This is a genomic window from Rhizobium sp. Root1204 (genome assembly GCF_001424965.1).
Taxonomy (GTDB): domain Bacteria; phylum Pseudomonadota; class Alphaproteobacteria; order Rhizobiales; family Rhizobiaceae; genus Pararhizobium.
The window spans coordinates 172,342-227,400 of sequence record NZ_LMCZ01000041.1 but is presented as its reverse complement, the minus strand read 5'-3'; the positions used below and the strand labels follow the sequence as shown (position 1 = coordinate 227,400).

Sequence of the window (55,059 nt, the reverse complement as noted above, 5' to 3'; positions counted from 1 at the left end):
ATATGATGATGCCGATCATCATGCCCTTGGTCGCCGCCGCCCCGACATAGCCAAGTACGATTTCCGTCATCGATACCGGCGAGGACAAGATCTCGTAGACCGTACCGGTGAATTTCGGGAAATAGATACCGAAGGAACCATTGCCGATACACTGGGTGAGCAATGTCAGCATGATCAGTCCCGGCGTGATGAAGGCGCCATAGGAAACCCCGTCGATCTCCTGGATGCGCGATCCGACGGCGGCGCCGAACACGATGAAATAGAGCGAGGTGGAAATGACCGGCGAAACGACGCTCTGCAAAAGCGTGCGGCGTGTGCGCGCCATCTCGAAGAAATAGATCGACTTGACCGCTTCGAGGTTCATGCCTTTGCTCCCACCAGTTCAACGAAAATGTCCTCGAGCGAACTCTGCCGCGTCGAGATGTCCTTGAGCCGGATACCCGCTTCGGCCAGCGCCGTCAAAAGCGTGGTGATACCGGTCCGCTCACCGGATGAATCGTAATCGTAGATCAGGCTGTGACCGCTGTCCTCGACCGTCAGGTCATAGGACGCAAGTGTCTCAGGGATGGCAGACACAGGCTCCTGCAGCTCGATGCGCAACTCCTTGCGGCCGAGTTTCTTCATCAGGTCCTTCTTTTGCTCGATCAGAAGGATCTTGCCGCCATTGATGACGCCGACGCGGTCGGCAATCTCTTCGGCCTCTTCGATATAGTGCGTCGTCAAGATGATCGTCACGCCGGTTTCCCGCAGCTTCTCGACCACCTTCCACATGTCCTTGCGCAGGTTGACGTCGACGCCCGCCGTCGGCTCATCGAGGAACAGAACGCGCGGCTCGTGGCTCAGCGCCTTGGCGATCAGCACCCGCCGTTTCATGCCGCCGGAAAGCTCGCGCAGCATGTTGTCCTTCTTGTCGAACAGCGACAGATCCTTCAGCACCTTTTCGATATGGGCCGGATCCGGCTTCTTGCCATGCAGCCCACGCGAAAACGACACCGTGTTCCATACTGTTTCGAACTGGTCGGTCGTCAATTCCTGCGGCACCAACCCGATCATCGCCCGGGTGACGCGAAAATCCTTGACCACGTTGTGACCACCGACCAGCACCGTACCACTGGTCGGATTGACGATCCCGCAGATGATCGAGATCAACGTCGTCTTGCCGGCGCCATTCGGCCCCAGCAATGCCAGGATTTCGCCTTCCTCGATATCGAGACTGACATCTTTCAGCGCCTGAAAGCCGGACGCATAGGTTTTCACCAGATTGGAAACGGAAACGATGGGCGCCATGAAATATGTTCCGGGGGATGTGAGGCGGAAAGAGATGCTCTATATGGGGTGTTCCTTCGAAAATTTCAGCCGCAAAATCGAGAAAAACCAAAAACAGATCGTCACGCGTTTCAGCGATTCGGAATTGGCTGTAGCGGCCGCCCCTTTGCGCTTCGCCGGAGGCATTCTATTCTTCCTGCGGGGTGACGTAGCGCTCGGGGGATCGAATGCCGGCAATGTCTTTCTCAAAAACATCCGCGCTGTTTAACGTGCTCTTGGCGATGACCGGTCTTGTGGCCATCGCCGCGCTCACCACGCCAACCGTGCAGGGGCACGTGCGCTTCGCACTCGAGATGCTGCTGGCCGGAATCTGGACGATCTACGGCCTGCAATTGCTTGCAACCCTCATGCTGCGGCAGGCAACCGGCGTCCACGACGCGATACCGGCAATCGCGATCGATGTTCTCGCTGTCCTGCTGCCGCTTTTGGCGTTCCTGTTCGTGGGCCGCCGCGACCAGAGCCTCTATTGCGCCATCTGGCTGCTGAAGCCCCTGCGCCAATCGACGTTTTTCCGGATGATGGGCAGGGTGATCTCCAACGAGGCGCGAAACCTGATCGGGGTGACCTCGGTTTTCGGCATCCTGCTGTTTGCCGCATCGCTGGCAGCCTACCTGCTCGAGCGTGACGTCCAGCCGGACAGATTCGGCAGCATACCGCAGGCGATGTGGTGGGCTGTGGCGACACTGTCCACCACTGGCTATGGCGACGAAATCCCGCAAAGCCTTGCCGGACGTATCCTGGGCGGACTGGTGATGATGAGCGGCATCGGCATTTTCGCGCTCTGGGCCGGCATCCTCGCTACCGGCTTTTATGAAGAAGTCCGCCGCCAGGATTTCGTCCGCAATTGGCAGCTGGTAGCCGCGGTCCCCTTGTTCCAAAAACTTGGCCCCGCCGCTCTGGTCGAGGTCGTGCGCGCGCTGCGCCCGCGTATCGTGCCGGCCGGCGCCATCATCTGCCGCAAGGGCGACAGGGGCGACCAGATGTATTTCATTGTCGAGGGAAGCGTCGTGGTCGCCACGGCCAATCCGGTGGAAATCGGCGCAGGCAGCTTCTTTGGCGAGATGGCGCTGATCACCGGCGAACCGCGCTCGGCCACGGTCACCGCGGCAACCGAAGTCTCGCTGCTGTCGCTCTATTCGGTGGATTTCCAGATGATGTCGACGAACAGTCCGGAGATCGCTGAAATCATCCGCCGCACAGCCCTCGAACGGCGCAGCGCAGTCCATGGCGGCTGAAACAACGCTGCCGCGGCGGCCGGGAACATTTCCGCCTCTGTCATGAAACCGTGATGGACTCACGCCATGTTCGCGGCGTGGGACACAGACGATGACAGTGATTTGCAAGAACCTCCGGCAGTCCCCTCTTCGGTAAGGTTCATTTTAGGCCGGTTTCGACCGGCCATTTTTTTTGCGCCACCGGCCGAAACGGCAGCTAACCCACCGCCGGGATTTTCCACCAGCCTGGATGCACATCCTCGAACGAATGCGCAAGAGGGCGTAGCTCCTCGACATCCTGCACATCGAAACTGCCAGTGACCAGTGCAATCACCGGCTCATCATCGACGGCACCCAGCGTGCTACCGCATGCTGGGCAAAAGGAGCGGCTGGAATAATCGGACGAACGGTAGACGGCCGGCCTCCCGCCCTCGCCGGTCCATTCGACGGCCTCGCGCGGAAACTCCACCCAGCAAAGCGTCTGCGCACCGGAATGCCGCTGGCAGTTTTCACACGAGCAAGTGTGCGGGTTGCCGGGTATACCGGTTGCCCTGAAACGGATGCTTCCACACAGGCAACCGCCGAGATAGGTTCTGGTTTCCATTGAGACTCCCCGTTTTCGTCCGCGCGAAACCGAAAAAAATCGCCTTCAACCCAGCATAGCAAGGGGATTACCGTAAACCGGGTGTCCTTGGCTGTGCACGCCTTCAAATCAATCGCAGTGCCGGTAGCCGGATTTGCGTTCTCTGAGGTCGAAATGGAAATGATCCTTGTGCTGCGGATCGCTACCGGGACCAAGCACGGTGTTGAAATATTTGCAGCTGTCGCTGCGTACCGCCTTCAGCAGGCCCTTTTCACGGAAGGCGAAAAATCCCGGCTTGCGCACGTCGATTTCCTTGCCGGAATTCAGCACGAACTTGCCGACATCGATGGCGTTACCATGCGCATGTTCCGACATCGGATTGCCGCGCTTGGAATTCATCGTCCGGCAGGAGTAGCCACCGAGCGGCTTGATCGTCTTGATGCCGGAGAGGTAGCGGTAGCGGGCCGATGGGGCCAGTTCGTTCTTCACCCATTTGGCAAAGGCTTCCGTCACCTCGCAGTTGAGCTTGACGGCCGGCTTGATGTCGATACCGCCGGAAAGGCCGGTCAATTGGATTGGGTAGTCGATGCCGCAGGCCCGGCCGTTGGAAATGCGTGGAATATCGGTGAATTCGACCCTGAGCTTCTTCAGCCGTTGGCGGCAGGCGACTTCCGAAGCCGGCATCCGGCCGGTGAAATCAGGCTCGGATTCGGACAGCGGATTGCCGGCACGTGGCAGGAAAGCCACCTGCTGCTCTTCCTGCGTCTGCTGTTTGCGCAGCATGACGCGCTGCTGCTGATCGAGAAACTGTGCCTTGCGCGCCTCCTCGGCGGCCTGTTTTTCGGCGCTGAGCGGCGGCAGGTCGGGATCATAGCCCGGATCGACGGATGCCACCTGGACGGCCTGCGGCCCACCCAGCTGCTGCACGCTGTCGCCGCCGATGCCGCCAACCACCGGCTGGCTGGCATTGCCTTCGGCGATCTCATTGTCTCTGGCGATCTCGTTGCCCCGGCCATAATCGCGGTTCTGCTCCTCGGCCAAGCCGACAACCGGTGTCGAAGCGGTTTCGACGCCCATCATCGCATCCATGTTGACGCCCTCGGCAGGCACCGTCATCGGCTGCGTACTGGCAACGGCCAGCGGCTGCTGCGCCGGGTCGCTGTCGATCATCGGCAGGCGTTGGCCCTGCACCCGCGGATCGGCAGGGACGGCATCGTCCGAGTTTTCAGAAAAGGTGGTGACCGGCGTATTGGCTGCAGGATACGGATTTTCCCGCGAGCCGCGCGCATGACGATTGGCGGGCTCGATGGCGCTCACCCGCGCAGAGGAATCAATTCGGCCCGGCGGGGTCAGATCATCCGTCGAACAGGCGGTCAGCGACACAGACAGCAGAAAAACTGCCGCCGGCCGCCGGAAAAGGGAAACATACGCCATACTCACTTGCCGCCTCTACCGATGACGGTGCCTCGAAACGCACCATCGCACCCGCCCGGTCCCTGCGGAAAATCTGCGGGCAGCCTGTGTCGAAAGGCGGGCGCAGGACGAGAAAGACCGGAACTGAAGCGGATTTTATGCAAACAGGGTAAACGAAGGCTTTCGAAGATATCCCCGGTTATGGGCGTTGCCGCCGGTGCCAGGGATTACCCAGGCCGCTTAGAGATGCCTGACAGTCAGCTTGCCGCCCCACTTGCCGTCGAGATAATCGCAGACGAGTTGCCGGTGGCAGTGATGCGGCTTGGCTTCCGAACAGAGCAGGCAGCTGCCGGCAAACGAGGAAGGGGTAAGCCGTGTCTCGATCTGACGCTCGGCCATCAGGTCCATGAACTGGTGACGCAGCGTGTTCCAGTCGCCGTCCTTCTTCTTCCTGAAGGACGTCAGGATGTCTTCTGTCGGAGCCAGCAGCGGTTGATGCACGTAGTCAGCGCCGCAGAGCTCCTTCAGGAAATATGGCAGGTCGGCAGCCTTGGCGAAACCAGCAAGCTGCGAGGTGTTGTGAAGCCGGATATCGATCACCTTCTTCACACCGGCCTGCCGGATACGGCCAAAGAAATCCGCCGCAGTGCTATGGGTAAACCCGATCGTGGTTACATCGATATGCATCTGCCGCAGCTCCTTCACCCGATTGCCTGCCGGCTCAGACGGCGCTCATGTCCATCCACACCAGTTCGAACATATGACCATCAGGGTCTTCGACGGCACGGTTATACATGAAACCGCTGTCCTCTGGCGCGCGAATATCGGCTTTGCCTCCGGCAGCTGCGCCCGCCTCGACCAGTCTGTCGACGTCTTTGCGGCTGTCGATCGACAAGGCCAAGAGCACCTCGGTCGTCTGATGCGCGTCGGCCAGCGGTTTTGGCGTGTAGGTCGCGAAATAAGCCGGCGTTGCCAGCTGGAAGGTAATCGTCTCCGACCAGACCATGCTGGCGGACGTCTGGTCGCTGAACTGTTCGTTCTTTTCGCATCCGATCGCCTGATAAAAGCGGGTGGCCTTGGCCAGATCGGCAACCGGCATATTAACGAAAATCATCTTGGGCATTACGGCTCTCCTCGAGGCTCATTCGTTGCGCAGGCTCATGCCCACACCTCCACGACGAACGGTGCCGGCAGGAATCGACACCTGGCGCGAAAAAATTGAACCGGCCGGAGATTTTTTCAATCCGGCAACCAAACAGCTCTTGTCGAGAGGACGCGTCCTACCGCATTTCCAGCAGCAACGCGCGATGATCGGAAACCTCCGGCCTGGCCACGGCATCGAAGCGGATCACCTCGACATCCGGTGTCACCAGCATGTAGTCGGCAAAACGCCCCGGCTTTTCATAGTAGGAGGTGCGTGTGTCGGGATGTCCGCGCGATGTGATCAGGTCCGTCAGGCCAAGCTGGCCCAAAGCGCCGAACATCCGGCTGTCCGGCAAGACATTGAAATCACCGCACACGATCAGTCGCTCGTCGCGCCTCCAGACCCGTCCGATCAGCTCGATCAGTGCCTTGGTCTGCCCGTCACGCGCCGGCGTATCGCCCTTGCCCGCAACATCGCGCAGACCATGCATCTGCGCGATCGTCATTGAAAACCCGTCTTCATGGTTGAAAAGGCGAAGGCAATGAGCATTGCGGGCGCGCGGATGCGGCCCCCAACCATGAGGTGAAAACGCCCCATGCACAAAATCCTGCGCCTGGGCGATCACCGTCAGCGATGAGCGTATGAAGGTCGCGAGACCAAATTCCGAAGGCACGGCTCTGTCCCCGTCGAACAGGTCTCCCCGCGCGGTTGGGGCGAAAAAGCCGTCATGGCCTGGCAGCACGGCACGGATTTCATCGAACAGATTGGCCCGTTGTTGCAGTTCGACCCCGTGGTCCCGATAGGCCAGCCAGCCGGATGGAGACCCAGGCGTGCGTGCCACCTCCTGCAGGCAGATCACATCCGCATCGGCCTCGGTGAGATAGCGCATCAACGGCGCATGGAGCTGCCCACCCCAGGCGTTCAAGGAAACAATCCGCAGCACGGTCCACTCCAGCTGTCTTCAACACAAAACGAACCGCCCCAGCCGGAGCAGTCCGTTATCCCTGGCGTTACGCTCAGATCAGCGGCAATCGCCGTTGCCGATCACGCGAAACCCCTGCGCCTGCGCCGTGCAGGCGTTCGGGAATGTCTGTTCGCGCCGTCCTTGCCGGGCGCAGACCGGCGCAAACTCGCGGGTGCAGGCCTGAGGCCGGCGATCCGGATCGCGCGGCGGACGCATGCCGGAATCATCGACAGGCCGGTCGCTGCCGCGCGAGCATTCGCCGCGGCCGATGACACGGAACCCTTGGGCTTCGGCCATGCAGCTATTTGAAAATGTCTGCTCGCGCCGTCCCTGGCGGGCGCAGACCGGCGCATATTCGCGGGTGCAGACCTGGGGCCTGTCGCCGCCGAAATCAGGACGTTCAGGCCGGCATTCGCCTCGCCCGGTAATCCGGAAACCTTCCGCCCGCGCCTGGCAGGCATTTCCGAACGTCCGGCGATTGTTGCCGCGCTCACCGCAGACCGGATTATACTCCATCGTACACATTTGCGGCCTCGATGGTTCCGGGCGAGGATAGGGCCGCCCGCCGGGCTCATCGACGGCGACGGTGCATGCCGTCAGCAGTCCCAGCGCCATGAATGCCGCAAAACGGATTGCAACACGTTGAAAAACCGTCATTGGCAGTCCTCTCCCCTTTGGAACCCAGTATGCCGCTCCTGAACCGAACCGGCACCGTAACACATTGAACCACTGGATTATTCTGATGGGAAATAGCCCCGGGTCAAGCGCATCGTTACACCAACGACTGGAATCGCCCAAATCTCCAGATAGAAACAACGCATCACCACAACCGCCCAAAACAGAAAAAGCCCGCGTCCTTTCGAACGCGGGCAATCGGCATTTCCGTCTTTTTGAAAGTTCAGGCAGCGCGGCTGTAGCCCGTCTGCCTGTTGTCCGTGGAAAGGCGGAAGGTCTGCAGCAGGCTCTTCAGCTCGCGGCTCTCCTGCGCTAAAGTCTGGCTGGCGGCCGTCGTCTCCTCGACCATCGCGGCATTCTGCTGGGTCATCTGGTCCATGCTGTTGACGGCCGTATTGACCTCAGCAAGACCGGTCGCCTGTTCGCGGGCGGCGGTGGCGATCGAGGCGACATGTTCGTTCACCCGGTTGACCAGGCTTTCGATTTCCGTCAGCGCCTCGCCGGTCGAGCGCACCAGCGTCACGCCGGTCTCGACCTCGGTGGCGGAATTGCGGATCAGTTCCTTGATCTCCTTGGCGGCACCGGCCGAACGCTGCGCCAGCTCCCGCACTTCCTGCGCGACGACCGCAAACCCGCGGCCAGCCTCGCCTGCCCGTGCCGCCTCGACACCGGCATTCAGCGCCAGGAGGTTGGTCTGGAAGGCGATCTCATCGATAACGCCGATGATCTGGCTGATCTTGGAGGACGAGCCTTCGATACGCGTCATCGCGGCAATCGCGTTGCGGACGATATCGCCGGATTTCGCCGCACTGCCCTTGGTTTCGTTAACCATTTCGCGCGCCTCGGCCGCACGGTCGGATGCGCTTCTGACCGTCGAGGTGATCTCATCCAGTGCAGCCGCCGTCTCTTCAAGGGCGGCCGCTTGCTGCTCGGTGCGGCGCGACAGGTTGTTGGCGGCTTCGGAAATGTCGCCGGCACTGCCGTAAACCACTTCGGTCGACTGCGCGATCGACTGGATGACACCACGCAGCGCGGTCACAGCCGTGTTGAAATCCTCGCGCAGCTTGGAATATTCCGGGGCGATCCGGCCGATTTCCGCCGTCAGGTCGCCACTTGCCAGCTTTTCAAGCGCGCTGCCGACCGTCGTCATCGCGTCGGCCTGTGCCTGTGCGTTCGACAGTGAGCGGTGCTCGTTGCTCAGGCGCTCTTCGTCCAGCCGGGTCTGTTGCTCGGCCTCGCGGACACGAAGCCCGATGCGCTCCTTCACCGAATCCCGCAGCTCCACCAGCACAGCGGCCATCTGGCCGATCTCGTCCTTGCGGTCGTTTTCCGGAATGGCAGACGAGACATCCTCGTCGGCAATCGCCCGCATCGAAGTCTTCAGCCGCTCGATCGGGCCGACAACGCTGCGGACGATGGAGAAGGCGGCGAGCAGAATGACCAGTGCGGCAAAACCGCAAATCATCGCCACGCGGATCAGGCCGTCCTTGAACATGGCTGCGAGGTCATCGGCATAGACGCCGGTACCGACAATCCAGCCCCAGGGCGCAAATCCGGCCACATGCGAATATTTCAGCACCGGCTCGTCGGCACCGGGCTTCGGCCAATAATAATCGACGAAACCCTTGCCTTCTGCCGCAACCTTCTTGGCAAACTCGACGAAAATGTGTTTGCCCGTCGGGTCCTTGTTATCCGTCTGGTCGGTACCATTCAGCGCCGGCTTGATCGGATGCATGATCATCATGCTCTTCATGTCGGTGATGAAGAAATAGCCATTGCCCTGATAGCGCATAGCCTGGATCGCCTCGATCGCCCGCGCTTGCGCATCGGCCTTCGACAGCGTTCCCGCCTGTTCCTGCTTGTAGTAGGTATCGAACACGGAGACCGCGTTTTCATTCATCGCTTCGAGCATGGCCTTGCGCTGCGCCACCAGCTTGTCCTGCTCCTGGAACAGGCCAAGCGTCATGACGGCCGCCATGGTCAGAAGTGCCAACCCCACCAGTGCATAAAGACGCACCGAAATTCGGAAATGTTTCATTGAGCCCAGTCCCCCTCATATTGTCGAGGCACGATACCGGCCGGAATTTTCGAACTTCCTAACAAGCGACCACTAATATTGACAGGACGGACCTTACCGTTTGTTTACCATCATGGATGAGCGGCGCAGCCTTCAAGGTTATTTCCCGCCGGGGTCTTTTCCGATCCATCCGCATCGGGTTACATCAGGACAAACGGAGAGCGACACAATGGCCAAACCCAACGGCGACCTCACCCTGCGCACCCTGGCCATGCCAGGCGACGCCAATGCCGCCGGCGACATCTTCGGCGGCTGGGTCATGGCGCAGATGGACCTGTCCTGCGGTATCCGTGCCGCCGAGCGGGCGCGCGGGCGCGTCGTAACCGCCGCCGTCAAGGAAATGGCCTTCGAAATGCCGGTGAAGATCGGCGATACGCTCTGCATCTATACCGATGTCGTCAAGGTTGGCCGCACGTCGATGACGCTGAAGGTCGAGGCCTGGGCGCAGCGCTATCTCTCCGACCGGATGGATAAGGTCACCGATGCGCTGTTCGTCATGGTGGCTCTGGATGAGAACGGTCATCCGAAGCCTGTCCCGCCGGAAGCCTGACCCCGTTCTCACAAAGGCCTGAGCCATGGACCAGTCCGTCGATCCGCAAATTTTCTCCCATATCCGCGTCGTCATGGGCATGGTCATCAGCCTGTCGATGGCTCGGCTGCTGACGGGCCTGGCGCTGTTCGTCCAGCATCCCGGCAAGACAAAAATCTACTGGCTGCACCTCGGCTGGGTGCTGTTCATGTTCCTGTTCCTGATCTATTTCTGGTGGTGGGAATACCGGCTGCATTCCGTGCCTGTGATCGATTTCAGCGTCTATCTCTTCGTCATCGCCTATTGCTGCATCTTCTTCTTTCTCTGCGTGCTGCTCTTTCCCACCTCGATGGAGGACTACAGCGGCTACGAACACTATTTCATGTCGCGCCGCGCCTGGTTCTTCGGCTTCCTGGCGCTCGCCTACGCCCTCGATCTGGTCGACACCGCCGTCAAGGGTAAGGCCTATTTCCTGTCCTACGGGCTGGAATATCCGTTGCGAAATACCGTCTACATCGCACTGTGCCTCGTCGCCGCCATCACGCCCAACCGGCGTTTCCACGCAACCTTCCTGATCGCCGGGCTGACCTATCAGGTCGTCTGGATCTTTCGCGCCTTTGATCTGCTGGATTAAGCAACGGAAAAATCCGGCCGATTGTATTCCCGTCACGGAAAAGCGTTTCCCCGCACGATCAATCTACAAAATAAATAAACTCTATAATCATAATAGATTTATCTAGCATGATCCCTTCACGCGGAAATCGCTTTCGCCAACCAAAAGAGGGATCCAATGCTCACATTGACAAGACGCCTGTTCGGCGCAGGCCTTATCGCCACCAGCCTGTTTGCCGCCTCCGGCCTGCCTGTTACCGGATTGGCCGCCGCCGAACTGACCGAGTTCAAGATCGGTTATCAGAAGACCGGCCTGCCGGTCATCGCCCGCCAGCAGCAGATCATCGAAAAGGCGCTGGCGCCCAAAGGCGTCACCGTCTCCTGGGTCGAATTCACCGCAGGCCCGCCGCTGGTCGAAGCGCTGAATGTCGGCTCGATCAATGTCGGCTGGACCGGCGATGCGCCGCCCATTTTCGGCCAGGCCGCAGGCTCCGCCATCACCTATGTCGCGGCCCTCCCCTCCAACGGCGCCGGCGAAGCCATCTTCGTCAAGCCGGATTCATCCATCCAGTCGCTGGCCGATCTCAAGGGCAAGAAAGTCGGCGTCGGCAAGGGCACGTCCGCCCACAATCTTGTCGTCGCGGCACTCGAAAAAGCCGGCATCGATTTCAAGGACATCACCCCGGTCTATCTGAGCCCCGCCGATGCGGCAGCCGCTTTTGCCAGCGACAAGATCGACGCCTGGGCCGTCTGGGATCCCTTCTTCGCCATCGCCGAAACCCGCTACAAGCCGCGCATTTTGACAACATCGGCCGAGACCCTCAACGTCAAGACCTATTTCCTCGCCAATCGCGATTTCGCCAAGGACCATCCGGAAACGGTCACCACCACGATCGCCGCCCTGAAGGATGCTGCAGCCTGGGCCGATGCCAATCGCGGCAAGGTGGCGGAAGCACTGCATGAGGTGACGGGTGTGCCGCTTGAAGCCCAGACAATAGCTGCCAACCGCACCGTCTTCGGCGTCGAACCGATTACGCCGGAGATCGTCGCCAGCCAGCAGCAGACCGCCAATCGGTTCTTCAAGCTCGGCCTGATTCCCAAGCAGATCACCATCGCCGATGCGGTCTGGACGGCGCCGACAAACTGAGTTCCTCCCAGGGAAACCGCAAGCGTGCCGGTCGTCAATCCGGACCGGCACGCGAAAATGGCTAGCGACGAAACAGAAAGGGCAGAGGATGAAATCCACCGGTCAATCGATCCTGCGCAATGGCACAGGCTGGCTTCTGCCCGCCCTCATCGTTCTTGTTTGGGAAATTGCCGCCCGCACCGGGCTGATCTCGCCAAATGTCATGGCGGCCCCCTCCGCCGTTGCCGAGGCCTTCTGGCGCTTGCTTCTGTCGGGCGAACTCGTCCGCAATATTGGCGTCAGCACCGCCCGCGCCCTCTCCGGCTTTGCTATCGGCGGCTCGATCGGCCTGATCTTCGGCCTTGCCAATGGTCTTTCCGGCCTGTCACGCAACCTGACCGACACGACGCTACAGATGGTTCGCAACATTCCGCATCTGGCATTGATCCCGCTGGTCATCCTCTGGTTCGGCATTGATGAGGAAGCAAAGCTCTTCCTCGTGGCACTCGGCGTGTTCTTCCCGATCTATGTTAACACGCTGCTCGGCATCCAGAGCGTTGATCCGCAACTGGTCGAGATGGGCCGCGTCTACGGCATGTCGCGCACCACGCTGTTCTTCCGCGTCATCCTGCCCGGCGCCCTGCCCGCCATCTTCGTCGGCCTGCGGTATGCGTTGGGGATCATGTGGCTGACGCTGATCGTCGCCGAAACCATCGCCGCCTCCTCCGGCCTTGGCTACATGGCCATGCAGGCCCGCGAGTTTCTTTTGATCGATGTCGTCGTGCTGTCAATCCTGATCTACGCCCTGCTCGGCAAGCTCGCCGATAGTTTTGCCCGGCTGCTCGAGCGGCTGACATTGCAGTGGCATCCCGTCTTCCAGACTGCCTGATTTTTCGCGAAACGAAACACGGAGTACCGGAAATGTCCGTCATCACCCTCGATCAACAGACCAAACCGGCCCGTCCGGTCAAGGAAACGGCAGAGGCACGCGCGCTGCGTGAAACGCCGCCCGGCCAGTGGTTTCCCTATGCCGCACCAAAACCGCGCGACCAAGACAACCGCGACGTCGCCTTTTCCTTTCGTGGCGTCAGCCGCAAGTTCGGCGACAAGACCGTTCTCGACAACATCGATCTCGATGTCCCCGCCGGCCAGTTCATCGCCGTCATCGGAAAAAGTGGCTGTGGCAAGAGCACGCTGCTGCGGCTGCTGACCGGTCTCGACAAACCGACCTCCGGCACACTGACGCTCAACAAGGGCGCGGAAGGTGAAAACCGCACCCGCATCATGTTCCAGGAACCTCGTCTTCTGCCCTGGGCCAAGATCGCCAGGAATGTTGAGGTCGGCCTGACCGGTATCGCCAAGGGCGCGGAGGCCCGCGAAAAATCGCTCGCCATTCTGAGCGAGGTTGGCCTTGCCGACCGGGCCGAAGAATGGCCGTCTGTCCTGTCCGGCGGCCAGCGCCAGCGTGTGGCCCTTGCCCGTGCGCTTGTAGCGCACCCCTATATTCTGGCACTCGACGAGCCGCTCGGCGCGCTCGACGCGCTAACCCGCATCGAGATGCAGCATCTGCTCGAAAGCATCTGGCAGCAACAGACCTTCACAGCGGTTCTGGTCACCCATGATGTCGCCGAAGCCGTGGCGCTGGCCGACCGGGTCATCGTCATCGACCACGGCCGGATCGCGCTTGATTTCGATATCCCGCTTGAGCGCCCCCGCCGCCACGGTTCGCCGGAACTGGCGCGGCTGGAAGGAAAGATCCTCGATACGCTGTTCGGCGGCAGCGATTAATCGCTAGGCTCGGGCTTGGCGCAGAGCGGCGGCGACCTGCCTGCTGGCCCATTGAACACAGACGGATACGGCGGATGAGACAAGAAATGCGATCTCGGCATTCTGCCTGGGCAGTAGCCAGACGAGGCAAAGGCAAAAGGCCGCGAACGAAAAGCGTCCCAGCACCATGCCGCGCAGCAGCCGGACAACGAAATCGGGACCATAGGCCCGCTGCGATGACACCGACAGGATCAGCCCCAGCAGCGGAAAAACCGTCAGAACGCCGCTCCATTGCGCGCCCAGCGAAGCCGACAGGACCGTCACCGCCAGCGTCAGAACAGCACCGGCAACCATGCGCATGATCAGATCAAGCCGGGTGATCGTTATCACCTTGGCGGTGGCGTTCGTGCGCGGCAGAAATGTTTGCGCGCAGATGACGCCGAGCAGCGCCATACCGAGTGCAACGGCCGGCGTTCCGGGCAAGCTCGTCAGGCCGAGGGCGGCGATGAACCACGCGGCAAGCCCCATCACGGCGGCAATGCAATAATGATACCAGCGGCAGGTCCAGGCGTAGGCGAGGTTGAAGGCCTCAGACGCGAAGATCGCCGACAGGGCAGCCGCGGCAGCGCCCACCCCGAAAATCGGCCCTTGCTCCAGCACCAGCAGATAGAGGATAGGCCCTGCCACGATCGGCAGACCGGCAAGCCAGCCCGCCACTGCCGGCCCCCAGCGCACGGCCGCCATCGAAACGGCAAGCAAAAAGAAGGGTACCAAGGTCAGTTTCAAGAGCAACATGTCAGTCCCGTTCATTCCCGTCTGCATGTCCGATGGCTCGGCGCCCGGCGCATCACAGCCTTCAGCCTCGTCATCGAAGGACGGCGCCAAAACCAGACACGCGCAATGCGGTCGCGGCCCCAAAATGTCAATCCGCGAAAACTGCCTCCGAAAAGCCCATGGTGCCCATTGCCCGCCACCGGCAAGACGCCCTATGAACCCGGTCACACGGGATTGCTGAAAGGGAACCGATGACCGCTGTTACGCCTGGCACCACAACACGGCCACCGCGCCTTTTCTGGCGCCGCGCCGTCGCGTTTGTTGTCGATCTGGCGGTTTTCTACAGCATCCTGATGATGCTGGCGCTGCCGCTGCAGGCCGTCACGGGCTGGAATCTCGGTTTCTACATCGGACAATCGACGACATGCGAGGTCACCACCGACAGTCCGTTGATCGGAGAGGTCGAAGCAGGATGGCCACTGGCGGATGGCGAAACCCGAACAAACCAGATCTGTATCAATTCCAGCATCGGCATGCAGCAGCGCTTCTTCATATCGACGGTGACGAGATCCGCAGACGCAACAGGTTCCAGCCGCTTCGTATCGATAGAGATCGATGAGACTGGCAAGGCCATCCCGCTGGATATTTCCGGAGCGAGCACCGCATCGAACATCCTGCTCCAGCTGTTGTTCCTGGCGCTGTTCGTTCTGGCAACCGCCAGAATGACGGCGGCGGGCCGCAGGACGCCTGGAAAAGCCATTCTGTTCCTTCGCATCGTCGCTGCCAGGCAAGCAATCCCCTCCTTCAGGCAATGCCTGACGAGGGAGGTCTGGAAGTTCCTGCCGTCATGCCTTCTCGGCATCGCCGTCACCGTTCACGCCGCGCGCAACCTGCCCGGCGTGTCGACGCTGGCCTCCGGTGAGTTCGCCGATGTCGTCCGTGCCGCCCGCGACATGCAGCTGCCGGATTTCAGCGCCTTGCTGACCGTTGGCCTGATCGCGTGGCTGCTCGGCGCACTCTGGTGGTTCGGCCCGTTCATCCTCTGGCGCGGCCAGACCCTCTACGACCGCATCGTCGGTTGCTTCGTCATCCGCTCGGATGATGGTTCGGCGGCGGTTGAGGCTGTCAGCCTTTGAACACGAAGGCCGCGCCGCCGGCGATCATGCAGAAACCGATGGCATGGTTCCAGGTCAGCGATTCCTTCAGCCAAAACACCGAGAAACCAGCAAACACCACCAGCGTGATGACCTCCTGCATGGTCTTCAGCTGCGCCGCCGAATAGACCTCGTGGCCAATCCGGTTGGCCGGAACCGCCAGGCAATATTCGAAAAAGGCGATGCCCCAGCTGGCGATCACGGCCATGTAGAGCGGCGACGACGTATATTTCAGATGGCCGTACCAGGCGAAGGTCATGAAGACATTCGACAGGATGAGCAGCACGATCGGCAGCACGGCGGCCGTATTCAGCGAAAAAGGCATTTCGAATCCCTGGAAAGATGGGTTGGCGAGATGCGCAGCATGTACCGCCAATCCGCCACCATTCAAGCCGGGACCGCCCGCCGCCACACAGAAAACCGGCCGGACCGGACCTCGCGAACAATCCTGTCAGAAACTGGCAGTAGCCCACCTCCCCGTTGCCTTTTTGTACTCCTCTCCCCTTCACTTTCCGCCGGACTCTCTCCATATTCCCCGCATGTCGAAAGCACCGAAAAAAACCACAGGCTTCGAAGAAGCTCCCCAGGCCTCATTCGAAGGCGCTCCTGCCGGTTCCCTGTCGTCCAATGTCGCCGACTGGGCCGAAGAGCTGCAGCGCATGGCCGAGGCCGAGACGATCGAGACCCGCCACGACGTCGCTTCCAAGGCCGGCAAACACCGCAAGAAGGTGGAGATCGCCGCCCAGAAGGAAAGGGGCTCGGCTGCAGGCCGCAAGCCCGAAGGGGCGTCCGAGCCCGTGCGAGGCCCTCGCGGAGCGAAGGCGCAGGGCGCCGACAGCGTGAGCGCAAACAAAGTCTCCGCCAGCCGCTCCGCCCGCGGCACCTCGATGGGCGGCACGTCGGACCCGAAGACCCGTGCCGCCGCCGGTCTTAATCCCGTCTCCGGCCTCGATGTCGCGCTTGAGGATGCCGAAAAGTTCATGTCCGGCAGCGGCGTCACCGCCACGGTCGAGGCCCTCTCCGCCTTGATCGAGAGCGGCAACCCGCTGTTCAAGGACGGCAAACTGTGGACGCCGCACCGCCCCGCCCGCCCGGAAAAATCCGAGGGCGGCATCGAGATCGTCATGAAGGCCGATTTCGAGCCCGCCGGCGACCAGCCGACCGCCATCAAGGACCTCGTCGAGGGCCTGTCCAACGGCGACCGCTCCCAGGTCCTGCTCGGTGTCACCGGCTCCGGCAAGACGTTCACCATGGCCAAGGTAATCGAGACCACCCAGCGCCCCGCCGTCATCCTGGCGCCGAACAAGACGCTGGCGGCCCAGCTCTATTCCGAGTTCAAGAACTTCTTCCCCGACAATGCGGTCGAATATTTCGTCTCCTACTACGATTATTACCAGCCGGAAGCCTATGTGCCGCGCTCCGATACCTTCATCGAGAAGGAGAGTTCGATCAACGAACAGATCGACCGCATGCGCCACTCGGCAACCCGCTCGCTGATCGAGCGCGACGACGTCATCATCGTCGCCTCGGTCTCCTGCATCTACGGTATCGGCTCGGTCGAAACCTATACCGCCATGACCTTCCAGATGACGGTCGGCGACACGCTCGACCAGCGGCAGCTGCTCGCCGATCTCGTTGCCCAGCAATACAAGCGCCGCGACATGGATTTTCAACGCGGCAGTTTTCGCGTGCGCGGCGACACGATCGAGATCTTCCCCGCCCACCTTGAGGATGCCGCGTGGCGTATCAGCATGTTCGGCGACGAGATCGACAGCATCACCGAATTCGATCCGCTGACCGGCCAGAAGACCGACGACCTGAAGAGCGTCAAGATTTACGCCAATTCCCACTATGTCACCCCGCGCCCGACGCTCAACCAGGCGATCAAATCGATCAAGGAAGAGCTGAAACTGCGCCTGGCCGAGCTGGAAAAGGGCGGCCGCCTGCTCGAAGCCCAGCGGCTGGAACAGCGCACCCGCTACGACATCGAGATGCTGGAAGCCACCGGTTCCTGCGCCGGCATCGAAAACTATTCGCGCTACCTCACCGGCCGCCAGCCCGGCGAGCCGCCGCCGACTCTGTTCGAATATATCCCCGACAACGCGCTGCTGTTCATCGACGAGAGCCACGTCTCCGTCAGCCAGATCGGCGGCATGTACCGGGGCGACTTCCGCCGCAAGGCGACGCTGGCCGAATACGGTTTCCGCCTGCCATCCTGCATGGACAACCGTCCCTTGCGCTTCGAGGAATGGGACGCCATGCGCCCGGACACGATCGCCGTCTCGGCGACACCAGCGGCCTGGGAGCTGGAACAGTCCGGCGGCGTCTTTGCCGAACAGGTCATCCGCCCCACGGGCCTGATCGATCCGCCGGTCGAGGTCCGCTCGGCCAAGACCCAGGTCGACGACGTCTTGGGCGAAATCCGCGAGACCGCCCAGGCCGGTTACCGCACGCTGATCACCGTGCTGACCAAGCGCATGGCCGAGGACCTGACCGAATATCTGCACGAGCAGGGCATTCGCGTCCGCTACATGCACAGTGATATCGACACGCTGGAGCGCATCGAGATCATCCGCGACCTGCGCCTCGGCGCTTTCGACGTGCTGGTCGGCATCAACCTGCTGCGCGAAGGCCTCGACATTCCCGAATGCGGCTTCGTCGCCATCCTCGATGCCGACAAGGAAGGTTTTCTGCGCTCGGAAACCTCGCTGGTGCAGACCATCGGCCGCGCGGCGCGAAACGTCGACGGCAAGGTCATCCTCTATGCCGACCAGATCACCGGATCGATGAAGCGCGCCATGGAGGAAACCTCCCGCCGCCGCGAAAAGCAGGTGGCCTACAATGAGGCCAATGGCATCACGCCGGAATCGGTGAAAGCCCGCATTTCCGACATCCTCGATTCGGTCTACGAGAAGGATCATGTCCGCGCCGATATCGGCATCAAGGGCGTCAAGGGCAGCGTCACCGACCTGGTCGGCAACAATCTCGCCGCCCATCTCGAAGCGCTCGAAAAGCAGATGCGCAACGCCGCCGCCGACCTCGATTTCGAAACCGCCGCCCGCCTGCGCGACGAAATCAAACGCCTCAAGGCCGCCGAACTCGCCGTCATGGACGACCCGATGGCACGCCAAGAGGCGCGGGCGATGGAGGGCTCAGGCAAGAAGGGCAAGGCCGGCCGCGACACCCACCTCCCCCTTGAGGGGGGAGGTCGCAGCGAAGCTGCGGGTGGGGGTGACCCCATCAGTACCGCGAAAGATCACCCCGCCCCGGACCTACGGTCCGACCCTCCCCCTCAAGGGGAGGGTAAGGCCACCAGCCTCTTCGCCAAACCCACCCTCGACGACATGGGCCCAGGCACCGACATGACCCGCCCGGCCCGCAAACCGGCCGAGGGGCAATCCGGGTTCCGCAAACCCACCGACGACGACGTGGGTCACAACATCGCCGTCCCGGCACGTGGTGAGGCCAGCCTGTTCCGCAAGAACAGCCTCGACGAAATGACCGTCGGCCGCACCGAAAAGCCGCTCAACACCACGGGAAAACTGCCGGAAAAGCCGGTGACGGAACCCGGAAAACGCGTCTCGCCGCTGCTGGAAGGCCAGCCGGAAAAGGCCGACGACCCAAAACCCTTCATCCGCGCCAAATCCGGCGCCGGTTCCTACGAGGATGCCGGCGACCTCAAGCGCCAGAAGAAAACCAAAGGCAAGACCGGCCGCCCCGGCCAGTAATACCCTCCCCTCGAGGGGAAGGGTCGGCGCTCCGCGCCGGGGTGGGGTGACCACCAAACATTCGGGGTAATCTCCCCCCTTGTGGGGGAGATGTCGGCAAAGCCGACAGAGGGGGGTGCCGCCCCGCATATTCCGGACCCACGCCGAGACGCCCGCAAGGCCCCGCCCGCTCCCTCTTCTCCCCAGCGGGGAGAAGGTGGCCCGCAGGGCCGGATGAGGGCCCCACAGGCACCTATTCTGCCGCACCGCCCCCTCATCGCCTCGCCTCCGCCCGGCACGTCTCCCCGCTGGGGAGAAGTGGGACACGCCAGCCACATCTCCAACAATGCCGCATGGCCAGACCACAACAAACCGTGATCCCCCGCAGGGGGATGGGAAAGCCGAAGAAGTTTCCGCCCGTTCCCTCTTCTCCCCACCGGGGAGAAGGTGGCCCAACGGGCCGGATGAGGGGGCCGCACGCACCCTTTCTGCCGTGCCGCCCCTCATAGTGCGCCTCAACGCCGCAAAGCGCGCGCCCACCCCGAGACACCCGCAAGATCCCGCCCGCTCCCTCTTCTCCCCGCCGGGGAGAAGGTGGCCCGCAGGGCCGGATGAAGGGGCCAAGCGCTCAGAATGTGCCGCACCGCCCCCTCATCGCCTCGCCGTCGCTCGGCACTTCTCCCCGCTGGGGAGAAGAAGGAAACCGCCGCCTGCCGCGCACCAGCCATCCCCCCAAAAATGCCCCATGGCCAGACCACCGCCCATCGGCTACTGCTCAAACACACCACAGCCGCCAAAGGACCTGCCATGCGCCTGCCCGCCCTCCTCCTCTCCGCCGTACTCGCCCTGTCAACGCTTCCCGCCATGGCCGCACCCTACAAGACCCCGGAGGCCCTGCTTGAGGCGCTCTACAGCTACGACACCGCCAGAACCGCCGAAAACGCCCCCTCGCCCTACGCGCCGTTCTTCTCCGACCAGTTGAACGCCCGCTTCCAGGAAGATGCCGACGGCACAGCGGCCGGCGATGCCGGCACCATCGATTTCGACCCGGTGATCTCAGGCAATGACGGCCAGGCCACCGATGTCGAAATCGGCCAGCCGGCCGTCATCGACGATACCGCCGAAGTCGAAGTGACGTTCCGGAATTCCGGACCGGTGACGCTGTTCTACACGCTGGTCAAGGAACACGGCGGCTGGAAAGTCGACGACATCGCCGACCAGCAGGGGGAATATCCGTGGAGCCTGAGCGCGTTGTTTGATGGTGCGCGGTAGAGTAAAAATCCCAACCGGCTGGCCTTTTCGAATCCAATTATCGCCAGAGCCATATTAGCTATCCCACCAACGAATTCCAAAATTAGTTGAAAAAAAATAGTTGCCCACAACCAAAACGCTATTATCTTAATCGAATAGAAATGCGGAAAGATTCGTTAATATGCTTGAAACAAATAAAATTGATGACTTTGCAGCAACGTTAGAAGAAGCCACTAGATCAACACGCGAAGGTGTAAAATATTTTATTGAGCCAGCTCAGGGCACTCTATCACGCGCGAAAAGTAAACGGCACCATCTGATATTTGGTCGCAGGGGCTCAGGAAAATCGAGTCTCTTAAATAAACTTGTAAGTGAGTTCAATTTATCGAGAACTCCCGTCGCCTATATCGATTTGGAAACCTTTAAAGGACACAGCTATCCTGATGTTTTGGTGAGCATTCTAATAAAAACTCTCTCATCATATGAAAAATGGATGGAAACGGCGGCTATATTACCTGGTTCAAAACAATCTTTCTGGGAAAAACTATTTGGTAAAAAACCAACAAGAAAGGCATTGGACAAGGGTGAGGTAGCAAAAGTTTCTAATTCTATAAACAAAATCAAAGTTGAGTTAGAGCATCTCTTGTCTGAGGCAGAAACAATTGATCGCACCAGAACAGCGCGCCAATCCCTAGCAAAGGGAGGCGAAGGAACCGCTTCGCTTGATGGCCCCTCAAGTAACCTATCTGCAAAAGCCACAATTTCCAAAGAGACAGAAAAGGAAATAGTGGATACTTATGAAAACAAGAAGATAGAGATTCTTCACAGAAGAATTTTGGAATTCAAAGATTTATTTGAGAAAATATCTGCATGTGCAGATGGATCATCATATATTCTCCTTGATGATCTTTATCACATAAGAAAATCTGATCAAGCAATGGTTATTGATTACTTTCATAGAATAACCAAAGGAACAGATACATGGCTAAAAATCGGGACTATCAAGCACAGAACCAAATGGTACACAACCGGAACACAAGCAATAGGTGTAAAACTTGGTGATGATGCAGACGAAATTGACCTAGACGTCACACTTGAGAGGTATGATCTTACCAAAAAGTTCTTAATTAGGATACTACAGCGTAAACTCATAAAATTTCTTGGCATTTATCGGCCGCCGTGATTCAAGGCTTCGAAATAGGGAAGCATTTGATGACGCGTCGTCGCTACGAACTGACTGACCACGAATGGTCGATCATATCGCCGTTGTTGCCCAACAAGCCACGCGGTGTTGCCCGGGTCGATGATCGGCGGGTACTGAATGGCATCCTCTGGCGGTTTCGAACGGGCTCGCCTTGGGCGGAAGTTCCGGAACGCTATGGCCCGCCGACGACCTGTTACAACCGCTTCGTCCGCTGGCGCAAAGCCGGGGTATGGGATCGGCTTCTTGAAGCGGTGTCCAAGGCCTACGATGGCGACATCGTCATGATCGACTCGACCTGTGTCCGCGTTCACCAGCACGCGGCCACGGGAAAAAAAGGGATGGAGACGATGGTGGTATGGGACGTTCCCGCGGCGGGCTTACGAGCAAAATCCACGCGCTCGTCGATGCCGAAGGTCGCCCGGTCAATCTGCGTCTGACTGGTGGACAGATCGCCGATTGTGCCGAAGCCGACGCGCTGACGGATGAGCTTGGCGAGGGGGACATCCTGCTGGCCGACAAGGGTTATGACACGAATGCCATTCGGGCTAAGGCCGCCGAGCGAAAGGCCTGGGCCAATATCCCGCCGAAGAGTAATCGCAAGGGCTCCTTCGTGTTCTCGCGCTGGGTCTATAGGCAACGCAATCTCGTGGAACGGTTCTTCAACAGGATCAAGCAGTTCCGGGGAATCGCAACCCGATATGACAAGCGCCCGGAAAACTACCTCGCCGCCGTAAAGCTCGTCGCAACAAGAATATGGTGCCAAAGTTTATGAGTCGACACCCTAGAGTAATTTTGCGTGCAGTATGATTCCAAGGTCAGCGACATACTTTCAGATGGCGCTAGAGATCGATTAGTTTTGGCTAGTGGGGGCGTTGCAAGAGATTTTCTAAGTTTAACTCGACGCTCAATCGATGTGGCGAGACAGCGGTTGGCAGGTAATGATAGATTTCGAGGCGAGCGGATTTCTGCAGAGGATGTAAACAAGGCCGCCGGTGAACTTGATTCATTTAAACAGGAAGATTTTCAGTTTGATACATCACCTGACGAGTCGAGAGGTTTGAGGGCAGAGTTTGAGAAAATTCGGAATTTTTGCCTAGAGAAAACAAATACAAACTGCCTTTTGGTAGACAAAGAATCCTCGGAGAAGTTTGTCTTTCCAATAAAGGAACTTGTTGATCTAAAATTTTTACATCACATAAGCTCCAGAGTTACCGTACGAGATCGGAAGGGAAAGATATATGATGCTTATATGCTTGATATCAGCCAGTATTCTGGGGAAAGAAAAAGAAGAAATTTTGAAATGATAAAATTTTGGGAAAGAGAAGGAGATAGCGACCTTCGAAAAGGCAAGTTAGTTTACAGTTAAACATTCGGAGACAAAGACGCGTGAGATCATAACGTTTCGCCTCGGGAACCCTGTTGTTTGCAACGCGGAATCGACCCTCCCTCCGTCATTCCTGTGCCTGTCACAGGAATTCAGTGCGCCGTGTCCACAGCGCGCAAGACCCTTTCTAATACGCGAAACAAAAGAGCGCCTTCACGGCGCAGACGCGCCGTGGCTGGATTCCTGTGACAGGCACAGGAATGACGGAGGCGAGGACAGCGCCCCAATTTCCCGACCGGCAACGGGGATAAATTTCTGCTCGAAAGACGCGGCATCACCACCTCCCCTCGGTGAGAGAGCGCGCAAAATCAACCCCTTACCCAAATGCCACCTGCGCAATCCCGCTCCCCACCACACCCACAAAATCCCCGCCCCCAAAACCCGTGCCATACTTCTCCCGTTCCGCCGTGGATACACTGCCAGCCGTGGCAGCGAGGCGGGGCCGGCGCCGGGTTTGAGGAAAGGACGGACATCCTCCTATCCGGGGTTCGCGGAAAATGCTCTCCCTCCGGCGACACGGGGAGAGGCAAGGGTTTTTCCTTGTCTCTTGAAGCCCGAAAGAGCGCGCCGGGCGTGCCTGTGCGGCACACAGGGTGGGTGAGCGGGTGGTTTCGCCGGGTGTAACAACCCGGCGGCGGCCGGGTGGAGCGTTGCTGATAAATTGGTTCAGCCGGGGTCCATCGGGTCAGACGAACACCGTCTGTCTCACCACCGCAGAGAGACCCAAGTCGCGGGCAAAAACCGCCGAACGGGGCGCTGAGAGGTGTCACTTTTTACCATCAAACGCGGCAGCTTTCAGCGCCCCGTCCTGCCTTCAAACCACGGCGGCATTTTTTTCGCGCGTGAATGCGAGCGCGTGGCCGGCAACACAGTCAAAGGAGAAGAGACATGCCCCTTCCCGTCCACACACGGCTGATGGCCCGCACCGCCGAGATGCTGGCCATGCCGCATCTGGCCTGCCGCCGCCGCGACTGCCGCCGCAAGAACACCTGCTTCTGGCATTTCAAAAACAGCGGCGAACCCTGCTGCCTGCACAATCTGACCGCAGCACAGCGCGAGGTTTTCGATGAATTTTACCGCGAGGCCCTGATCATCCTCGAATATGGCGGCCATCAGGGCCTGACATACACCTGGGGCAATCCCGGGAAGCGGGCTTTTCTGGACGTCTGCGTCGAACTCGCCCGCACCGCCGTCCCGCCCCACGACAAACGCCGCTTCGACGCCTTCCGCCGAGACCGCGAAACAAGCGTCGCACGCACGGAGCCAGCAGCGAAATGAACAAGGACGGGAGCCACCGCGGACACTTGCCGCATGTCACAGAGCCTCACTCTCCGTCATTCTCGCCCATGTGGCGGGAATCCAGCCACGGCGCGTCTGCGCCGTGAGAAACCCCTTGCGCGCGCCCAAGGTGTCCTGCGCCCCGCCGGCGCGTCGTGAAAGGGCGCATTCAATCCCACACACAAGACGTCGTGCGCGCAGAGACCAGCGAGACCGTTTTATGGTTAGCGAAACGTTTACCGTCACCCCCTATGGTTGCTATTCAAACTTGGAGCAGGCACGTGGGTTTCGACGGCAAGACATTGCATTATCAATATTATTTCTATGGTCCCGACCGCACCATCGAAGAACAGAAAACGCGCCCCGAATGGGGCTCCGATACCTTGATCAACGGGCTGACGACAATCAAAGGACTGACATCAGGCAGCGCCGAGCTCTTCAAGATGACCGTGACCAACACCGCGATCGGCTTCGATTTCGACAAGACGGTTCTCTGGAAAACCGGTTACACCGTCGGCAAGAAGAACATCTCCGCGCAGTTCAACGGCGCCGTCTTCGAGGACCTGAACAACGCGATCGCGCCGATCATCGGCGTCACCCTCAAGACCAATATCATCGCTCTGAAAGCCAACGACATCACCTTCAGCGAGAACAGGATCGCCATCGACTTTCAAGGCATGTCGACCTTCGACGATTCCTCCCTCATTCTCAACGTGATCTTCCGGACCTCCTCCAGCGGCGCGATCACCTACCAGGCGAAAAACGACGCCGTCTTCATCCGCGGCCAGGCCGCAGCCGACAAACTGTTCGGTGGCGCCGGAAACGACATCTTCGAAGGCGGCAAGGGAAACGATATTCTCAAGGGCGGCGCAGGCGATGAGGTAATCCCCCCGTTTTTCACGGGGCTCCGCAGTAGAATTCACGCGGCCATTTTCAGTTTCTGTGCGGGCGTTATGCCGCCGATGCCCATATTGGGCCGTTCGTTGTTGTACGTCCATAGCCACTGTGTGGCGAATTCCTGTGCCTCCTCGATGCTTTCGATGATGTATTGGTCGAGCCATTCATGTCGGACGGTGCGGTTGTAGCGCTCGACATAGGCATTCTGTTGCGGCTTTCCGGGCTGGATGTGGCTCAAGGCAATTCCTTGCGTTTCGGCCCATCCCATCAATTTGCCACTGACATATTCAGGTCCATTATCCACACGAATGGCGAACGGTTTGCCGCGCCACTCGATGATCTGGTTCAGACTGCGGATGACGCGTTCAGCAGGCAGCGAAAAATCCACCTCGATGCCCAACCCCTCGCGGTTGTAGTCGTCCAAGACATTCAACAGCCGGAATTGCCTACCGTCTTCCAAACGATCCGCCATGAAATCCATGGACCAAACCAGGTTCGGTGCTTCCGGCACGGTCAGGGCATCGGGCTTGTCCCGCTTCAAACGCTTGCGTGGCTTGATCCTGAGGTTCAATTCCAGTTCGCGGTAGATGCGGTACACGCGCTTGTGGTTCCAGCGATGTCCCCGGACATTGCGCAGGTAAAGAAAGCACAGGCCGAAGCCCCACGTCTTCTTCGCCCTCGTCAGCCCGATCAGCAGATCGGCAATCTGCTCGTTCTCGTCGTTCAGCTTGGCGCTGTAACGATAACATGTCTCGCTGACATCGAAGGTACGGCAGGCCAACGCAATGCTGACCCCACGTAGCGCCACTGCTTTCCCAGCCATCTCCCGGCGTTGAGATGGCCGCATCATTTTTTTCCAAGAGCCTCCTTCAGAAGCTCGGCCTGCATGCTCATCTCGGCATACATCTTCTTCAGCCGACGGTTCTCATCCTCCAAAGCCTTCATCTGGCTGATCATCGACGCGTCCATTCCGCCGTATTTGGACCGCCATTTGTAAAAGGACGCCGTGCTCATTCCATGTTCCCGGCAAAGATCGGGTACAGGGACACCTCCCTCCGCCTGGCGAAGGATTGCAAGGATTTGTGGTTCGCTAAATCTGCTCGTCTTCATCAAAATCTCCTCGATCATAAAGCCCGAGAAAATTCTACTTTTGAAGCCCTTTAATTGGCGGGGGGATTACCATGACAGCCTCAATGGCGGCGCCGGTTTCGACGATCTCTATGGCGGCGCCGGAAAGGACGTCTTCGTCTTCAAATCGGTAAAGGACCTCGGCCTTTCGAAGGCTGCAACCGATACGATCTTCGACTTCACCCGCGGCGACAAGATCGATCTGTCGGCCATTGACGCCAGCACGAAAGCGATTGGTGACCAGTCCTTCGCCTTCATCGCCACCAAGGCCTTCTCGGGCCGGGCTGGCGAACTGCGCTACGAAAAAAACGCGTCAGACACGTATGTCTATGCCGATATCAACGGCGACAGGAAGGCCGATTTCGTCCTGCATCTCGACGACGCACTATCGCTGTCGAAGGACATGTTCATTCTCTGAATTCGGCAGGGGGAGGAGAAAACGGCGCCCTATTCCGCCGCCTTCACCTCTTCCAGAAATTCCAGCTCGTAGGAATAGCCTTCGAGCAGCGTATAGGCCTGCTCGGTCGCCTCGATCTGCGATTCGGCGCTGCGGATCGCCTCGGCGATCGATTGCGAGCGGGTGCGCAGCATCGAGCCGAGAATGTCGGCGGCCGGGCGGCGGCCGAGACGGTCGAGATGCTGGCGCACGCGGGCGCGGTGGCGCTCCAGCTCGAGAATGTGAAAGCGGCTCTTGACGATATCGTCGGAGAGTCTGCGGCGCATGGCGGCGACGGGATCGAAACTGCCGGGCTCGCGCTCGTCGAGGATGAAGTCGCTGACCAGCGTTTCCAGCTTCAAGATGCCCTGCAGGTCGCGTGGATCGGCCAGCTGCGGGTCATAGCCGGTATTGTCATAGACCTTGCGGCGCACCGGATCCTTCAACAGGTCGTAGCAGGCCTGCAGCCGCCCAAACGCTTCGGTATCGCCGCCACTGTCGGGATGAGCGGCCTTCACCACCTTGCGATAGGCAACCTTGATCGCCTGCTCGTCGGCATCGCGGGCAATTCCAAGCGTTTCATAGGGGTCGATCACGGCAACACCTCGCAGTCCAGCATTCGTCACTTCATCCCTGACCTAACCGTTCGCCCATCCCGCATCAACCCAAAAGCGGATGCGGCGTGGGCGCCCCTTAATCGGACATTGCCGGGACCAAATTGGGGCAGGATCGCGACGGTGCGCGGTTTTCCCCGGCCGGGACCGTGGCGGCGCGCAAAACCCGGCGGATGTGCCGCCCTGGTGCACCGCGCCGCCAGTACCGACAGGCGGTTGAGTGCAAAGGATTAAACGCTTGCTATTTTCTTTTTTTGCTGCAAATATTTTCCGCGTTCGGGCGTTTGCATCCCGGAGACTGGACTGGCTGTATGGTCCCGGAGAAATCCGGGCGTGCCGAAAGGCACTGTAGACGTTCTTTCCCCGTTATCGACTTCTCCGACTGGCTTTCCGGAATAAAGACAAAACCGGAAAGAAAAACGTCTCCACCCTGGCAGGGGTGAGGACACATCATTAAGGGAAAAAGGACTTCTCCCATGGCCACCAAGGGCACCGTAAAATTCTTCAACCAGGACAAGGGTTTTGGTTTCATCACGCCGGAAGGCGGCGCAAAGGACGTGTTCGTACACATCTCCGCGCTGCAGGCCGCTGGTCTCCAGACCCTGAAGGACGGCCAGCAGGTCACCTTCGACACCGAGCCGGATCGCATGGGCAAGGGCCCGAAGGCTGTCAACATCCAGGCTGACTAAGCCTCGATCTGACCGCTTGCGATGACTGAATTGAACGGCGTCCCTCGGGGCGCCGTTTTTTTTGCTGAACGATCGTCCCCGCCGCCAAAATCCGTGCCATGATGATCATGGCGGCAGGAAGCGAGAAAGCGGGCCGTCCCCGCGTCGTCGGTAAGGCTTTACGCCCGCGTGATGGCCGCCGTTTGTGATGCCCGAGGTTTACGCGGGACCTTTTTACTCAGCCGCCTGCTTTGCCTCGGCTGCAGCAAAGATCGCATCGAAGGCCGCCGCGATGACCTCCGGTCCGGCCCCTGCCCGCGTCGCATCGGCCGACAGGATCTGGCGGAATCGCCGGGCGCCCGGCCAGCCCTGGAAAAGCCCGACCATATGGCGGGTGACATGGATCAGCCGCCCGCCGGACGCGATATGCCCGGCCGCATAGCCCATCATCGCCTCGCGCACCCCGGCCCAGAACTCCAGCGACTGCCGGTGGCCATTGGCCGTAAACACCTCGCCGCCGGAACCGGCTGGGCCAGCGCCGGTCAACGGATGCGGAAAATACCCATCCACGGCCGTCAGCATGGCGCTATCGTGATAGGCAGCCCGCCCGAGCATGACCCCATCCAGAACAGCGCCTTGATTCAGCTCGTCAACTGCCTGATTCAGATTGCCAAGACCGCCGTTGATCCCGATGAAAAGATTGGGATTCTCCGCCTTGAGCCGATGAACCAGCGGATAATCCAGCGGCGGAATATCGCGGTTCTCCTTCGGCGACAGCCCCTGCAGCCACGCTTTTCGCGCATGAACCCAGACGGCGTCTGTTCCGGCCTGCACGACCCGCGAGACCAAATCGCGCAAGGCAATCTCCGGATCCTGGTCATCGACACCGATCCGGCATTTCACCGTCACAGGAATGGACACCGCCGCCTTCATCTTCGCCACGCAGTCAGCCACCACGGAGGGCTCACGCATCAGGCAGGCGCCGAATGTGCCAGACTGGACACGATCCGAAGGGCAGCCGACATTGATATTGATCTCGGCATAACCGAACTGTTCGCCAATCCGCGCAGCCTCGGCCATCTTGACGGGATCGTTACCGCCCAACTGCAGGGCAACCGGATGCTCGACTGCATCAAACCCCAGCAACCTCTCCCGGTCACCGCGCAGGATCGCCTCGGAGACGATCATCTCGGTGTAGAGCAACGCATGCCTGGAAAGCTGCCGGGCCAGAAACCTGTAATGCTTATCCGTCCAATCGATCATCGGGGCGACAGCGAACACGGGCGCTCCGAAGTAACCCGCAGCGGCGTTCGTCAATGCCGGGATCGCTACATTGTCCATCAAAAATACTTTCATCCCCGCACGTCCCGGCGGTGGTACATTGTGGTGGAGAAACAGGCGCAAGCGGAGAAGCTCTCACGGCTCAAACGGCCTAACCAATTGCGGCCTTATACAGCGGCAAGGTTTTGAAAGCGAGATGGAACTTTTGGAAGGCTGCTGGACTGTTTCTAAAAGAAAGAATGAAGCTGCGCCGCAGACAATAAGGCGGGCGCCGAAAGAAGAAATGCACACTGGAAACCTGATGTTCAGCAACAGCAGGCAGGGCACCATATCGGCAGGCACCAGCACCAAGCTCTGCGCCAACTGCGCAGTTAAGGCCTGACGAGACCCTATTTGAGATGGATCAATGCGCCTGCAACTTGGCCTCTTGCGCGGCGGCGATGAAAACCTCTCGCGCCTCTTCCGGCGACTTGCGGCCGTCGATGGCGGCACGGCAGAAGCTTCTCGCAGCAACGTAGCGCGGACCACGAAGATCGGGCCAGGTGTCCATCAGGCAGATGAGGGCATCGAACGGTCCGAAAACGATCTTCGAACCTTTATGCTCGAACCCGACTTCCACGGGATTGGACCATTTGGCATTTGGCATGAGCGTCTCCTCCGAATGTCTTGCCAGACCATAACGGCAAGATAACCCATTTGGTTCCCGTTGGGCAGAGTGCCAAACGAAAAAAGCCTGCCGCGGGAGGAGGTGCGGCAGGCTTCTGAAAATGACCCACGGCCGGGAGGAGGTGGCCGCTGATCGATCGCAGCTCTTCGGGAGGAGGTGAATCGCTGCGATGGATGGAACAATAATGCTGCGATGCACAAAAATCAATTAAAATCTGACGCAATGCAACCGTTACCAGTAACGTCTTCGTGTAGACTCGGCGCTGGAGGCGGTGCCGATCAGATAGCCTGCAACGAAAGCGGCCGCTCCGAAAACAAGAAAGGCCGCGCTGGTCGCGGACGGATGCTCCTGAGCGCTCTGCGCCACGGCCGAGGCCTCATCGCGGACATAAGCCGCCGCCTGTTTCGCCTTGGCGGTTACGCCGCCAGTCTCTTTGAGTTCGCCGGTAAAACCGGTCCGCAAGTTCTTGATGTTCGCCATCTCAGGCTCCTTTTGCTGTCGCGAACACAACACCTAGGCAGAGCGATTGTTCCAATTCGGAAATGCTTGAAACAACCAGATGCGAATACGCGTTCAAAAGGTCAAAAAAGAAGGGTGCTCCATTCCGGCACAAATTAAAGCAACTGCTAAAAAATCACTGTTGCGATTTCTTCATGTGTGGCATGCTAATAGCTGAGGTGCCTCATAAAAACCAATTTCGGAGTAGCTACTGCAGCCCAGAATCAAAAAAATAAAGAGACGGGAGAGAACACATGGTAGAGGAAAATCTATACCGCATCGTTGAAGTCAGTCTGAAGCGTGGCAGCGACCGTCGCGACGTTGGCATCATGACCGTACGTCAAGCACTCGAACTTCCGGACGTCCCCAGCCTCGAATACACGCACCCCGAATTCAATTCGCGGGCAGACAGCCAGTTTCTGACACGCGACCAGCTTCAGGCTTACGTCTGCAGCTGAGGCCGCTTTCCCCACCCGGTTATGGGGTGCTATCGTCCAGCATTCGCAATTTGGATGTCTGGATATCGATGACAACTGTAATCCCCCTTCCCGCGCCGGTGCTTTTGCCGGTGGTGAATTCCGAGCAAACCTTTCCGGTCCGCCGCGTCTATTGCGTCGGGCGCAATTATGCCGCCCATGCCATCGAGATGGGGCATGATCCGGACCGGGAACCACCCTTCTTTTTCCAGAAGAATCCGGACAACCTTGTCCATGGCAATGCGTTCCCCTACCCGCCTCTTACATCCGACGTGCATCACGAAGTCGAGCTGGTGATCGCACTGAAGCATGGTGGTGATGCCATTGAGGCTGCAGACGCGCTTGACTGCGTCTACGGCTACGCTGTCGGCATCGATTTCACCCGGCGCGACCTGCAGGCGCAGGCAAAGGCGGCCGGCAAACCCTGGGCTGCGGCAAAGGCCTTCGAACATTCGGCGCCGGTATCGCAGATTGTGCCGGCGCAAGCGATCGGGCATCCCGTCGATGGCAATATCTGGCTGAAAATCAACGGCGAGACCAAGCAACAGGGCGATCTCAATCAGATGATCTGGAAAATACCGGAGATCATCGCCGAACTGTCAAAACTGTTTACGCTCGCCGCCGGCGACATCATCATGACGGGCACCCCGTCGGGCGTCGGTCCCGTATCGCGAGGCGACACAGTATCGTGCGGCATCGATGGCGTCGCGACGCTGACCGTTGCGGTCGTTTAAGGGGGAACCATGCCGCTTTATGCTCTTGGGGCCACCCGGCCCGCTGTGCCGCCGGAAGATCGCTATTGGGTTGCGCCTGATGCGCACGTCATCGGTCAAGTCGAACTGGGCGACGATGTCGGCGTCTGGTTCGGCGCGGTGCTGCGCGGTGACAACGAACCGATCCGCATCGGCGCCCGCACCAATATCCAGGAGGGCGTGGTCATTCACGTCGATCCGGGACTGCCCGTGACTATCGGCGAAGGCTGCACAATCGGCCACCGCGCCATCGTGCATGGCTGCACCATCGGCGACAACTCGCTCATTGGCATGGGAGCAACGGTGCTGAACGGCGTCGTCATCGGGAACAACTGCCTGGTCGGCGCCAACGCACTGGTGACGGAAGGCAAGGTCTTTCCGGACAATTCGCTGATCGTCGGGGCGCCGGCGAAAGCCATCCGGCTGATGGACGATGCCGCTGTCGCCGGACTGCGGAAATCGGCTGATGGCTACGTCAAAAAATGGCAGTTGTTTGCAACCAGCCTTTCCGTCATCGAATAGGTGGCGCCGGAATTGCGCTGTGTTTGAACCGGGTTCTGTGCGGAACCCGGTTCAAACAATCGTGCTCTTATTCAGCGGTGCAGTTCTGGCAGTGACCGCGGATTTCGATCGTGGTCTTCTCGGTCTTGAAATGCTGCTTTCCAGCCAGAACCGTCAGCCGCTCTTCCATGGCTTCGTCGTGCATCTCGGTCACCTGCCCGCAATCCTCGCAGATGGCAAAGGCAGTGACCCCATGATCATGGTGATGTTGATGATCCGGATGGGCGCAGGCGACGAAGGAATTCATGCTTTCGAGCCGGTGGATCAGGCCGAATTCCAACAGCTTGTCGAGCGCCCGGTAGACCTGCAGCGGCGCACGAAACCCGTGATCACGCAGCTTATCGAGGATCGTGTAGGCGCTGAGCGGGCCATCGGCATGATGGAGTGCGTCGAGGACCAGCGACTGGTTCTTTGTAAGCTGTTGTGCCGCCATCAGTGATGTCCTCCATGCGTCGAATGTATCGCCGTCTCAGCGTTTTTGTTGCGGCCGAACGGCAGCAGACTGAGCACGAAAAGCCCCATCGCCGCAACCACGATTGATGGGCCGGACGGTGTATCGAAATGCAGCGAGCCGAACAGCCCACCGGTAACCGCAAGCGCGCCGATGACCGAGGCGAGCACCGCCATGATTTCGGGTGACGTCGCAAACCGCCGGGCGGTGGCTGCCGGAATGATCAGCAACGACGTGATCAGGAGGATGCCGACGATCTTCATGGCGATCGCGATGACAAGCGCCATCAAAAGCATGAAATAGAGCCGCGCCCGCTCCGGCTGCAAACCTTCTGCCTCGGCCAGTTCCGGATTGACGGTGGAGGCAAGCAGCGGCCGCCAGAGATAGACGATGGCGGCCAGAACGAGAATGCCACCACCCCAGACCAGATCGATATCGGCCTCCGACACCGCAAGAATATCGCCAAACAGGAAGCCAACCAGATCGATCCGCACCCAGGTCATGAAAGCGACCATGACGAGGCCAATCGACAGCGCCGAATGCGAGAGAATGCCGAGCAGCGCATCGGTCGACAGCGCGCCACGCTTCTGAAGCAGCAGGAGGAGCAGCGACACGGCGGCGGCAACGATGAAGACGCTGAGCATCAAATTGAGATCAAGCAGCAGCGATAGCGCCACGCCGAGCAGCGCCGAATGGGCCATCGTATCGCCGAAATAGGCCATGCGCCGCCAGATGACGAAGCAGCCGAGCGGGCCGACGGTGATTGCAAGTCCTATACCGGCAATGAGCGCGCGGGTGAAGAAATCATCAAACACGGCCGTTCTCCTTGGTATCGTATCCCTGCAGGCGGCTCTTATAGCCACAGCCGCAGTCTGGGCCATGCACGTGCTCATGAGCATCGCCATGCGCATGATCGCCATGATGGTGACCGTCATCGGGATGGCAATGTTCGGTGATGCTGCCATCGGTATGCAGCACGCGGCCGTCCGGAAGATGAGTATGATCGTGATCGTGGCTATAAACGGCGAGCGACTTTGCGGCGCGGCTGCCGAACAGCTTCAGGTATTCCGGGCTCTGACTGACCACTTGCGGCGTACCGCGGCAGCAGACATGGCCATTGAGGCAGATTACCGTATCGGTCTCGGCCATCACCACATGCAGATCGTGGGAGATCAGCAGGATACCGCAGCCCGTCCTGTTGCGAATAGACTTGATCAGGTCGTAAAGCGCGATCTCGCCCGAAAAATCGACGCCCTGCACCGGTTCGTCCAGCACCAGAAGATCCGGCTTGCGGGCGATGGCGCGGGCCAGCAAGGCACGCTGGAATTCGCCGCCGGACAGGTGCTGCACCTCGGCGCGGGCGAGATGGGCGATACCGGTCGACTGCAGCGCCTCCTCGATTTCGCGTCCCTTCAGCGGTCCGGTCAACGTCATCAGCCGCTCGACGGTCAAAGGCAGCGTCCAGTCGATCGCCAGCTTCTGCGGCACATAACCGACCTTCAGACCCGGCATTTTTTCGACCCAGCCTTCATCCGGCTTCAAGACGCCGATCGCAGCTTTCGCCGTCGTCGATTTGCCGGAACCGTTGGGGCCAATCAGCGTGACAATCTCACCACGGCGGATCGAAAATTCGACCCCACGCACCAGCCAGCGGCCGTTACGGCGGATGCCGGTATTGTTGAGCGAGACGAGTGGTGCCTGATCGGACTTGTGAAAATTCAGCATCAAAAAAATCCGGATGGGGTGTTGCCAGCCGCTATGCCACACGTTATAGCATAACGCAATTGATGTAATAACATTACATTGATTTACAAGACAGGAGTTCCCGCATGAGCCTGAAAAATTCCCTCCTTTTGACATCCTCCCTCGTTTTCGCCCCCACGATACTCCTGGCAGCCGGAGCCGCCCATGCCGAGGTTCCCAATGTCGTCGTCTCGATCAAGCCGATCCACTCCCTGGTCGCCTCGATCATGCAGGGCGTTGGCGAACCGGCGTTGATCGTTGAAGGAGCAGCTTCCCCACACACCTACAGCATGAAGCCCTCCAACGCTTCGGCGCTGGAGAAGGCCAATGTTGTCTTCTGGGTCGGTCATGGGCTGGAAGCCTTTCTCGAAAAGCCACTGGAATCGCTCGGCAGCAAGGCCAAGCTCGTTGAGCTCGACGATGCACCCGGCCTTGAAAAACTGAAATTCCGCGAAGGCGGCGCCTTTGAAGCCCATGACCACGGCGACGAGCACGAAGAAGGTGCCGAGGGGCATGCCCATGGTGAAGCCGGCCATCATCACGACGAGGGTGAGTTCGACCTGCATCTCTGGCTCGACCCGGCCAATGCCACGGCGATGGCCGTCGAAATCGAAAAGACGCTGGCTGCGGCAGACCCGGACAATGCCGCCGCCTACAAGACCAATCTCGATGCGCTGAACACCCGCCTCGCCGCACTGGACAAAACGCTTGCCGAGACCGTCGCACCAATCAAGGACAAGCCCTTCATCGTTTTCCATGACGCCTACCAGTATTTCGAGCATCGCTATCAGGTGAAAGTGGCCGGATCGATCACGGTCAGCCCAGAAACCCTGCCCGGCGCCGCGCGGCTGAAGCAGATCCATGAAAAGATCGTCGAACTCGGCGCCACCTGCGTTTTTGCCGAACCGCAGTTCGAGCCCAAGCTGGTCAATGTCGTGCTCGAAGGCACATCGGCCAAATCCGGCACGCTGGACCCGGAGGCGGCGACACTTGAAGCAGGACCCGACCTCTATTTCCAGCTGATGGAGGGTATTGGCGTATCGCTGAAGACATGCCTTTCCAACGGCAGCTAGGACGTCCTCCCAAGACTTTGAAAAAGCGGGCCAATGGTCCGCTTTTTTAGATCATCAAATGTAATAATATAACATTAAGGATAAAAACATGCCCGACAAGCTACCGGTCACCGTCCTCTCCGGATTCCTTGGCGCCGGAAAGACCACGGTGCTCAACCACATCCTCAACAATCGAGACGGGCTGCGGGTCGCGGTCATCGTCAACGACATGAGCGAGGTCAATATCGACGCGGCGCTGGTGCGCGACGGCGGCGCCAATCTTTCGCGTACGGAGGAGCAGCTGGTCGAGATGACCAACGGCTGCATCTGCTGCACCCTACGCGACGATCTGCTCAACGAAGTCCGCAAGCTCGCGGAACAGGACAGGTTCGACTATCTGCTGATCGAATCGACAGGCATTGCCGAACCCCTGCCCGTCGCCACCACGTTTGAATTCCGCAACGAAGACGGCAACAGCCTCGCGGACGTTGCACGGCTCGATACGATGGTAACGGTGGTCGATGCCGTGAGCTTGCTCGGGGATTATTCCTCCGCCGACTTTCTGGCCGATCGCGGCGATACGGCCGGAGACAATGATAACCGCACGCTTGTTGATCTGCTGGTCGAGCAGATCGAATTTGCCGATGTCGTCATTCTCAACAAGACGGGCAGCGCAACACCCGAGCAGCGCGATGCCGCACGAAAAATCATTGCCGGGCTGAATGCCGACGCGCGGCTGATCGAGACCGATTTCGGCAAGGTGGCGCTGCGCGACGTTCTCGGCACCGGCCTGTTCGATATGCTGAAAGCTGAACAGCATCCGCTCTGGTACAAGGAACTGCACGGCTTCAAGGACCACATTCCGGAAACCGAGGAATATGGCATCCGCTCCTTCGTCTACCGGGCGAAGAGGCCGTTCGATCCAGCGCGGTTTCACGATTTCGTCCACCGGCCATGGCCGGGCGTTGTACGGGCGAAGGGTTTCTTCTGGCTGGCAACACGCCCGCATCACGCAGGCGAACTCAGCCAGGCCGGACCGATGGTGCGCACCGCGAAAATGGGACTGTGGTGGTCGGCGGTTCCGAAAACCCAATGGCCGGATGATCCGGGTTTCCTGGCGATGATGAAACCCTATCTCGATCCTGTCTGGGGCGACCGCCGCCAGGAGATCGTTTTTATCGGTGCCGATCCAATGGATCAGGCAACGTTGGAAGCGGAACTCGACGAGTGTCTGGTCGATGCCAAGGCATTTACCCCGGACCGCTGGCGGGCCTTGCCGGACCCGTTTACGGAGTGGAGCCAGCGGAGTGCCTGATGATCCCGCCGCGGCAAGCCGGCGTGACGCCCTGCCTCGCGCAAGCAAAGCAGGGCACATTCCCGCTGGAATCTCTAAATGGCACAGCCCGGAGCAGGCATCAGTATGAGTGGACAAGGAATTGCCGCGGCGGCAGCGGCATTCGAACAGAACCAATATATCGAAGCACTGACAATCCTCAACGGGATGCTTGGCGAGAGCGAAGAAGCGGCTGAGGTAACGCTGCTACTCGCGAAAGTGCTGGAAAAACTCGGTTTCACCGCTGAGGCAGCGGAAGCGTTTGAACAGGCGGCGCAGCATGCCGGCTCTGACGCACCCATTCTTCTGCGGCGCGCCTGCGGACTTTATTTCGCGACCGGCGACGATGACCGTACCCAGCTCATCGGCATAAAACTTCTCAAATCGCTGCCCAACGATCCCGAGCTTGCCTATATCCTCGCCCGTTCGCTGCTGCGCACCGGCGATAACGCTCTCGTCGACCTCGTCAAAAATACACTGGTGGAAAGCGATGACCCGGATCACCTCAATCTCGCCGGCGACATTTTCGCGTCCGACGATCGCAATCCGGTCAGCTTGACGCTGTTCCGCAAGATCGCAGCGCTCCATCCGGACGACCCTTATGCGCAGCTCAAATATTTGTCCGTGGCACGGGATTTTTGCGATTACGCAGCGATCGAGCAGATCGAGCGCTGGCTTGCCGCCGAGATCGCTGCCGGTAGAATGGAAACTCTCGCCGGCGAAACCGGCTATTCGAATCTGTTGCACTGCGGCGTCGAACGGCTGAACCGGCTGGCGACGAACAATCCAGGCGTTTCGCAACTCCCCTCACCCACGGCAAGCCGGCAAAGGAAGTCGCGCCCGCATGTGTGGGGCGACAGGCTCCGGATCGGTTACCTTTCCAGCGATCTGTGGGACGACCACGCCACCATGCGGTTGTTCCAAAGCGTGTTGGAGGCACATGACAGAGACCGGTTCGACGTAACACTCTACTGTTACACGCCGGAGAGATTTATCGGCTTCGACGGTGGAAACCGCGAAAAATGGGGGAAGATCGTCCAAATTCAGGCGCTTTCCGACGCTGAGGCCGCCGACGCGATAAAGGCCCGGCAGACGGACATCCTGGTCGATCTCAAGGGCCATACGGCAGGATCGCGCTCGAAGATCCTGAACCATATGGTCGCGCCGGTCCAGGTGGCTTGGCTCGGTTTCCCCGGAAGTACAGTCAACATCGAATGCGATTATGTGATCGGCGACGCCATCGTTCTGCCGAACAGTTCGAAGCCGCATTATCACGAGAAATTCTGCCGGCTGCCCGAAACCTACCAGCCGAACGACCCGGTTTACCGCGCCCGCCCACCAGCGCGCAGCCGCGCAGATCTGGGGTTGCCTGACGATCGCTTCGTCCTGGCGGCGTTCAATGCCGCCCGCAAGGTCTCGCTACCGACGCTCGATTGCTGGGCAGAGATCCTGCGCGGCACCGGCAATACGGTTCTCTGGGTGATGATCGACGGAGACGTCGCCCGCGGTAACTTCCTGTCCGCCATTAAAAGCCGCGGCGTGGAAGCGGATCGCATCATCTTTGCACCCAAGACAAACTACGAGGCGCATATCGCCCGCCTGCAGGCCGCCGACCTTGGTCTCGACACGTTTCCCTACAATGGCCACACGACAACATCCGACCAACTCTGGGCAGGCTTGCCGGTGTTGACGGTCAAGGGAAGCAATTTTGCATCGCGCGTATCGGAAAGCCTGCTGACGGCGATCGGCCTTGGTGAGCTTGCAGCCCCGGATTTCGACACGTTCGTTGGCCAAGCCATTGCTCTATCGAACGATCCAGCGCGGGTTGCGCATCTGAAGCAGACGATCGAAGCCAACCGCTATACGGCGCCGCTGTTTGACGCGGAACGTTTCTGCCGCCATCTGGAAACGGCCTATGGAATGATGGCCGACCGAGCCAGACAGAAGCTTGCACCTGAGCATTTCGATGTGCCCGCGCAACCCGCGCGCACATCGCCCTTCCGGTAAGGCGGCACAGGAGGCCGCCCACCCACTTGTTCCGGTCTCAACGCGTCGCCATGTTGACGATGACGCCGGTGGCGACGCTGATCAGCAGGAAGTCGTTATCGACGCGAACCCATTGTTGGCCGCGTGGCGGCGCGCGCAGCTTATAGCGGCGATAGTCATTGACAGCGGCGATGCGGCGGCGCTCGGAGGGCGACAGGCGGTGGCCGCGTGCCCAGCGCTTCTTAACGACTACATTCTTTTCGACGATCCTGGTATTGCCATGCCGGTAAACGCGTTTCTCGACATGACGCTCCTTCACCTGAGCAACTTCGAACGGCCGGGCCGGCTGGGCAAAAGCCGTCTGCGCCGTCAGGGGCGCCGTCAGGAAGGAGCTTGCGACCAGCGCAATCAGCAAACGTTTCATCGGGGTGTCCTTTCGTTTTTGACATCCCGAAACTACGGCCGCAAAGATGAACGGAAACTGAAACAGCAAATTACAAAATTGTAATGATATCAGTTAATTATAAGAATTAACTGATACAACGAACAAACTTGCAACCGACGATTACAGCGCCTCATAGATAAATCGGTCAAAATCCGCCTCCTGCGCCCGGCCCGATGTGTCAAAGGCAAAGACGCCGGCGAATGCCCCGGTAAAGGACCCATGCTCGCCGCGTCCGCCTTCATCCGAAACCACGCCGGCATCGAGCAAAGGCCCGAGTTTGCGCCATGTGCGATACCCATCCGCATGCCAGAAGAACTGCAGATCGTTGTCACGGATTTCCATGGCCAGATGCACCCGGCCGAACGGCACGGAGACGCCGCTTTCGACCGGGAATGTCATGCGGCTATGCGGGAAATCACCATTGCAGGAAAAGATTGTCACCACCCGGCCGAGTTGTTCGTGCAGCGTGACGGCGGCCGCGTGAAACTTGTGGCGATTGTAATAATGCGTGAGCCCCGCAGCCTGTTGATAAGTGTCGGGCTCAAATTCGACGACGGTTTCCGCTCGAAAAGAGTGATGTTCCTGACGTCTTGCCACCAGAGCCTGCTCGAACCAGCTGCCGATGCTTTCGCGGCCGAATAACCGCAGATGGCCCGGCCTTTCCGACAGCGAGAAAATCCGCTCTGGCACCGGTGTCCGCAGCCACTGGAAATCCCTGGGCAATTGCGGACTGTCGAATTCGGTTTCAACACGGGCTGGTTTGTCGATGACAACCGCCTCGCCCGGTGCCGGCACATCGACATCCGGCACGACCCCGCCCTGCGCAAGATACAACCAGTCGTCCTCGCCCCAGACGCATTTCTGCAACGCCGTCTCGCGGCCGAGCGTGCAGCGGCGTAACGGTGCCAGAGGACGGCCGGTCAGGTGGGTATGATAGGCTTGCCCGTCCGGGGTCTCGACATACTGCCCATGCCCTGCCCTTTGCAGCGCAGCGTCAGGATGATCCTTGGAGGTGATCAGATGTGTCTGCGGATGCATTTCATACGGCCCCTCGATCGTCCGGGAACGCGCCATGGTCACCACATGATCGTAGCCAGTGCCACCTTCCGCGGTCGTCAGATAGTACCAGCCACTCCGCTTGAAGAGATGCGGCCCTTCCACCAGGCCTTGCGCACTCCCTGCAAAGATATTGCGGATCGCGCCGGTCAATTTTTTCGCCACCGGATCCCATTCCTGCAGCAGGATACCATCAAAGGCCGGCGATTTCGGAGCGCCGCCAAAGCTCTCGGTGCGATGGTTCCACTGCATGTTGAGAAACCATTTGCGGCCATCGTCATCGTGAAACAGCGATGGATCGAAGCCGGACGAATTGACATAGACCGGATCCGACCATTCGCCTTCGATCGTTGGCGAAGTGACGATGTAGTTGTGAGCATCCTTGAAGTTTCCATCGAAGCGTTTGACGTCGGTATAGACCAGATAGAACAGACCATCCGCATGCGACAGGCACGGCGCCCAGACGCCGCAACTGTCGGGATTACCGCGCATATCGAGCTGGCTTGCCCGCTCCAGCGGCCGTCGCACCAAGGTCCAGTTTACCAGATCGCGCGAATGATGGATCTGTACGCCCGGATACCATTCGAAGGTGGAGGTGGCGATATAATAGTCCTCGCCGACCCGGCAGATGGATGGGTCCGGATTGAAGCCTGGAAGGATCGGATTGCGGATCATCGCGGTCATGACGAACGTACCTCATGGATTCTCGAAATGCCATACGGCCTGAAACCGGGCGCACTTGCAAGTCCTTGTTTGATGTTGGAAGCGACATTCCCCGCGTCGCCACCGACTCACGCTTTTCCCTATGCGTGGCAACATCCTGCAGCAGAGCTACCGCCGTTTGCACGCAGGTTTCCCAAAGTTCCTGCCTAAGCTTTAGGCAAAGACGGAAAGTCCATATGCGACTTTGGTATGACGTTGCCGGACTATGCCGGAAAATCCGGACGCAGACTTGAAACGGCACTTGAAATCGGCACTGTGGCTATGCTTGGCAAAAAAAGATCGAAAATCAGCTTGGCGGGGAGGAATATACATGACCGCACTGCTCGGTATCAGCAGGCTCATTGATCGTGTCACGGAAATCATCGGCAAATCAGTCTCATGGCTGATCCTGGTGGCCGTACTGGTCAGCGCCGGCAATGCCATTATCCGAAAAATCTTCAACATGTCGTCGAACGCCTGGCTTGAGGCGCAATGGTACCTGTTTGGCGCCGCCTTTATGCTGGCGGCGGCCTACACGCTCAGCCAGAACGAACATATCCGCATCGACGTGGTCTACGGCAAGTTTTCGCGCCGGACGCAGCACTGGATCGACCTGTTTGGTCACGTCTTCTTCCTGATGCCGTTCGTCCTGCTGATGACCTATTACCTCGTCCCCTATGTGCTGATGTCGGTTCGCTCGCAGGAAGGCTCTTCCAGTGCCGGCGGCCTGATCGTCTGGCCGGCCAAGGCCATTTTGCTGTTCGGCTTCGTGCTGCTTGTGCTGCAGGGTGTCTCCGAAATCATCAAGAAGATCGCCATCATGACCGGCAACATGGAGGATCCGACACCATACGTGCCGACCCACGCGCCGCTTGACGACATTGCCGCTCCGGAGGCACGCCCATGATGGAATTCATCGCCGTCAATCTCGCGCCGATCATGTTCGTATCCTTGATCGTCTTCCTTCTGCTCGGCTACCCTGTTGCCTTTTCGCTCGCCGCCAACGGCCTGCTGTTCTTCATCATCGGCGTTGAACTCGCCCCCTTGTCCGGCGGTTCGATCAACCTCTCCTGGCCGCTGCTCAATGCGCTGCCGGATCGTTTCTGGGGGGTGATGTCGAACGACACTTTGCTCGCCATTCCCTTCTTTACCTTTATGGGGATCGTGCTCGAACGCTCCGGCATGGCCGAAGACCTGCTCGACACGATCGGCCAGCTGTTCGGCCCGGTCCGTGGCGGCCTTGCCTATGCCGTCATCTTCGTTGGCGCATTGCTGGCGGCGACCACCGGCGTGGTTGCCGCTTCCGTCATCGCCATGGGCCTGATCTCGCTGCCGATCATGCTGCGCTATGGTTACGACCGGCGCGTCGCCTCCGGCGTTATCGCAGCGTCCGGCACGCTCGCACAGATCATCCCGCCATCGCTCGTTCTGATCGTTCTTGCCGACCAACTCGGCCGCTCCGTCGGCGACATGTATGCCGGCGCCTTGATCCCAGGCCTGGTTCTGACCGGACTGTACATGCTCTACATCCTGATCATGACGTTCGTCAGGCGCGATTCCATGCCGGCGCTGCCGCTCGAAGCCCGCACGCTGGGCTCAGGCGTAACCTCGCTATTCATCGCGCTGGTCGTCGCGGCGGGCTTTGCCTATGCCGCCCATATCTATCTCTATCCAACCCATGGTGAAAATGCCGATATTCTCGGCGCAACGGTGGGCGTCGCTTTCATCTATGTTGTTGCGCTTCTCGACAGGACCTTGAAGGTCAACGCGATGTCCCGGCTTGCCCAGCAGGTCATCATCGTGCTGATCCCGCCGCTGGCGCTGATCTTCCTCGTGCTCGGTACGATCTTCCTCGGCATTGCCACGCCGACCGAAGGCGGAGCCATGGGCGCGGTTGGTGCACTGGTGATGGCCGCCGCCAAGGGCAGGCTCAGCATGGACGTCGTGCGTTCGGCGCTGACGGCCACAACGCGCCTCTCGGCCTTCGTGCTGTTCATCCTTATCGGCGCCCGCGTGTTCTCGCTGACCTTTTATGGGGTCAACGGTCATATCTGGGTCGAGCATCTGCTGGTTGCCATGCCAGGCGGCGAGACCGGCTTCCTGATCGCCGTCAACCTGCTGGTCTTCTTCCTGGCATTCTTCCTCGACTTCTTCGAGCTTGCCTTCATCATCGTCCCGCTGCTCGCACCGGCGGCCGACAAACTGGGCATCGACCTCATCTGGTTCGGCGTCCTGCTCGGCATCAACATGCAGACCAGCTTCATGCATCCGCCCTTCGGTTTTGCGCTGTTCTACCTGAGATCAGTGGCAGCCAAGGTCCCCTATCTCGACAGGGTGACCGGCAAGATCACGCAGCCGGTGACAACGGGACAGATCTACTGGGGTGCGGTGCCCTTCGTCGGCATCCAGATCATCATGGTGGCTCTCACTATCGCGTTCCCGCAGATGGTCATGCATTACAAGGGCGATGCCGCCGTGGTCGATCCGAACACGATCAAGATCGAGGTTCCCGGATTTGGCACCGGCGGCGGCGGACTGACGCTGCCCGACAATGGCGGCGGTCTCGGCTTACCCGGCGGCCTGCAGTTGCCGGGTGGCAATCCACTCGACGGCAGCCAGAAACCGGCGGAACAGAAGCCAGCCAACGACCTCAGCGCGCCGCCGTCGTTCAACTGACAACCGAATGGGCCGGTCTCGAACCGGCCCATTTCCTCTTACAAGACGAGAAACGAAAAACCCCGGAGCCATTGGCTCCGGGGTTTTTCGTTTTTGCAATGCTATCCGAGCAGGGCTTAGAGCTTGCCGCCGCGCTGCTGGATCATCATGAACGTATCGTAGTTGTATTCGGCGATCTGCGCATTGAGATAGTACTCGCCGCGGAAGGCCTTGATCGAGTCCCAAATCTTCTTGAAGGTCGGGTTCGTCGCTTCCATTTCGGCGTAGACTTCATTTGCCTTGTCGAAGCAGGCCGACAGGATTTCCGGGCTGAACGGGCTGAGCTTGGCGCCCGCGGCCACCAGACGCTTGATTGCAGCCGGGTTCAGGTAGTCGTACTTCTGGAGCATGTTAGCATCCGTCGCCTGGCAGGCCGTGCGCAGCAGAGACTGATAGTTCTTCGGCAGGCCTTCGAAGGCTGCCTTGTTGAACATGGCGTGAACCGTCGGGCCACCTTCCCACCAGCCGGGATAGTAGTAGTACGGCGCCACCTTGTAGAAGCCGAGCTTTTCGTCGTCGTATGGACCGACCCATTCGGCGGCATCGATCGTGCCCTTTTCGAGCGATGGATAGATGTCGCCGCCGGCGATCTGCTGCGGCACGACGCCGAGCTTCTCGACGACCTTGCCGGCGAACCCGCCGATGCGCATCTTCAGGCCTTGCATGTCGGCAACGGTCTTGATTTCCTTACGGAACCATCCGCCCATCTGGACGCCGGTATTGCCACTGGGATACCCAACCAGACCCTGGGTCGCCAGGAACTCGTTGAACATGTCGATGCCGCCGCCATGATAGTGCCAGGCGTTCATGCCGCGCGCGTTGAGTGCGAACGGAACCGCAGCACCCAGAGCCCAGACCGGGTCCTTGCCCCAGTAATAGTAGGAAACCGTGTGGCAGGCTTCGACGGTACCGGCAGCGGCGGCGTCTGCCGCCTGCAGGCCCGGTACGATTTCGCCAGCGGCAAAGACCTGAATCTTGAAATTGCCATCCGTTGCTTCAGACAGATATTTCGACAGCACTTCAGCGCCACCATAAATCGTGTCGAGCGATTTCGGAAACGATGACGCCAGGCGCCAGTTGATCTTCGGGTTGCTCTGGGCAATGGCGGGCGCTGCAAGCGACGTGGCAGCGGCGGCACCAACGCCACCGAGAGCCGCACGCTTGATGAATAGACGGCGATCCATGTTCTCTCCTCTGTTGTCGCGGACAGCCCGGCTTTGCCGGTGCTGCTCCTCCCCGCGGGCGCAAACCGCACCGGCTGATATCGGCCGGTTCAAACGGACATGCGCAATCTGGAATCCACTTAAAACAGGCATAGGATTTCGTACGAAATCCTATGCCTCCGCTGGCAGCTTACACGCTCACCCCCTCATGTCCAGCCATGCGGGAAAGAGGCAACCTTCGACTTTTGTCTAATGCCAACGATCAATGTTTGCAGAGACTTACGCAACGTTCGTCCCGCCTCATCCATCACCGCCAGGCGGACATGAAGATAGCTCGTCAATCCATTGAAATCATCTAATATAAAGAAACCAGGATAGAATGATTTCTTCATGCCGGCGGGCGGGCGTTTCGTCGTTGTGGATTTTGCCGCAATATTTTTTCAATGGCATGGAAACATTCACAGAAGGGTTCCTCGGCATGCCGTTGTGGCAGCCCTATGCTCCGGCCGAAATCATATCTCGGGGAGTCTTTCATGAAACGTCTTTTGCTCATCGGTGCCGCGCTCGCCGCCTTGACCCTTCCGGCTGCTGCCGCCGACAAGCTGCTCAATGCGTCGTACGATATTTCCCGCGAACTGTTCGAACAGGTCAACGAAGCTTTCGTCGCAGCCCATCCTGGCGCCACCGTCGACCAGTCGCATGGTGGCTCCTCCAAGCAGGCCCGCGCCATCCTCGAAGGGTTGGAAGCCGATGTCGTTACCTTCAACCAGGTGACGGATGTCGATGCCTTGGTGAAGGGCGGCTTCGTTTCGGACGACTGGAAGAGCGATTTCGCCAACAATGCGTCGCCGTTCTATTCCTTCCCGTCCTTCTTGGTGCGAGAAGGCAATCCGAAGGGCGTCAAGGATTGGGACGATCTGGTGCGCGACGACGTCAAGGTGATCTTCCCGAACCCGAAGACATCCGGCAACGCCCGCTACACCTATCTGGCAGCCACAGCCTACGCGAAGGAAAAATTCGCCAACGACCCGGCCAAGGTCGAGGAATTCGTCAAGAAGATCTTTGACAATGTTCCGGTATTCGACACTGGTGGACGCGCCGCGACGACGACATTCGTCGAACGCGAAACCGGTGACGTGCTGATCACCTTCGAAGCCGAAACCAAGGGCATTGCCAAGGAATTCGGCGAAGACAAGTTCGACATCGTCACGCCGTCGGTCAGCCTGCTCGCGGAATTCCCGGTCGCCATCGTCGACAAGGTCGTTGACAAGAACGGCACCCGCGATCTGGCAAAGTCCTATCTCGATTTCCTCTACACGCCGGAAGGCCAGAAGATTCTGGCCGAGAACGGCAACCGCGTTAACGACGCCGCGGTCGCTGCCGAGTTCAAGGATCAGTTCCCCGAAATTCGCCTGCTAAAGGTGGAAGACGTTTTTGGCGGCTGGGGCAAGATCAAGGAAGAGCAGTTTGCCGAAGGCGCTGCACTGGATAAAATCTACGGAAATCGTTGATCCCAATCCGATTGTGTGAAAAACGCAGGCCGCGCCGGACGAACGTCCAGCGCGGCCTCCCCGTTGTTTTCAAATTCGATTTTTCATTTCAACCCAATTCTCAAGGGGCACGTTTTTGGCACGGCGCATTCTTCCAGGCTTGCCCCTGACGCTCGGCATTACCCTCGTCTATGTCGCAATCATCGTGGTGCTGCCGCTCGGCGCACTGATCTTCAAGGCGGCAAGCCTTGGACCGGAAGACTATTGGCGGATCGTCTCGTCAGAGCGGGCGGTTGCCAGCTACCGGATCACCATTCTCTGCGCGCTGGCTGCGACGCTGTTCAACCTGGTGTTCGGCCTGGCGCTCGCCTGGGTCATCGTCCGCTACCGCTTCCCCGGCCGCCGCTTCGTCGATGCCCTGGTCGACCTGCCCTTCGCATTGCCGACCGCCGTTGCCGGTATCGCGCTGACGACGCTGTTTGCCTCGAACGGTTGGTTCGGGGCGCCGCTTGCCGCAATCGGCATCAAGGTGGCCTATACGCCGCTCGGCATCATCATCGCCATGGCCTTCACCAGTCTGCCCTTCATCGTCCGCACGGTTCAGCCGGTTTTGGAGGAGCTTGATCCGGCGCTCGAGGAAGCCGGTCAGACGCTGGGCGCCAGCGACATGGAGATTTTCCTGCGGGTGATCCTGCCGCAACTGGCGCCAGCGCTGCTCGCCGGACTGTCACTGTCGTTTGCCCGTAGCCTCGGCGAGTTCGGGGCGATCATCTTCATTGCCGGCAACCAGCCGTTTGAGACGGAAATCACCGCACTTCTCGCCTTCATCCGGCTGGAAGAATACGACTATCCGGCCTCCGCCGCGATCGCCTCGGTGATGCTCATCGCCGCCTTCACGATGCTTGCCGTTACCAACCTCCTGCAGGCGCGTGCCCTGCGCTACACGGTGAAGGGTTGATCATGGCCAAAACCAGACGTCCCCCGCGGATCGGCGATGCACCGGTCTTCCGCAACACGATGATCGCCGTTGTGCTGGCGCTAGTGGCGCTGATCATTATCGCACCGCTGGCCGTCATCGGTTACGAGGCCTTTTCCAAGGGCATCGCCTATTTCGGCAAGACCATCGCCAATTCCGACACCCGTCATGCGATTTTGATGACGGCGATGACGGCACTGATCGCTGTGCCCATCAACACCGCCTTCGGTGTGGCCGCCGCCTGGGCGATCACCAAGTTCGATTTTCCCGGACGCCGCCTGCTGCTGATCGTCATCGAGATCCCGTTCTCGGTTTCGCCGATCGTTGCCGGTGTCGCCTATCTCTTCGTCTACGGGCTACAGGGCCTGTTTGGCGAGGCGCTACAATCGGCCGATGTCAAAATACTCTTCGCCCTACCCGGCATCGTGCTTGCCAGCATGTTTGTCACCGCGCCCTTCGTCGCCCGCGAACTCATTCCGCTGATGCAGGCACAGGGCCGTGACCTGGAAGAAGCTGCAACCTCGCTCGGCGCCAGCGGCTGGCGGACCTTCTTCTTCGTGACGTTGCCGAACATCAAATGGGCACTGCTCTACGGCGTCATTCTCTGCAATTCGCGGGTCATGGGCGAGTTCGGCGCCGTTTCTGTGGTTTCGGGCAATATTCGCGGCCAGACCAATACGCTGCCGCTGCATATCGAACTGCTCTATCACGACTATAACGCCGTTGGCGCCTTTGCCGCCGCCTCGATTCTTGCGGCGCTCGCCGTCGTTACCCTGATTGCCAAGGTGGCGCTTGAGCGCCGGGGCGCTGGCCGCGTGCGCCGCCCGTCGCTTGCCGGCACAGCACCTGATATTTCGGAGACCACACCGTGAAAATCCGCCTCGACACCGTCGTCAAGACATTCGACACGTTCCGCGCCGTGCACGGCGTCTCACTGGATATCGAAAGCGGTGAACTGGTCGCCCTGCTCGGCCCCTCCGGTTCCGGCAAGACAACAATCCTGCGCATGGTTGCGGGCCTGGAGTTTCCCGATGGCGGCGCCATCTATTTTGGTGACGAGAATGCCACCGATATCGAGGTACGCCACCGCGGCGTCGGCTTCGTTTTCCAGCACTATGCGCTTTTCCCGCATATGACGGTCGGCGAGAACATCGCGTTCGGCATGAAGGTCTCGAAGACCAGGCGCTCGGCCGCCGAAATTTCCAGCCGGGTCGAACACCTGCTCCGCCTTGTCCAATTGGAAGGCCTGCAGGACCGGTTTCCCGCCCAGATTTCCGGCGGTCAGCGGCAGCGCGTCGCGCTGGCCCGCGCACTCGCCGTCGATCCGAAGGTGCTTTTGCTCGACGAACCGTTTGGCGCGCTCGATGCCAATGTGCGGCGTGACCTGCGCCGCTGGCTGCGCAAGATCCACGACGAACTCGGCATCACCACGCTGTTCGTCACCCATGACCAGGCCGAGGCCCTCGACCTCGCCGACCGCGTCGTCATTCTCGACAAAGGCAAGATCGTTCAGACCGGGACACCGGAAGAGGTCTGCCGCGCCCCCGCCAGTGCTTTCGTCATGAATTTTCTCGGCGATGCCAATCGCCTGAAGGTTACGGTGTCGGGTGAAAAGGCCCAGATCCAGAATGTCACCTTCGATGCACCCGATATCGCCGATGGTCCGGCAGAACTGTTCTTCAGGCCCGCCGACGTCACTTGGCGCGAAGATGGCCACGGTATCCAGGCCACCATCGCCCGCGTCATCGACCGGCCTGATTCCAGGCGCGTTCTGGCGCTGACGGTCGATGGTCAGCCCATCGAGTTCGACGCAGCTCCGGAATTTCCGTTCCGGGCTGATGCACATGGTTTTGTCGAGATTCGCCGTCCGCGGGTCTATCCGGCTTAGACTCAGGCCCTGAATGCAAAAGGCACCGGATCTTCCAATCCGGTGCCTTTTGTTTGATAATGTAGAGATCGGACGCTTAATCGCGCTCCGCCGACGAAGCCCACAGGTTGATGTCGGCTTCCTTGGCATAAACGTCGATCGCCGCCAGTTCTTCCGCCGTAAACGTGTCGTTCTTCAGGGCTGCAACACAATCGACAATCTGCGAAGACCGGCTGGCACCGATCAGCGCCGACGTGATACGGCCGCCGCGCAAGACCCATGCGATCGCCATCTGCGCCAGCGTCTGGCCGCGCTTCTCGGCGATCTCGTTGAGCTTGCGGATATTGTCGATGATCGACGGACGGATGAAATCCTTCTTGAGAAAGTGGTTCTGTGCCGCCCGGCTGTCGGTTGGGATACCGCCGAGATATTTGGTCGTCAGCATGCCCTGCGCCAAAGGCGAAAACACGATCGAGCCGATGCCGAGGTCTTCCAACGTATCGACCAGGCCATCATCCTCGATCCAACGGTTGAGCATCGAATAGCTTGGCTGGTGGATGATCAGCGGCGTGCCGAGATCCTTGAGGATCGCGGTGGCTTCCCGGGTGCGCTGCGAATTGTAGGAGGAAATGCCGACATAGAGCGCCCTACCCGAGCGGACGATATGATCGAGCGCGCCGCAGGTTTCCTCCAGGGGCGTGTCGGGATCGAATCGGTGCGAATAGAAGATGTCGACATAGTCGAGGCCCATACGGGCAAGGCTTTGATCGCAGGAGGCGATCAGATACTTGCGGCTGCCCCATTCGCCATACGGACCCGGCCACATGTCGTAGCCGGCCTTGGAGGAAATGATCAGCTCGTCGCGCAGACCGGCAAAATCGGTGCGCAGAATTTCGCCGAATGCGGTTTCAGCCGAGCCCGGAGGCGGGCCGTAATTGTTGGCGAGGTCGAAATGGGTGATGCCGAGGTCGAACGCCGTGCGGCACATGTCGAGCTTGCGCTCGTGCGGCGTGTCATGGCCGAAATTGTGCCACAGGCCGAGCGAAATCGCCGGCAGTTTTAGCCCCGTCTTGCCGCAGCGGTTGTATTTCATCGTCTCGTAGCGATTATCCGCCGGTTGCCAGCTCATTGTTGTACCTCCGCGATCGGGTCTCAGTGACGGAAGGGTTCCGCCACCCCATAAACAGAAAGGTTTCCGGAGCGCACCACGGAAACCTGATAGAGTTAAGCTCTAGCGCATAAGCAGGAGAATCGAAATCGGTAATCAGGCCGTTGCGCACAGTTTCAAGACGCACGTTCGATCGGTGATTAACCGGCCGTCTTCATAGCCTCTGGCCAGTAAAGCCGATCGTCGTTGACTTGAAAGTCCGTGCGCGGCAGGCGGCCGGTTGTGAGGACCGGCTTCGACAACAGTTTGACCGGCAGCGGAAAAGGCACATTTCGGTCCTCCGCCTCTATCCTCTGTTTTTCGTCCATCATCATCGCAAGAAGCGCGCTATTGTTCTCACCGCTGCTGAGCGGGTCTGGCGCCAACTCGTGACGCACAAAGCTATCGTCTTCCGATCGTCTACCGATCATGGCGAGAAGCTTCACCTGCGCACTTGTTGATGGATCAAAATCGGAGGATGTGCTCCATCGTTTCCCTCCGGAAGCCTGTTCCATCGTGACATCAGCATTCATGAGGTGGAGAATGACAATCGCCGTGGACGCATCGCATTCCGGCTGACTGACGACCCACGCGAGAATGTCAAAAATCTCTTCATAGTCCCAGTTCAGGTTCGTTAGCAGGTGCCACATGTCCGGATCGCGCGGGGCTTCCATCTTCAGCCATTCGACAACGCTGGAGATCGGCATGGAATCAAATCGCGGGGAAAGTTGATCCGTGCCGTGGTTCGCTTCAGCGACAGGTTTTTGCCCGGTCTGCGGATTCCTGGGCATCTCAAGCCGCTCTCGCATACTCTGAATACGGGACTGAAGAGGTTGTGCTGAATGCGAAAGGCCGCGTAGCGGCCCAAACGTTTGCTGTTCCGCTTTTGTAAGGCGCCGGAGCATGCGCTTAAACTCCGGGTCAGGCAGCGCTGCCGTGAGATGAACAAGTTCGACAAACCGCTTCTCGCGCTTGGAGAGATCGGCAAAGACCGGAGGTGCGTTTCCCCTCCTCGTTTCAGTGAAGGTTTCAATGGCGGTCAACATGCCAAGCTCGACATCGTCGCCATGTGAAGCCGCACGGGCACCGGAGACGAATTTTGTCCGGATGACCTCGTAGGCATCAGGTGCCTTCAGCAGGAATTGGTTATGTGTCCGCCTGCCGATATAGCGGTGGATGAGGACAGCACAACTAGCGACGACAACGGCACCCCAAAACAGTGTCTCGATACGCATACATACATCCCAGATTGCACTTCTGGTTTATACGTGCATGGTCTTACGACGAACTTAACCCGCCCTTGCAAAAAGAACCGTCTGTGACCGGATTGGACGCAAACAGCCCCGTACAGGGACTTGCGCAACATTAGAGCGCGGTGTTGGCAGCGCATCTCGCTGCCAACACTCTGATCAGTCTCGTATCTACCCGGCATCCCGAAGCAGCGCCTTCGCCTCCTCGATCCCGAGCGCCTTCGGCTGGGTGCAGGTCGTTGTCAGCTCGACAAACCGGCTCTCTTCGCCCGATTTCAGGATCGAGACCATAACATCGACGCCGTGCAAAGCCCTCTCCAGCGAGCAGCGCGCGTCGCGGCCTTCAAGAATGGCATTCGCCATGTCGGCGAGACCGGCGGTCCGGTAGTTGGCCATCATGCCCTGCTTGTGCTCCTGATTGGGCACACCGAAGGGATGGTCCCAAGTTTCCAGCGGCTGGATATCCTTGTCGCGGCCGCTGGCCGAGACCGTGCCACCGAAGAAATTCGGGTCCGGGACGAACAGTGAGCCTTCGGTGCCGTAAAGCTCCATATTGGCATGGTTGTGCGACCAGACATCCCAGCTTGCCGACAAGGTAATCGTGGCGCCGTTCTGGAACTCGAGCAGCGCGTGAATATTGGTCGGGGTCTTGACCGGAATGACCTCGCCCTTGCGCGGCTCGCTGGTGATCGTGCGTGTCGGATTGGCCATCGAGGTCAGGGCCGCCACGCGTTTGACCGGACCTATGAGGTTGATGAGGTTGGCGATGTAATAGGGGCCAAGATCGAGGATCGGGCCGCCGCCGGGAAGGAAGAAGAAATCCGGGTTGGGATGCCACATCTCCATTCCGGGGCTGAGCACATGGCAAGTGCCGGATGTAACGCGGCCGATTTTGCCCTGGTCGATATAGTCACGCGCCAGCTGATGGGCACCACCGAGGAACGTATCCGGGGCGCAGCCGACCTTGAGGTTGTTGGCGGTGGCAATACCGCGCAGCTGCTCGCCCTGCTCCAGCGAAAGGACGAGCGGCTTTTCCGAATAGACGTGTTTTCCAGCTTCGAGGATCATCTTGGAAACCGGGAAATGCGCGTCCGGGATCGTCAGGTTGACGACGATGTCGATCTCCGGATTGGCCAGCAGCTCCTCGATGGTCTGCGCCTTGACGTCATATTCTGACGCGCGTGTTTCTGCGGCGGCCGGGTTGATATCGGCACAGGCGATGACCTTGATGCCCTTGAAGAGCGGAGAAAGCTTAAAATAGGTGGTGGAGATGTTGCCGCATCCGATGATGCCGACGCCAAGTTCTCGTGTCATGGTGCTGTCTTTCTTTCAGTAGGTCTTGATCGACGCGATCGAACGCTCGGCCGTCGCCTTGTAGTCCTTGGGATTGTCGTGCTCGACGATGTAGTATTTGGCAGGCGTCGCAGACAGCGCCTTGAACAATCTTGCCCATTCAACGGTGCCGTGGCCGACATCGGCCCAGCCATCCTGATCGGCATTTTCGCCAGCCTTGGCGATATCCTTGACGTGCACGGCCGTGATGCGCTTGCCGTATTTCTCGATCCAGGCAAAGGGATCGGCACCGCCACGGATGACCCAGGCAATGTCCGCTTCCCAAGAGAGGTTCGGTCCACCGGCAAAGATATGGTCCTGCGGGATCGATCCGTCCGGCAGCGCCACGAACTCAAAATCATGGTTGTGCCAGCCGAAATCGAGACCGGCATCACGGAACGGCTTGCCGGCTTTTTCCAGGCGTGCGCCAAAAGCTTTCCAGCCGTTCGCGTCGGTTGGACGCTGTTCGACGGTGATATGCGGGCAATAGATCGACTTGATGCCGAGCGTCTTGGCGATGTGCAGCGCGCGCGCCGGATCGGTCTCGAGCAGATCAAGGCTGAAATGCGCGGACGGCATCGTTACGCCACTTTTGTCCATGTCGGCTTTCAGCGCGGCAAGGGCCGCATCGTCGAGTGCGGCGTAGAGCGCGCCATATCCTTCGACCTGCTTATAGCCGGCAGCGCCGACTGTTTTCAGGACATCGGCAAGCGGCGGGAAATTGCGGGCGCTGTAAAGCTGGAAGCTGACGGTCTGCATGGAAATTCCTCCTTGGGATCGATTATGAGAGCCAGGTGTCATAGTCAGACACCAAGAGATGGCTCGGTTTGGTATCTTCCTGGATGGCGGAAAAGCGGCCGACGGGCTCGCGGAAATAATTGTCAGTCAGATCGTCGTTGACGGTGGAAACCTCCCCCATCAATACGTCTGCGTCCTCCGCCCAGAAGGCGTGCCAATTGCCGGGCAAAAGCGTGACGCTTTCGCCGGGCGACAGTTTCAAGAGAGCGCCTGCCTTCAGCGTGCGCAGGCGGGCGTCGGTGGCAACCACGACGTCGCTGGTTTCATCGACATTGCCATCCGGCAGCGAATTGTACATCTGCAGCACCAGCGTGCCGCCACCGCGATTGATGATGTCCTCGGTCTTGACCGCATGCCGATGCAGCGGATTGACCTGATCTTTTGCAGTAATCATCAGCTTTTCGGCATAAAGCATGCCGCGGCCATGGGCGAGCGCTGCAGCCGAACCGTTGCGCAGGGTGAACAGCACAAGGCCGAACTCGCTGAACCGGCCCTTGCCGTAGTCGGTGATATCCCAGCCAAGCCGCGTATCGCGGATCGACGGGGTGTCCGATCCGACCCGGGTCTTCAGCTCCTCCGGCGACCAATAGGCGAAAGGCGGCAGGACGAAACCGTGCTGGCGCATGAAAACATCGCTTCGTTGGATAATGGCATTGACTTCGCTTCGTAGCATAGAGGCCTCCTATCCATTGCCCTGGCAGGATTGCAGATCGTAGCCGGTAAAGACCGGTGCAGAGGTCAACGGCTCCCTTGGGGTAAAGCGGATGATACGGCTCTCACCCGCCGTCAGGTCGAAGGCGTTGTCGGAATAGCGGCCTTCGACATCGGCCTCGATCATCACATGCAAAGCAAGACCGGTGGCCGAGACGGTCACACCGTAGGAACCGTCGCCAGCCGGTATTGCCGAGATGGAGAGACCGGAGGGTTCAAGATCGAGCACCTTGTAAGTGCTCTGCACATGATGCCCCTCGCCGCGCATGCCGTTCGAGGCCTCGAAGGACCAGAACAGCAAAGAGTTCTTTGGAATATCCGATGCCGCTATCGTCATCAGCGTATCGGCGCGATCGGGACTGCAGGTCCCGGCCGCCGCCATCAGCGGATGCTTTTCGCCCGAGAGCGAGACGACGAAGGTTTGAAGCTCGACGGTAACCGGCGCTGCTGTGTCGTTGACCATCGAAAAGCGGATGCTCTTGCCGTCATCGGACGGGATGGCAGCGACGGCCACAGGTTGAAAGAACCGGCGGGTCATGTAGTGCATGGCCTTCCAGTTGCCGCCGTAGTCCAAGCTGGCCCAGGAGGCGACCGGCCAGGTATCGTTGAGCTGCCAGTAGAGCGTGCCCATGCAATGTGGCTTCAGCGACCGCCAGAAATCGACCGCCGTTCGGATCGCCAA

57 protein-coding genes and 1 pseudogene (2 of these 58 cut by a window edge) are annotated in these 55,059 nt (G+C 59.5%); 30 read left to right on the top strand and 28 right to left on the bottom strand.

The window, feature by feature from the left end:
• Together ASC96_RS27745 and ASC96_RS27740 are read right to left on the bottom strand one after the other, a co-directional pair.
• Positions 1–364: the 5' end (the start) of an ABC transporter permease gene (locus tag ASC96_RS27745; protein WP_060506288.1), read on the bottom strand. The gene continues 398 nt to the left of window position 1, outside the view; only the first 364 of its 762 coding nucleotides appear in the window; its start codon is at positions 362–364; the stop codon falls past the left edge of the window.
• A complete protein-coding gene (locus ASC96_RS27740; protein ID WP_060506287.1) occupies positions 361–1,287 on the bottom strand; it encodes an ABC transporter ATP-binding protein in 927 nt (308 codons plus the stop codon). The genes ASC96_RS27745 and ASC96_RS27740 overlap by 4 nt, the downstream gene beginning before the upstream one ends.
• On the opposite strand from ASC96_RS27740, the gene ASC96_RS27735 reads away from it, so the two are divergent.
• Together ASC96_RS27735 and ASC96_RS27730 are read left to right on the top strand one after the other, a co-directional pair.
• Entirely contained in the window at positions 1,277–1,534 is a 258-nt protein-coding gene (locus tag ASC96_RS27735; protein ID WP_060506286.1) for a hypothetical protein, read from the top strand. The two genes, ASC96_RS27740 and ASC96_RS27735, sit on opposite strands and share 11 nt — an antisense overlap.
• On the top strand, positions 1,494–2,561 hold the full coding sequence (locus tag ASC96_RS27730) for a cyclic nucleotide-gated ion channel (RefSeq protein WP_060506285.1): 1,068 nt from the start codon (positions 1,494–1,496) through the stop codon (positions 2,559–2,561). Before ASC96_RS27735 ends, ASC96_RS27730 begins: the two co-directional genes overlap by 41 nt.
• Before the next feature lie 196 nt (positions 2,562–2,757).
• Here ASC96_RS27730 and ASC96_RS27725 read toward each other — a convergent pair whose 3' ends face one another.
• The 7 genes from ASC96_RS27725 to ASC96_RS27695 form a co-directional block, all read right to left on the bottom strand.
• Positions 2,758–3,144 carry a GFA family protein gene (locus tag ASC96_RS27725; protein ID WP_060506284.1) on the bottom strand — a complete coding sequence of 129 codons (387 nt, stop codon included), beginning with the start codon at positions 3,142–3,144 and terminating at the stop codon, positions 2,758–2,760.
• A gap of 108 nt (positions 3,145–3,252) precedes the next feature.
• Positions 3,253–4,557: an extensin family protein gene (locus tag ASC96_RS27720; RefSeq protein ID WP_060506283.1), complete on the bottom strand. Its 1,305-nt coding sequence runs from the start codon at positions 4,555–4,557 to the stop codon at positions 3,253–3,255.
• 219 nt (positions 4,558–4,776) lie between these two features.
• The gene (locus tag ASC96_RS27715; RefSeq protein WP_060506331.1) at positions 4,777–5,223 is read right to left on the bottom strand and encodes a DUF488 domain-containing protein; all 447 of its coding nucleotides are present in this window, start codon (positions 5,221–5,223) and stop codon (positions 4,777–4,779) included.
• Positions 5,224–5,257: 34 nt separating this feature from the next.
• Entirely contained in the window at positions 5,258–5,659 is a 402-nt protein-coding gene (locus tag ASC96_RS27710) for a VOC family protein (RefSeq protein ID WP_060506282.1), read from the bottom strand.
• Between the two features lie 157 nt (positions 5,660–5,816).
• A complete protein-coding gene (locus tag ASC96_RS27705) occupies positions 5,817–6,620 on the bottom strand; it encodes an endonuclease/exonuclease/phosphatase family protein (RefSeq protein WP_060506330.1) in 804 nt (267 codons plus the stop codon).
• 81 nt (positions 6,621–6,701) lie between these two features.
• Positions 6,702–7,301 (bottom strand): Kazal-type serine protease inhibitor domain-containing protein, encoded by a 600-nt coding sequence (locus tag ASC96_RS27700; protein ID WP_060506281.1) that lies wholly within the window; start codon positions 7,299–7,301, stop codon positions 6,702–6,704.
• 241 nt (positions 7,302–7,542) lie between these two features.
• Entirely contained in the window at positions 7,543–9,357 is a 1,815-nt protein-coding gene (locus tag ASC96_RS27695) for a methyl-accepting chemotaxis protein (protein WP_060506280.1), read from the bottom strand.
• A 208-nt stretch (positions 9,358–9,565) separates the two neighbouring features.
• Between ASC96_RS27695 and ASC96_RS27690 the strand changes: the two genes are divergently transcribed.
• From ASC96_RS27690 to ASC96_RS27670, 5 genes are all read left to right on the top strand, one after another.
• Positions 9,566–9,946 carry an acyl-CoA thioesterase gene (locus tag ASC96_RS27690; protein ID WP_060506279.1) on the top strand — a complete coding sequence of 127 codons (381 nt, stop codon included), beginning with the start codon at positions 9,566–9,568 and terminating at the stop codon, positions 9,944–9,946.
• A gap of 25 nt (positions 9,947–9,971) precedes the next feature.
• The gene (locus ASC96_RS27685; protein ID WP_060506278.1) at positions 9,972–10,559 is read left to right on the top strand and encodes a hypothetical protein; all 588 of its coding nucleotides are present in this window, start codon (positions 9,972–9,974) and stop codon (positions 10,557–10,559) included.
• Positions 10,560–10,715: 156 nt separating this feature from the next.
• Complete coding sequence (locus tag ASC96_RS27680) at positions 10,716–11,684, top strand: aliphatic sulfonate ABC transporter substrate-binding protein (protein ID WP_060506277.1); 969 nt, start codon at positions 10,716–10,718, stop codon at positions 11,682–11,684.
• Between the two features lie 88 nt (positions 11,685–11,772).
• Positions 11,773–12,552 carry an ABC transporter permease subunit gene (locus tag ASC96_RS27675; RefSeq protein WP_060506276.1) on the top strand — a complete coding sequence of 260 codons (780 nt, stop codon included), beginning with the start codon at positions 11,773–11,775 and terminating at the stop codon, positions 12,550–12,552.
• A 32-nt stretch (positions 12,553–12,584) separates the two neighbouring features.
• Entirely contained in the window at positions 12,585–13,451 is an 867-nt protein-coding gene (locus ASC96_RS27670) for an ATP-binding cassette domain-containing protein (RefSeq protein WP_082512286.1), read from the top strand.
• A 3-nt stretch (positions 13,452–13,454) separates the two neighbouring features.
• Here the strand turns inward: ASC96_RS27670 and ASC96_RS27665 are convergent, their stop codons facing one another.
• Positions 13,455–14,240, bottom strand: coding sequence for a hypothetical protein (locus tag ASC96_RS27665; protein WP_200954904.1), 786 nt, complete (start codon positions 14,238–14,240; stop codon positions 13,455–13,457).
• Positions 14,241–14,455: 215 nt separating this feature from the next.
• Here ASC96_RS27665 and ASC96_RS27660 point away from each other — a divergent pair, with 215 nt between their 5' ends.
• Positions 14,456–15,340 carry an RDD family protein gene (locus ASC96_RS27660; RefSeq protein WP_060506275.1) on the top strand — a complete coding sequence of 295 codons (885 nt, stop codon included), beginning with the start codon at positions 14,456–14,458 and terminating at the stop codon, positions 15,338–15,340.
• On the opposite strand, the gene ASC96_RS27655 is transcribed toward ASC96_RS27660, so the two are convergent.
• Entirely contained in the window at positions 15,330–15,683 is a 354-nt protein-coding gene (locus tag ASC96_RS27655) for a DMT family protein (protein ID WP_060506327.1), read from the bottom strand. The two genes, ASC96_RS27660 and ASC96_RS27655, sit on opposite strands and share 11 nt — an antisense overlap.
• Before the next feature lie 214 nt (positions 15,684–15,897).
• Here ASC96_RS27655 and uvrB point away from each other — a divergent pair, with 214 nt between their 5' ends.
• The 7 genes and pseudogenes from uvrB to ASC96_RS34480 form a co-directional block, all read left to right on the top strand.
• Complete coding sequence (uvrB, locus tag ASC96_RS27650) at positions 15,898–19,086, top strand: excinuclease ABC subunit UvrB (RefSeq protein WP_060506274.1); 3,189 nt, start codon at positions 15,898–15,900, stop codon at positions 19,084–19,086.
• Positions 19,087–19,872: 786 nt separating this feature from the next.
• Positions 19,873–20,337: a DUF3828 domain-containing protein gene (locus ASC96_RS27645; protein ID WP_060506326.1), complete on the top strand. Its 465-nt coding sequence runs from the start codon at positions 19,873–19,875 to the stop codon at positions 20,335–20,337.
• Between the two features lie 160 nt (positions 20,338–20,497).
• The gene (locus tag ASC96_RS27640) at positions 20,498–21,499 is read left to right on the top strand and encodes a P-loop NTPase fold protein (protein WP_156397732.1); all 1,002 of its coding nucleotides are present in this window, start codon (positions 20,498–20,500) and stop codon (positions 21,497–21,499) included.
• A gap of 29 nt (positions 21,500–21,528) precedes the next feature.
• Positions 21,529–22,292, top strand: a protein-coding gene (locus tag ASC96_RS32295; RefSeq protein WP_100248102.1) for an IS5 family transposase whose coding sequence is annotated in 2 segments (ribosomal slippage) — positions 21,529–21,856 and positions 21,856–22,292 — 765 coding nt in all. Because the reading frame shifts where the segments join, the coding sequence is not laid out codon by codon here.
• Positions 22,293–22,316: 24 nt separating this feature from the next.
• Positions 22,317–22,886 (top strand): hypothetical protein, encoded by a 570-nt coding sequence (locus ASC96_RS27630; RefSeq protein WP_156397731.1) that lies wholly within the window; start codon positions 22,317–22,319, stop codon positions 22,884–22,886.
• Between the two features lie 906 nt (positions 22,887–23,792).
• The gene (locus ASC96_RS27625; RefSeq protein ID WP_060506270.1) at positions 23,793–24,182 is read left to right on the top strand and encodes a hypothetical protein; all 390 of its coding nucleotides are present in this window, start codon (positions 23,793–23,795) and stop codon (positions 24,180–24,182) included.
• Positions 24,183–24,433: 251 nt separating this feature from the next.
• Positions 24,434–25,051 (top strand): annotated as a pseudogene (locus ASC96_RS34480) (hypothetical protein); the annotation flags it as partial.
• Positions 25,052–25,101: 50 nt separating this feature from the next.
• Here ASC96_RS34480 and ASC96_RS27615 read toward each other — a convergent pair.
• A protein-coding gene (locus tag ASC96_RS27615) for an IS3 family transposase (RefSeq protein ID WP_156397733.1) occupies positions 25,102–26,189 on the bottom strand; the annotation gives its coding sequence in 2 pieces (ribosomal slippage) (positions 25,102–25,934 and positions 25,934–26,189; 1,089 coding nt in all).
• Between the two features lie 40 nt (positions 26,190–26,229).
• Here ASC96_RS27615 and ASC96_RS32290 point away from each other — a divergent pair.
• Positions 26,230–26,625 (top strand): M10 family metallopeptidase C-terminal domain-containing protein, encoded by a 396-nt coding sequence (locus ASC96_RS32290; protein WP_244482349.1) that lies wholly within the window; start codon positions 26,230–26,232, stop codon positions 26,623–26,625.
• Positions 26,626–26,654: 29 nt separating this feature from the next.
• Here the strand turns inward: ASC96_RS32290 and ASC96_RS27600 are convergent, their stop codons facing one another.
• Positions 26,655–27,239, bottom strand: coding sequence for a J domain-containing protein (locus tag ASC96_RS27600; protein WP_060506324.1), 585 nt, complete (start codon positions 27,237–27,239; stop codon positions 26,655–26,657).
• Between the two features lie 494 nt (positions 27,240–27,733).
• Between ASC96_RS27600 and ASC96_RS27595 the strand changes: the two genes are divergently transcribed.
• Positions 27,734–27,946 carry a cold-shock protein gene (locus tag ASC96_RS27595; RefSeq protein ID WP_037095903.1) on the top strand — a complete coding sequence of 71 codons (213 nt, stop codon included), beginning with the start codon at positions 27,734–27,736 and terminating at the stop codon, positions 27,944–27,946.
• A gap of 213 nt (positions 27,947–28,159) precedes the next feature.
• Here ASC96_RS27595 and dusA read toward each other — a convergent pair whose 3' ends face one another.
• Positions 28,160–29,266, bottom strand: coding sequence for a tRNA dihydrouridine(20/20a) synthase DusA (gene dusA / locus ASC96_RS27590; RefSeq protein ID WP_112834595.1), 1,107 nt, complete (start codon positions 29,264–29,266; stop codon positions 28,160–28,162).
• Positions 29,267–29,402: 136 nt separating this feature from the next.
• Between dusA and ASC96_RS27585 the strand changes: the two genes are divergently transcribed.
• A complete protein-coding gene (locus ASC96_RS27585) occupies positions 29,403–29,588 on the top strand; it encodes a hypothetical protein (protein WP_060506266.1) in 186 nt (61 codons plus the stop codon).
• 21 nt (positions 29,589–29,609) lie between these two features.
• Here the strand turns inward: ASC96_RS27585 and ASC96_RS27580 are convergent, their stop codons facing one another.
• Both ASC96_RS27580 and ASC96_RS27575 read right to left on the bottom strand, forming a co-directional pair.
• On the bottom strand, positions 29,610–29,852 hold the full coding sequence (locus ASC96_RS27580; RefSeq protein WP_037095905.1) for a DUF982 domain-containing protein: 243 nt from the start codon (positions 29,850–29,852) through the stop codon (positions 29,610–29,612).
• A 252-nt stretch (positions 29,853–30,104) separates the two neighbouring features.
• Complete coding sequence (locus ASC96_RS27575) at positions 30,105–30,353, bottom strand: hypothetical protein (RefSeq protein WP_060506265.1); 249 nt, start codon at positions 30,351–30,353, stop codon at positions 30,105–30,107.
• Positions 30,354–30,625: 272 nt separating this feature from the next.
• Between ASC96_RS27575 and ASC96_RS27570 the strand changes: the two genes are divergently transcribed.
• The 3 genes from ASC96_RS27570 to ASC96_RS27560 all read left to right on the top strand — a co-directional run bounded on the left by ASC96_RS27570 (position 30,626) and on the right by ASC96_RS27560 (position 32,121).
• Positions 30,626–30,829, top strand: coding sequence for a hypothetical protein (locus ASC96_RS27570; RefSeq protein ID WP_060506264.1), 204 nt, complete (start codon positions 30,626–30,628; stop codon positions 30,827–30,829).
• Between the two features lie 68 nt (positions 30,830–30,897).
• Positions 30,898–31,581: a fumarylacetoacetate hydrolase family protein gene (locus ASC96_RS27565; protein ID WP_060506263.1), complete on the top strand. Its 684-nt coding sequence runs from the start codon at positions 30,898–30,900 to the stop codon at positions 31,579–31,581.
• Between the two features lie 9 nt (positions 31,582–31,590).
• On the top strand, positions 31,591–32,121 hold the full coding sequence (locus ASC96_RS27560) for a gamma carbonic anhydrase family protein (RefSeq protein ID WP_060506262.1): 531 nt from the start codon (positions 31,591–31,593) through the stop codon (positions 32,119–32,121).
• 67 nt (positions 32,122–32,188) lie between these two features.
• Here the strand turns inward: ASC96_RS27560 and ASC96_RS27555 are convergent, their stop codons facing one another.
• From ASC96_RS27555 to ASC96_RS27545, 3 genes are read right to left on the bottom strand one after another with little or no spacing between them, the layout of a single operon-like run.
• On the bottom strand, positions 32,189–32,593 hold the full coding sequence (locus ASC96_RS27555; RefSeq protein ID WP_060506261.1) for a Fur family transcriptional regulator: 405 nt from the start codon (positions 32,591–32,593) through the stop codon (positions 32,189–32,191).
• A complete protein-coding gene (znuB, locus tag ASC96_RS27550) occupies positions 32,593–33,426 on the bottom strand; it encodes a zinc ABC transporter permease subunit ZnuB (protein WP_060506260.1) in 834 nt (277 codons plus the stop codon). The genes ASC96_RS27555 and znuB overlap by 1 nt, the downstream gene beginning before the upstream one ends.
• Positions 33,419–34,339: a metal ABC transporter ATP-binding protein gene (locus ASC96_RS27545; protein ID WP_244482347.1), complete on the bottom strand. Its 921-nt coding sequence runs from the start codon at positions 34,337–34,339 to the stop codon at positions 33,419–33,421. Before ASC96_RS27545 ends, znuB begins: the two co-directional genes overlap by 8 nt.
• Positions 34,340–34,440: 101 nt before the next feature.
• Here ASC96_RS27545 and znuA point away from each other — a divergent pair, with 101 nt between their 5' ends.
• The 3 genes from znuA (at position 34,441) to ASC96_RS27530 (ending at position 38,746) form a co-directional block, all read left to right on the top strand.
• Positions 34,441–35,427, top strand: coding sequence for a zinc ABC transporter substrate-binding protein ZnuA (znuA, locus tag ASC96_RS27540; RefSeq protein WP_060506258.1), 987 nt, complete (start codon positions 34,441–34,443; stop codon positions 35,425–35,427).
• Positions 35,428–35,515: 88 nt separating this feature from the next.
• Complete coding sequence (gene zigA / locus ASC96_RS27535; RefSeq protein WP_060506257.1) at positions 35,516–36,721, top strand: zinc metallochaperone GTPase ZigA; 1,206 nt, start codon at positions 35,516–35,518, stop codon at positions 36,719–36,721.
• Positions 36,722–36,799: 78 nt separating this feature from the next.
• A complete protein-coding gene (locus tag ASC96_RS27530; protein WP_082512284.1) occupies positions 36,800–38,746 on the top strand; it encodes a hypothetical protein in 1,947 nt (648 codons plus the stop codon).
• Between the two features lie 37 nt (positions 38,747–38,783).
• Here the strand turns inward: ASC96_RS27530 and ASC96_RS27525 are convergent, their stop codons facing one another.
• Positions 38,784–39,149 (bottom strand): RcnB family protein, encoded by a 366-nt coding sequence (locus tag ASC96_RS27525; RefSeq protein WP_060506255.1) that lies wholly within the window; start codon positions 39,147–39,149, stop codon positions 38,784–38,786.
• Between the two features lie 141 nt (positions 39,150–39,290).
• A complete protein-coding gene (locus ASC96_RS27520; RefSeq protein WP_060506323.1) occupies positions 39,291–40,901 on the bottom strand; it encodes a glycoside hydrolase family 43 protein in 1,611 nt (536 codons plus the stop codon).
• A gap of 358 nt (positions 40,902–41,259) precedes the next feature.
• Here ASC96_RS27520 and ASC96_RS27515 point away from each other — a divergent pair, with 358 nt between their 5' ends.
• Both ASC96_RS27515 and ASC96_RS27510 read left to right on the top strand, forming a co-directional pair.
• A complete protein-coding gene (locus ASC96_RS27515; RefSeq protein ID WP_060506254.1) occupies positions 41,260–41,835 on the top strand; it encodes a TRAP transporter small permease subunit in 576 nt (191 codons plus the stop codon).
• A complete protein-coding gene (locus ASC96_RS27510; RefSeq protein WP_060506253.1) occupies positions 41,832–43,604 on the top strand; it encodes a TRAP transporter large permease subunit in 1,773 nt (590 codons plus the stop codon). Before ASC96_RS27515 ends, ASC96_RS27510 begins: the two co-directional genes overlap by 4 nt.
• A gap of 116 nt (positions 43,605–43,720) precedes the next feature.
• Here the strand turns inward: ASC96_RS27510 and ASC96_RS27505 are convergent, their stop codons facing one another.
• Positions 43,721–44,827 carry a TRAP transporter substrate-binding protein gene (locus ASC96_RS27505; protein ID WP_060506252.1) on the bottom strand — a complete coding sequence of 369 codons (1,107 nt, stop codon included), beginning with the start codon at positions 44,825–44,827 and terminating at the stop codon, positions 43,721–43,723.
• 512 nt (positions 44,828–45,339) lie between these two features.
• Here ASC96_RS27505 and ASC96_RS27500 point away from each other — a divergent pair.
• The 4 genes from ASC96_RS27500 to ASC96_RS27485 all read left to right on the top strand — a co-directional run bounded on the left by ASC96_RS27500 (position 45,340) and on the right by ASC96_RS27485 (position 49,160).
• The gene (locus tag ASC96_RS27500) at positions 45,340–46,317 is read left to right on the top strand and encodes a sulfate ABC transporter substrate-binding protein (RefSeq protein WP_060506251.1); all 978 of its coding nucleotides are present in this window, start codon (positions 45,340–45,342) and stop codon (positions 46,315–46,317) included.
• Positions 46,318–46,432: 115 nt separating this feature from the next.
• Positions 46,433–47,254, top strand: a complete 822-nt coding sequence (cysT, locus tag ASC96_RS27495) for a sulfate ABC transporter permease subunit CysT (protein WP_060506250.1) — start codon at positions 46,433–46,435, stop codon at positions 47,252–47,254.
• A gap of 2 nt (positions 47,255–47,256) precedes the next feature.
• Positions 47,257–48,144: a sulfate ABC transporter permease subunit CysW gene (cysW, locus tag ASC96_RS27490; protein WP_060506249.1), complete on the top strand. Its 888-nt coding sequence runs from the start codon at positions 47,257–47,259 to the stop codon at positions 48,142–48,144.
• Positions 48,141–49,160: a sulfate/molybdate ABC transporter ATP-binding protein gene (locus ASC96_RS27485; RefSeq protein WP_060506248.1), complete on the top strand. Its 1,020-nt coding sequence runs from the start codon at positions 48,141–48,143 to the stop codon at positions 49,158–49,160. Before cysW ends, ASC96_RS27485 begins: the two co-directional genes overlap by 4 nt.
• Positions 49,161–49,236: 76 nt before the next feature.
• Here ASC96_RS27485 and mgrA read toward each other — a convergent pair whose 3' ends face one another.
• From mgrA to ASC96_RS27455, 6 genes are all read right to left on the bottom strand, one after another.
• Entirely contained in the window at positions 49,237–50,268 is a 1,032-nt protein-coding gene (gene mgrA, locus ASC96_RS27480; protein ID WP_060506247.1) for an L-glyceraldehyde 3-phosphate reductase, read from the bottom strand.
• A gap of 179 nt (positions 50,269–50,447) precedes the next feature.
• Positions 50,448–51,521 (bottom strand): DUF4274 domain-containing protein, encoded by a 1,074-nt coding sequence (locus ASC96_RS27475; protein ID WP_060506246.1) that lies wholly within the window; start codon positions 51,519–51,521, stop codon positions 50,448–50,450.
• A 186-nt stretch (positions 51,522–51,707) separates the two neighbouring features.
• Entirely contained in the window at positions 51,708–52,850 is a 1,143-nt protein-coding gene (locus ASC96_RS27470) for a Gfo/Idh/MocA family oxidoreductase (RefSeq protein WP_060506245.1), read from the bottom strand.
• Between the two features lie 15 nt (positions 52,851–52,865).
• Entirely contained in the window at positions 52,866–53,627 is a 762-nt protein-coding gene (locus tag ASC96_RS27465; protein WP_060506244.1) for a sugar phosphate isomerase/epimerase, read from the bottom strand.
• 22 nt (positions 53,628–53,649) lie between these two features.
• Positions 53,650–54,339: a D-lyxose/D-mannose family sugar isomerase gene (locus ASC96_RS27460; protein WP_060506243.1), complete on the bottom strand. Its 690-nt coding sequence runs from the start codon at positions 54,337–54,339 to the stop codon at positions 53,650–53,652.
• Positions 54,340–54,348: 9 nt separating this feature from the next.
• Positions 54,349–55,059 carry the final stretch of a glycoside hydrolase family 2 protein gene (locus ASC96_RS27455; RefSeq protein ID WP_060506322.1) on the bottom strand. It continues 1,755 nt past the right edge of the window, so 711 of the gene's 2,466 nt are visible here — the last part of the coding sequence; its start codon lies beyond the right edge, outside the window — the gene reads right to left on this strand; its stop codon occupies positions 54,349–54,351.

What these genes read in the sequence shown, in the direction of transcription:
- ASC96_RS27735 (WP_060506286.1), top strand. Translation starts at nt 1,277, where the DNA reads ATGGGCGCCATGAAATATGTTCCGGGGGATGTGAGGCGGAAAGAGATG.
- ASC96_RS27740 (WP_060506287.1), bottom strand. Translation starts at nt 1,287, where the DNA reads ATGGCGCCCATCGTTTCCGTTTCCAATCTGGTGAAAACCTATGCGTCC.
- ASC96_RS27730 (WP_060506285.1), top strand. Translation starts at nt 1,494, where the DNA reads ATGCCGGCAATGTCTTTCTCAAAAACATCCGCGCTGTTTAACGTGCTC.
- ASC96_RS27725 (WP_060506284.1), bottom strand. Translation starts at nt 3,144, where the DNA reads ATGGAAACCAGAACCTATCTCGGCGGTTGCCTGTGTGGAAGCATCCGT.
- ASC96_RS27720 (WP_060506283.1), bottom strand. Translation starts at nt 4,557, where the DNA reads ATGGCGTATGTTTCCCTTTTCCGGCGGCCGGCGGCAGTTTTTCTGCTG.
- ASC96_RS27715 (WP_060506331.1), bottom strand. Translation starts at nt 5,223, where the DNA reads ATGCATATCGATGTAACCACGATCGGGTTTACCCATAGCACTGCGGCG.
- ASC96_RS27710 (WP_060506282.1), bottom strand. Translation starts at nt 5,659, where the DNA reads ATGCCCAAGATGATTTTCGTTAATATGCCGGTTGCCGATCTGGCCAAG.
- ASC96_RS27700 (WP_060506281.1), bottom strand. Translation starts at nt 7,301, where the DNA reads ATGACGGTTTTTCAACGTGTTGCAATCCGTTTTGCGGCATTCATGGCG.
- ASC96_RS27695 (WP_060506280.1), bottom strand. Translation starts at nt 9,357, where the DNA reads ATGAAACATTTCCGAATTTCGGTGCGTCTTTATGCACTGGTGGGGTTG.
- ASC96_RS27690 (WP_060506279.1), top strand. Translation starts at nt 9,566, where the DNA reads ATGGCCAAACCCAACGGCGACCTCACCCTGCGCACCCTGGCCATGCCA.
- ASC96_RS27685 (WP_060506278.1), top strand. Translation starts at nt 9,972, where the DNA reads ATGGACCAGTCCGTCGATCCGCAAATTTTCTCCCATATCCGCGTCGTC.
- ASC96_RS27680 (WP_060506277.1), top strand. Translation starts at nt 10,716, where the DNA reads ATGCTCACATTGACAAGACGCCTGTTCGGCGCAGGCCTTATCGCCACC.
- ASC96_RS27675 (WP_060506276.1), top strand. Translation starts at nt 11,773, where the DNA reads ATGAAATCCACCGGTCAATCGATCCTGCGCAATGGCACAGGCTGGCTT.
- ASC96_RS27670 (WP_082512286.1), top strand. Translation starts at nt 12,585, where the DNA reads ATGTCCGTCATCACCCTCGATCAACAGACCAAACCGGCCCGTCCGGTC.
- ASC96_RS27665 (WP_200954904.1), bottom strand. Translation starts at nt 14,240, where the DNA reads ATGAACGGGACTGACATGTTGCTCTTGAAACTGACCTTGGTACCCTTC.
- ASC96_RS27660 (WP_060506275.1), top strand. Translation starts at nt 14,456, where the DNA reads ATGACCGCTGTTACGCCTGGCACCACAACACGGCCACCGCGCCTTTTC.
- ASC96_RS27655 (WP_060506327.1), bottom strand. Translation starts at nt 15,683, where the DNA reads ATGCCTTTTTCGCTGAATACGGCCGCCGTGCTGCCGATCGTGCTGCTC.
- uvrB (WP_060506274.1), top strand. Translation starts at nt 15,898, where the DNA reads ATGTCGAAAGCACCGAAAAAAACCACAGGCTTCGAAGAAGCTCCCCAG.
- ASC96_RS27645 (WP_060506326.1), top strand. Translation starts at nt 19,873, where the DNA reads ATGCGCCTGCCCGCCCTCCTCCTCTCCGCCGTACTCGCCCTGTCAACG.
- ASC96_RS27640 (WP_156397732.1), top strand. Translation starts at nt 20,498, where the DNA reads ATGCTTGAAACAAATAAAATTGATGACTTTGCAGCAACGTTAGAAGAA.
- ASC96_RS27625 (WP_060506270.1), top strand. Translation starts at nt 23,793, where the DNA reads ATGCCCCTTCCCGTCCACACACGGCTGATGGCCCGCACCGCCGAGATG.
- ASC96_RS27595 (WP_037095903.1), top strand. Translation starts at nt 27,734, where the DNA reads ATGGCCACCAAGGGCACCGTAAAATTCTTCAACCAGGACAAGGGTTTT.
- dusA (WP_112834595.1), bottom strand. Translation starts at nt 29,266, where the DNA reads ATGGACAATGTAGCGATCCCGGCATTGACGAACGCCGCTGCGGGTTAC.
- ASC96_RS27585 (WP_060506266.1), top strand. Translation starts at nt 29,403, where the DNA reads ATGGAACTTTTGGAAGGCTGCTGGACTGTTTCTAAAAGAAAGAATGAA.
- ASC96_RS27580 (WP_037095905.1), bottom strand. Translation starts at nt 29,852, where the DNA reads ATGCCAAATGCCAAATGGTCCAATCCCGTGGAAGTCGGGTTCGAGCAT.
- ASC96_RS27575 (WP_060506265.1), bottom strand. Translation starts at nt 30,353, where the DNA reads ATGGCGAACATCAAGAACTTGCGGACCGGTTTTACCGGCGAACTCAAA.
- ASC96_RS27570 (WP_060506264.1), top strand. Translation starts at nt 30,626, where the DNA reads ATGGTAGAGGAAAATCTATACCGCATCGTTGAAGTCAGTCTGAAGCGT.
- ASC96_RS27565 (WP_060506263.1), top strand. Translation starts at nt 30,898, where the DNA reads ATGACAACTGTAATCCCCCTTCCCGCGCCGGTGCTTTTGCCGGTGGTG.
- ASC96_RS27560 (WP_060506262.1), top strand. Translation starts at nt 31,591, where the DNA reads ATGCCGCTTTATGCTCTTGGGGCCACCCGGCCCGCTGTGCCGCCGGAA.
- ASC96_RS27555 (WP_060506261.1), bottom strand. Translation starts at nt 32,593, where the DNA reads ATGGCGGCACAACAGCTTACAAAGAACCAGTCGCTGGTCCTCGACGCA.
- znuA (WP_060506258.1), top strand. Translation starts at nt 34,441, where the DNA reads ATGAGCCTGAAAAATTCCCTCCTTTTGACATCCTCCCTCGTTTTCGCC.
- zigA (WP_060506257.1), top strand. Translation starts at nt 35,516, where the DNA reads ATGCCCGACAAGCTACCGGTCACCGTCCTCTCCGGATTCCTTGGCGCC.
- ASC96_RS27530 (WP_082512284.1), top strand. Translation starts at nt 36,800, where the DNA reads ATGGCACAGCCCGGAGCAGGCATCAGTATGAGTGGACAAGGAATTGCC.
- ASC96_RS27525 (WP_060506255.1), bottom strand. Translation starts at nt 39,149, where the DNA reads ATGAAACGTTTGCTGATTGCGCTGGTCGCAAGCTCCTTCCTGACGGCG.
- ASC96_RS27520 (WP_060506323.1), bottom strand. Translation starts at nt 40,901, where the DNA reads ATGATCCGCAATCCGATCCTTCCAGGCTTCAATCCGGACCCATCCATC.
- ASC96_RS27515 (WP_060506254.1), top strand. Translation starts at nt 41,260, where the DNA reads ATGACCGCACTGCTCGGTATCAGCAGGCTCATTGATCGTGTCACGGAA.
- ASC96_RS27510 (WP_060506253.1), top strand. Translation starts at nt 41,832, where the DNA reads ATGATGGAATTCATCGCCGTCAATCTCGCGCCGATCATGTTCGTATCC.
- ASC96_RS27505 (WP_060506252.1), bottom strand. Translation starts at nt 44,827, where the DNA reads ATGGATCGCCGTCTATTCATCAAGCGTGCGGCTCTCGGTGGCGTTGGT.
- ASC96_RS27500 (WP_060506251.1), top strand. Translation starts at nt 45,340, where the DNA reads ATGAAACGTCTTTTGCTCATCGGTGCCGCGCTCGCCGCCTTGACCCTT.
- cysW (WP_060506249.1), top strand. Translation starts at nt 47,257, where the DNA reads ATGGCCAAAACCAGACGTCCCCCGCGGATCGGCGATGCACCGGTCTTC.
- mgrA (WP_060506247.1), bottom strand. Translation starts at nt 50,268, where the DNA reads ATGAGCTGGCAACCGGCGGATAATCGCTACGAGACGATGAAATACAAC.
- ASC96_RS27475 (WP_060506246.1), bottom strand. Translation starts at nt 51,521, where the DNA reads ATGCGTATCGAGACACTGTTTTGGGGTGCCGTTGTCGTCGCTAGTTGT.
- ASC96_RS27470 (WP_060506245.1), bottom strand. Translation starts at nt 52,850, where the DNA reads ATGACACGAGAACTTGGCGTCGGCATCATCGGATGCGGCAACATCTCC.
- ASC96_RS27465 (WP_060506244.1), bottom strand. Translation starts at nt 53,627, where the DNA reads ATGCAGACCGTCAGCTTCCAGCTTTACAGCGCCCGCAATTTCCCGCCG.
- ASC96_RS27460 (WP_060506243.1), bottom strand. Translation starts at nt 54,339, where the DNA reads ATGCTACGAAGCGAAGTCAATGCCATTATCCAACGAAGCGATGTTTTC.